This window comes from Thiocapsa rosea, assembly GCF_003634315.1.
GTDB classification, from domain to species: Bacteria; Pseudomonadota; Gammaproteobacteria; order Chromatiales; family Chromatiaceae; genus Thiocapsa; species Thiocapsa rosea.
In genome coordinates this window covers 3,993,170-4,049,799 of record NZ_RBXL01000001.1, presented here as the reverse complement: position 1 = coordinate 4,049,799, position 56,630 = coordinate 3,993,170, and the positions used below count along the sequence as shown (strand labels likewise).

54 protein-coding genes (2 of these 54 running past the window's edge) are annotated in these 56,630 nt (G+C 64.6%); 27 read left to right on the top strand and 27 right to left on the bottom strand.

Annotated features, from left to right (window positions below; translation table 11 throughout):
* Nucleotides 1-275, bottom strand: partial view of a ComF family protein gene (locus BDD21_RS18210; protein WP_120798367.1) — the 5' portion only. It extends 460 nt beyond the left edge of the window; the window shows 275 of its 735 coding nt (coding positions 1-275); the start codon lies at nucleotides 273-275; its stop codon lies off the left edge, out of view.
* 71 nt (nucleotides 276-346) lie between these two features.
* On the opposite strand from BDD21_RS18210, the gene bioB reads away from it, so the two are divergent.
* Nucleotides 347-1,393, top strand: a complete 1,047-nt coding sequence (bioB, locus tag BDD21_RS18205; protein ID WP_120798366.1) for a biotin synthase BioB — start codon at nucleotides 347-349, stop codon at nucleotides 1,391-1,393.
* A gap of 136 nt (nucleotides 1,394-1,529) precedes the next feature.
* Entirely contained in the window at nucleotides 1,530-2,141 is a 612-nt protein-coding gene (locus BDD21_RS18200) for a hypothetical protein (RefSeq protein WP_120798365.1), read from the top strand.
* Nucleotides 2,142-2,473: 332 nt separating this feature from the next.
* Here BDD21_RS18200 and epmA read toward each other — a convergent pair whose 3' ends face one another.
* Entirely contained in the window at nucleotides 2,474-3,478 is a 1,005-nt protein-coding gene (gene epmA, locus BDD21_RS18195) for an EF-P lysine aminoacylase EpmA (protein ID WP_120798364.1), read from the bottom strand.
* Nucleotides 3,479-3,553: 75 nt separating this feature from the next.
* Nucleotides 3,554-4,126 (bottom strand): elongation factor P, encoded by a 573-nt coding sequence (gene efp / locus BDD21_RS18190; protein WP_120798363.1) that lies wholly within the window; start codon nucleotides 4,124-4,126, stop codon nucleotides 3,554-3,556.
* Between the two features lie 34 nt (nucleotides 4,127-4,160).
* Here efp and epmB point away from each other — a divergent pair, with 34 nt between their 5' ends.
* Nucleotides 4,161-5,234, top strand: a complete 1,074-nt coding sequence (gene epmB / locus BDD21_RS18185) for an EF-P beta-lysylation protein EpmB (protein WP_120798362.1) — start codon at nucleotides 4,161-4,163, stop codon at nucleotides 5,232-5,234.
* Nucleotides 5,235-5,325: 91 nt separating this feature from the next.
* Nucleotides 5,326-7,404, top strand: a complete 2,079-nt coding sequence (locus BDD21_RS18180) for an EAL domain-containing protein (protein ID WP_120798361.1) — start codon at nucleotides 5,326-5,328, stop codon at nucleotides 7,402-7,404.
* A 187-nt stretch (nucleotides 7,405-7,591) separates the two neighbouring features.
* Here BDD21_RS18180 and BDD21_RS18175 read toward each other — a convergent pair whose 3' ends face one another.
* Together BDD21_RS18175 and BDD21_RS18170 are read right to left on the bottom strand one after the other, a co-directional pair.
* Nucleotides 7,592-8,551: a 5'-nucleotidase gene (locus BDD21_RS18175; RefSeq protein WP_120798360.1), complete on the bottom strand. Its 960-nt coding sequence runs from the start codon at nucleotides 8,549-8,551 to the stop codon at nucleotides 7,592-7,594.
* Between the two features lie 53 nt (nucleotides 8,552-8,604).
* Nucleotides 8,605-9,150: a hypothetical protein gene (locus BDD21_RS18170; RefSeq protein WP_120798359.1), complete on the bottom strand. Its 546-nt coding sequence runs from the start codon at nucleotides 9,148-9,150 to the stop codon at nucleotides 8,605-8,607.
* A gap of 26 nt (nucleotides 9,151-9,176) precedes the next feature.
* Here BDD21_RS18170 and BDD21_RS27955 point away from each other — a divergent pair, with 26 nt between their 5' ends.
* Nucleotides 9,177-9,350, top strand: a complete 174-nt coding sequence (locus BDD21_RS27955; RefSeq protein WP_170164810.1) for a hypothetical protein — start codon at nucleotides 9,177-9,179, stop codon at nucleotides 9,348-9,350.
* 186 nt (nucleotides 9,351-9,536) lie between these two features.
* Here BDD21_RS27955 and BDD21_RS18165 read toward each other — a convergent pair whose 3' ends face one another.
* From BDD21_RS18165 to BDD21_RS18145, 5 genes are all read right to left on the bottom strand, one after another.
* A complete protein-coding gene (locus BDD21_RS18165; protein WP_120798358.1) occupies nucleotides 9,537-10,169 on the bottom strand; it encodes a nucleotide-binding protein in 633 nt (210 codons plus the stop codon).
* A 46-nt stretch (nucleotides 10,170-10,215) separates the two neighbouring features.
* Complete coding sequence (locus BDD21_RS18160) at nucleotides 10,216-10,980, bottom strand: hypothetical protein (RefSeq protein WP_120800001.1); 765 nt, start codon at nucleotides 10,978-10,980, stop codon at nucleotides 10,216-10,218.
* A gap of 170 nt (nucleotides 10,981-11,150) precedes the next feature.
* Nucleotides 11,151-11,756: a hypothetical protein gene (locus tag BDD21_RS18155; RefSeq protein WP_120798357.1), complete on the bottom strand. Its 606-nt coding sequence runs from the start codon at nucleotides 11,754-11,756 to the stop codon at nucleotides 11,151-11,153.
* Between the two features lie 160 nt (nucleotides 11,757-11,916).
* Nucleotides 11,917-15,753: an efflux RND transporter permease subunit gene (locus BDD21_RS18150; protein ID WP_120798356.1), complete on the bottom strand. Its 3,837-nt coding sequence runs from the start codon at nucleotides 15,751-15,753 to the stop codon at nucleotides 11,917-11,919.
* A gap of 97 nt (nucleotides 15,754-15,850) precedes the next feature.
* A complete protein-coding gene (locus BDD21_RS18145) occupies nucleotides 15,851-17,017 on the bottom strand; it encodes an efflux RND transporter periplasmic adaptor subunit (protein ID WP_245969676.1) in 1,167 nt (388 codons plus the stop codon).
* Nucleotides 17,018-17,554: 537 nt separating this feature from the next.
* Here BDD21_RS18145 and BDD21_RS18140 point away from each other — a divergent pair.
* The 6 genes from BDD21_RS18140 to BDD21_RS18115 all read left to right on the top strand — a co-directional run bounded on the left by BDD21_RS18140 (nucleotide 17,555) and on the right by BDD21_RS18115 (nucleotide 24,158).
* Nucleotides 17,555-19,072 carry a dynamin family protein gene (locus tag BDD21_RS18140; RefSeq protein WP_120798355.1) on the top strand — a complete coding sequence of 506 codons (1,518 nt, stop codon included), beginning with the start codon at nucleotides 17,555-17,557 and terminating at the stop codon, nucleotides 19,070-19,072.
* 25 nt (nucleotides 19,073-19,097) lie between these two features.
* Nucleotides 19,098-20,168, top strand: coding sequence for a quinolinate synthase NadA (gene nadA, locus BDD21_RS18135; protein WP_120798354.1), 1,071 nt, complete (start codon nucleotides 19,098-19,100; stop codon nucleotides 20,166-20,168).
* 259 nt (nucleotides 20,169-20,427) lie between these two features.
* On the top strand, nucleotides 20,428-21,072 hold the full coding sequence (locus tag BDD21_RS18130; protein WP_120798353.1) for a NapC/NirT family cytochrome c: 645 nt from the start codon (nucleotides 20,428-20,430) through the stop codon (nucleotides 21,070-21,072).
* 33 nt (nucleotides 21,073-21,105) lie between these two features.
* Nucleotides 21,106-22,092 (top strand): ankyrin repeat domain-containing protein, encoded by a 987-nt coding sequence (locus BDD21_RS18125; RefSeq protein ID WP_120798352.1) that lies wholly within the window; start codon nucleotides 21,106-21,108, stop codon nucleotides 22,090-22,092.
* A 132-nt stretch (nucleotides 22,093-22,224) separates the two neighbouring features.
* Nucleotides 22,225-22,842 carry a c-type cytochrome gene (locus BDD21_RS18120; RefSeq protein ID WP_120798351.1) on the top strand — a complete coding sequence of 206 codons (618 nt, stop codon included), beginning with the start codon at nucleotides 22,225-22,227 and terminating at the stop codon, nucleotides 22,840-22,842.
* 23 nt (nucleotides 22,843-22,865) lie between these two features.
* Entirely contained in the window at nucleotides 22,866-24,158 is a 1,293-nt protein-coding gene (locus BDD21_RS18115; RefSeq protein ID WP_120798350.1) for an FCSD flavin-binding domain-containing protein, read from the top strand.
* 377 nt (nucleotides 24,159-24,535) lie between these two features.
* Here the strand turns inward: BDD21_RS18115 and BDD21_RS18110 are convergent, their stop codons facing one another.
* Both BDD21_RS18110 and BDD21_RS18105 read right to left on the bottom strand, forming a co-directional pair.
* Nucleotides 24,536-25,681, bottom strand: a complete 1,146-nt coding sequence (locus tag BDD21_RS18110; protein ID WP_120798349.1) for a DUF2333 family protein — start codon at nucleotides 25,679-25,681, stop codon at nucleotides 24,536-24,538.
* Nucleotides 25,682-25,709: 28 nt separating this feature from the next.
* On the bottom strand, nucleotides 25,710-26,342 hold the full coding sequence (locus BDD21_RS18105; protein ID WP_245969675.1) for a DUF502 domain-containing protein: 633 nt from the start codon (nucleotides 26,340-26,342) through the stop codon (nucleotides 25,710-25,712).
* 668 nt (nucleotides 26,343-27,010) lie between these two features.
* Here BDD21_RS18105 and BDD21_RS18100 point away from each other — a divergent pair.
* The 9 genes from BDD21_RS18100 to BDD21_RS28345 are packed head-to-tail and all read left to right on the top strand — an operon-like array spanning nucleotide 27,011 to nucleotide 34,786.
* Nucleotides 27,011-27,589: a Na+/H+ antiporter subunit E gene (locus BDD21_RS18100; protein ID WP_120798347.1), complete on the top strand. Its 579-nt coding sequence runs from the start codon at nucleotides 27,011-27,013 to the stop codon at nucleotides 27,587-27,589.
* Nucleotides 27,586-27,849 (top strand): MrpF/PhaF family protein, encoded by a 264-nt coding sequence (locus tag BDD21_RS18095; protein WP_120798346.1) that lies wholly within the window; start codon nucleotides 27,586-27,588, stop codon nucleotides 27,847-27,849. Before BDD21_RS18100 ends, BDD21_RS18095 begins: the two co-directional genes overlap by 4 nt.
* Nucleotides 27,850-27,853: 4 nt before the next feature.
* On the top strand, nucleotides 27,854-28,150 hold the full coding sequence (locus tag BDD21_RS18090; RefSeq protein WP_120798345.1) for a cation:proton antiporter: 297 nt from the start codon (nucleotides 27,854-27,856) through the stop codon (nucleotides 28,148-28,150).
* Nucleotides 28,147-28,434, top strand: coding sequence for a Na(+)/H(+) antiporter subunit B (locus BDD21_RS18085; RefSeq protein WP_120798344.1), 288 nt, complete (start codon nucleotides 28,147-28,149; stop codon nucleotides 28,432-28,434). The genes BDD21_RS18090 and BDD21_RS18085 overlap by 4 nt, the downstream gene beginning before the upstream one ends.
* Entirely contained in the window at nucleotides 28,431-29,114 is a 684-nt protein-coding gene (locus BDD21_RS18080) for an MnhB domain-containing protein (protein ID WP_120798343.1), read from the top strand. The genes BDD21_RS18085 and BDD21_RS18080 overlap by 4 nt, the downstream gene beginning before the upstream one ends.
* Nucleotides 29,111-29,410, top strand: coding sequence for an NADH-quinone oxidoreductase subunit K (locus BDD21_RS18075; RefSeq protein ID WP_120798342.1), 300 nt, complete (start codon nucleotides 29,111-29,113; stop codon nucleotides 29,408-29,410). The genes BDD21_RS18080 and BDD21_RS18075 overlap by 4 nt, the downstream gene beginning before the upstream one ends.
* Nucleotides 29,407-30,846: a complex I subunit 5 family protein gene (locus tag BDD21_RS18070; protein WP_120798341.1), complete on the top strand. Its 1,440-nt coding sequence runs from the start codon at nucleotides 29,407-29,409 to the stop codon at nucleotides 30,844-30,846. The genes BDD21_RS18075 and BDD21_RS18070 overlap by 4 nt, the downstream gene beginning before the upstream one ends.
* Nucleotides 30,843-32,342, top strand: a complete 1,500-nt coding sequence (locus BDD21_RS18065; protein WP_120798340.1) for a complex I subunit 5 family protein — start codon at nucleotides 30,843-30,845, stop codon at nucleotides 32,340-32,342. Before BDD21_RS18070 ends, BDD21_RS18065 begins: the two co-directional genes overlap by 4 nt.
* Nucleotides 32,339-34,786: a proton-conducting transporter transmembrane domain-containing protein gene (locus tag BDD21_RS28345; protein WP_120798339.1), complete on the top strand. Its 2,448-nt coding sequence runs from the start codon at nucleotides 32,339-32,341 to the stop codon at nucleotides 34,784-34,786. Before BDD21_RS18065 ends, BDD21_RS28345 begins: the two co-directional genes overlap by 4 nt.
* Nucleotides 34,787-34,883: 97 nt before the next feature.
* Here BDD21_RS28345 and BDD21_RS18055 read toward each other — a convergent pair whose 3' ends face one another.
* From BDD21_RS18055 to BDD21_RS18045, 3 genes are read right to left on the bottom strand one after another with little or no spacing between them, the layout of a single operon-like run.
* The gene (locus BDD21_RS18055) at nucleotides 34,884-36,374 is read right to left on the bottom strand and encodes a hypothetical protein (RefSeq protein ID WP_120798338.1); all 1,491 of its coding nucleotides are present in this window, start codon (nucleotides 36,372-36,374) and stop codon (nucleotides 34,884-34,886) included.
* Between the two features lie 40 nt (nucleotides 36,375-36,414).
* Entirely contained in the window at nucleotides 36,415-39,420 is a 3,006-nt protein-coding gene (locus tag BDD21_RS18050) for an AsmA family protein (protein WP_170164808.1), read from the bottom strand.
* Nucleotides 39,421-39,462: 42 nt separating this feature from the next.
* On the bottom strand, nucleotides 39,463-39,786 hold the full coding sequence (locus BDD21_RS18045; protein ID WP_120798336.1) for a hypothetical protein: 324 nt from the start codon (nucleotides 39,784-39,786) through the stop codon (nucleotides 39,463-39,465).
* 115 nt (nucleotides 39,787-39,901) lie between these two features.
* Here BDD21_RS18045 and BDD21_RS18040 point away from each other — a divergent pair, with 115 nt between their 5' ends.
* From BDD21_RS18040 to BDD21_RS27530, 3 genes are all read left to right on the top strand, one after another.
* Entirely contained in the window at nucleotides 39,902-40,129 is a 228-nt protein-coding gene (locus tag BDD21_RS18040; protein ID WP_120798335.1) for a type II toxin-antitoxin system Phd/YefM family antitoxin, read from the top strand.
* Complete coding sequence (locus BDD21_RS18035; protein ID WP_120798334.1) at nucleotides 40,129-40,515, top strand: type II toxin-antitoxin system VapC family toxin; 387 nt, start codon at nucleotides 40,129-40,131, stop codon at nucleotides 40,513-40,515. Before BDD21_RS18040 ends, BDD21_RS18035 begins: the two co-directional genes overlap by 1 nt.
* A gap of 78 nt (nucleotides 40,516-40,593) precedes the next feature.
* Nucleotides 40,594-40,998 (top strand): hypothetical protein, encoded by a 405-nt coding sequence (locus tag BDD21_RS27530; protein ID WP_147431136.1) that lies wholly within the window; start codon nucleotides 40,594-40,596, stop codon nucleotides 40,996-40,998.
* Here the strand turns inward: BDD21_RS27530 and BDD21_RS18030 are convergent.
* From BDD21_RS18030 to ppk2, 9 genes are all read right to left on the bottom strand, one after another.
* A complete protein-coding gene (locus tag BDD21_RS18030) occupies nucleotides 40,949-41,302 on the bottom strand; it encodes a transporter (RefSeq protein ID WP_342769626.1) in 354 nt (117 codons plus the stop codon). The genes BDD21_RS27530 and BDD21_RS18030 overlap by 50 nt on opposite strands.
* A gap of 29 nt (nucleotides 41,303-41,331) precedes the next feature.
* Nucleotides 41,332-41,469 (bottom strand): hypothetical protein, encoded by a 138-nt coding sequence (locus BDD21_RS27940; RefSeq protein WP_170164647.1) that lies wholly within the window; start codon nucleotides 41,467-41,469, stop codon nucleotides 41,332-41,334.
* Nucleotides 41,470-41,489: 20 nt separating this feature from the next.
* Nucleotides 41,490-42,425 (bottom strand): mechanosensitive ion channel domain-containing protein, encoded by a 936-nt coding sequence (locus BDD21_RS18025; RefSeq protein WP_120798333.1) that lies wholly within the window; start codon nucleotides 42,423-42,425, stop codon nucleotides 41,490-41,492.
* Nucleotides 42,426-42,565: 140 nt separating this feature from the next.
* Nucleotides 42,566-43,795 carry an HlyD family secretion protein gene (locus tag BDD21_RS18020; RefSeq protein ID WP_120798332.1) on the bottom strand — a complete coding sequence of 410 codons (1,230 nt, stop codon included), beginning with the start codon at nucleotides 43,793-43,795 and terminating at the stop codon, nucleotides 42,566-42,568.
* A gap of 3 nt (nucleotides 43,796-43,798) precedes the next feature.
* Nucleotides 43,799-44,257: a hypothetical protein gene (locus tag BDD21_RS18015; RefSeq protein WP_120799999.1), complete on the bottom strand. Its 459-nt coding sequence runs from the start codon at nucleotides 44,255-44,257 to the stop codon at nucleotides 43,799-43,801.
* A gap of 91 nt (nucleotides 44,258-44,348) precedes the next feature.
* Nucleotides 44,349-44,669 carry a hypothetical protein gene (locus BDD21_RS18010; RefSeq protein WP_120798331.1) on the bottom strand — a complete coding sequence of 107 codons (321 nt, stop codon included), beginning with the start codon at nucleotides 44,667-44,669 and terminating at the stop codon, nucleotides 44,349-44,351.
* The gene (locus BDD21_RS18005) at nucleotides 44,669-45,454 is read right to left on the bottom strand and encodes a DUF2092 domain-containing protein (RefSeq protein ID WP_170164806.1); all 786 of its coding nucleotides are present in this window, start codon (nucleotides 45,452-45,454) and stop codon (nucleotides 44,669-44,671) included. Before BDD21_RS18005 ends, BDD21_RS18010 begins: the two co-directional genes overlap by 1 nt.
* A 62-nt stretch (nucleotides 45,455-45,516) precedes the next feature.
* The gene (locus BDD21_RS18000; protein ID WP_170164805.1) at nucleotides 45,517-47,259 is read right to left on the bottom strand and encodes a SulP family inorganic anion transporter; all 1,743 of its coding nucleotides are present in this window, start codon (nucleotides 47,257-47,259) and stop codon (nucleotides 45,517-45,519) included.
* 51 nt (nucleotides 47,260-47,310) lie between these two features.
* The gene (ppk2, locus tag BDD21_RS17995; protein ID WP_120798329.1) at nucleotides 47,311-48,147 is read right to left on the bottom strand and encodes a polyphosphate kinase 2; all 837 of its coding nucleotides are present in this window, start codon (nucleotides 48,145-48,147) and stop codon (nucleotides 47,311-47,313) included.
* A gap of 368 nt (nucleotides 48,148-48,515) precedes the next feature.
* Between ppk2 and BDD21_RS17990 the strand changes: the two genes are divergently transcribed.
* Nucleotides 48,516-49,049: a hypothetical protein gene (locus BDD21_RS17990; RefSeq protein WP_147431134.1), complete on the top strand. Its 534-nt coding sequence runs from the start codon at nucleotides 48,516-48,518 to the stop codon at nucleotides 49,047-49,049.
* A gap of 352 nt (nucleotides 49,050-49,401) precedes the next feature.
* On the opposite strand, the gene BDD21_RS17985 is transcribed toward BDD21_RS17990, so the two are convergent.
* Complete coding sequence (locus tag BDD21_RS17985; protein WP_120798327.1) at nucleotides 49,402-50,406, bottom strand: hypothetical protein; 1,005 nt, start codon at nucleotides 50,404-50,406, stop codon at nucleotides 49,402-49,404.
* Nucleotides 50,407-50,875: 469 nt separating this feature from the next.
* Here BDD21_RS17985 and BDD21_RS17980 point away from each other — a divergent pair, with 469 nt between their 5' ends.
* Nucleotides 50,876-51,154 (top strand): hypothetical protein, encoded by a 279-nt coding sequence (locus BDD21_RS17980; protein ID WP_120798326.1) that lies wholly within the window; start codon nucleotides 50,876-50,878, stop codon nucleotides 51,152-51,154.
* Nucleotides 51,155-51,243: 89 nt separating this feature from the next.
* Here BDD21_RS17980 and BDD21_RS17975 read toward each other — a convergent pair whose 3' ends face one another.
* Nucleotides 51,244-52,218 (bottom strand): PDC sensor domain-containing protein, encoded by a 975-nt coding sequence (locus BDD21_RS17975; RefSeq protein WP_120798325.1) that lies wholly within the window; start codon nucleotides 52,216-52,218, stop codon nucleotides 51,244-51,246.
* A gap of 287 nt (nucleotides 52,219-52,505) precedes the next feature.
* On the opposite strand from BDD21_RS17975, the gene BDD21_RS17970 reads away from it, so the two are divergent.
* Nucleotides 52,506-52,766: a hypothetical protein gene (locus tag BDD21_RS17970; RefSeq protein ID WP_120798324.1), complete on the top strand. Its 261-nt coding sequence runs from the start codon at nucleotides 52,506-52,508 to the stop codon at nucleotides 52,764-52,766.
* 113 nt (nucleotides 52,767-52,879) lie between these two features.
* Here the strand turns inward: BDD21_RS17970 and clpB are convergent, their stop codons facing one another.
* Nucleotides 52,880-55,474 carry an ATP-dependent chaperone ClpB gene (clpB, locus tag BDD21_RS17965; RefSeq protein ID WP_120798323.1) on the bottom strand — a complete coding sequence of 865 codons (2,595 nt, stop codon included), beginning with the start codon at nucleotides 55,472-55,474 and terminating at the stop codon, nucleotides 52,880-52,882.
* Between the two features lie 362 nt (nucleotides 55,475-55,836).
* On the opposite strand from clpB, the gene BDD21_RS17960 reads away from it, so the two are divergent.
* On the top strand, nucleotides 55,837-56,630 hold the 5' portion of the coding sequence (locus BDD21_RS17960) for a LysR substrate-binding domain-containing protein (protein WP_120798322.1). The gene runs 127 nt beyond the window's last position; only the first 794 of its 921 coding nucleotides appear in the window; the start codon lies at nucleotides 55,837-55,839; its stop codon lies beyond the right edge, outside the window.

Here is a 56,630-nt window from a genome sequence, read left to right as displayed (position 1 = left end):
TCGTAGCGAAAGGCCGCAAGGCTGGTCTCGAACGGCGGCGGGTGCCGCTGACAGGCGGCACACCGCGTCCCCGCGGGCATCGGGCTGTCGAAGGGCACGGCGCATTGGAAACAGCAATCGCGGTTGTGCGGCAACTCGGCCGCGCAGCCGGAACAGAGGTCGCGCCCTCCTCCGCTCATGAGGCCCGGCGCACCGCAGAGGACGCAGGTCGGCGGGAACAACACCGAGGCGAGCCGGGAAATGACGCCGCCCGTTTCGACCGGATCACCGAACATTGGTTGACAACCGACCCAAGCCCACTAGCATAAGTGGTTTTTCCGCACCCGGAAATCGGCCCATCACGCCCATGTCACCCAAGCCTTCCCCGCTCCATGTGTCCATCCTGCGCCACGATTGGTCGGTCGAGGAGATCCAATCCATCCTCGACCTCCCCTTCACCGATCTGATGTTTCGCGCCCAGACGGCGCATCGACTCTACTTCGACCCCAACCGCGTCCAGGTCAGCACACTCATCAGCATCAAGACCGGCGCCTGCCCCGAGGACTGCGGCTATTGCGCCCAAAGCGCACGTCACGAGACCGGGCTCGAGCGCGAGTCTCTGATGCCGATCGACGAGGTCCTGGACGCCGCGCGAATCGCCCGCGAGCAGGGGGCAACCCGCTTCTGCATGGGCGCGGCCTGGCGCAATCCAACCGACAAGAACCTGGAGCAGGTCATCGCCATGGTGGAGGGCGTCCATGCGCTCGGGCTGGAGACCTGCGTCACCTTGGGGATGCTCACCGGAGCCCAAGCGCGCCGCCTCAAGGACGCCGGGCTCGATTATTACAACCACAACCTCGACACCTCCCCCGAATTCTACGGTCAAGTCATCACGACACGCACCTTCCAGGACCGGCTCGACACCCTCGAGCATATCCGCGACGTGGGTCTGAAGACCTGCAGCGGCGGTATCCTCGGCATGGGCGAGTCGCGGCGCGACCGCGCGTCCATGTTGCGGCAACTCGCCAACCTTCCGGCGCATCCCGAGTCCGTCCCGATCAATCTGCTCGTTCGGGTCGAGGGTACACCGCTTCAGGAAAGCGCGGCTCTGGATCCGTTCGAGTTCGTCCGGGTGGTTGCGACCGCGCGCATCCTGATGCCGGCCTCCTATGTACGCCTGTCCGCCGGACGCAGCGAGATGAGCGACGAGCTGCAGGCACTCTGCTACCTCGCAGGCGCCAACTCCATCTTCTACGGCGATCGCTTGCTGACCACGCCGAATGCCGAGTCCGACCGAGATCGCGCCTTGTTCGCGCGCTTGGGCCTGGCCTTCGAAGAGATGGACCCCGAACGCACCGAACCCGGCGCCTGCCACAAGGCCAAACAGGCATTGGATGCGATTGTCGAGCACTGACGGACGTTAAACCGCGCCAGCTCCGACAGCCGTCGGAGCTGGCGCGACCAAGCCATTCCAACACATGACGCATACCGCACCTGGCGCGGTTTAACACCCTTCATGCCGTCTCGATAACGCGCAAACGGAGAAACAGATGCACGCAAAGATCACGGGCACCCTGGCCCTGGCCGCCGGACTCGCTCTGACGCTCGGCACAGCCGCCGCGGACGAGGTGACGGATCAAATGGACGCGGCCAAGCAGGCGTACGCGGCCGGCGAGCTCAGAACGGCCGCGGAGACCTTGAACGCCGCCGCCGAGGCGATTCGGGCGCAGATTACCGCCAGCCTTCTGACACTGTTTCCGCCGCCTCTGGACGGATGGGTCGCAGACGAGGCGCAGTCCCAATCGGGCGGCCTCGCGTCCATGTTGACCGGGACTCACCTCAGTCGGCGCTATGTCCGAGAAGACAACGCCGAGGTGAGCCTGACCCTGATGGCCGACTCGCCGATGATGCCGATGCTGACCATGGCCATCTCGATGCCGTTCATGATGCAGGCCAACGAGGATCTGAAGACCTACTCGCTCAAAGGCGAGCGCGGCATGATGGAGCACACCCCCGGCAGCCAGACCTACAAAGTCACCCTCATGGTCGGGAACCGACTCTTGGTGCAGGGCGAAGGCTCCGGCCTGGCAGATTCCGCCCCGTTGGAGCAATACCTGGAGGCGCTGGACCTGGTGGCCATCCAAAACGCCTTGGCCGACTGAACCGCGTCCGGAGCGACATGCAGCGTTGCTGGGTAACGATGAGTCGCTTCGACACATGCCCTCGGCAGGACGCGGTTCAGGAGATTTCAACAACGAGAGATCCAACCACACCGCGAATGCGTAGGATGGGTAGAGCACCGCGAAACCCATCCTCACAGCTGAAACGCCCAATCCGGGTCGCGGCGCGGAAAAGACAGGGTTTCGGTTGTGTTTGAATCCTTCTTTCGGCGTTCAATCTCTGAAACCGCGTCGGCGCAAAGGCCCGCAGACACCCTCCAAGATCAATCCCGAACGCCGACGGCCCATAGCGCAGAGGGACGCGGTTTCACACGTCAGGCCCGCTCGATGGGGAAGGCCAGAACCTGATCGATGTGCGTGGCGCCAACGGCGATCATCAACAAGCGGTCGAGTCCGAGCGCGACCCCGCTCGACACCGGCATGCCGGCCTGAAGTGCAGCAAGCAGACGGGTGTCGGGCGGGATTTCAGCCAAGCCGAGACGGCGACGCTCGGCGCAATCGTGCGCAAAACGCGCACACTGCTCCGCGGCATCGGTCAGCTCGTGAAAACCATTCGCCAGCTCGACGCCGTCGATATACAGCTCGAAACGCTCGGCAACCGCCTGATCGTCGGGCGGCTCTCCGGCGGGCCGAATCCGCGCCAAGGCGGCCTGGCTCGGCGGGTAGTCGCAGAGAAAACTCATGCCGGCACGCCCGAGACGCGGCTCGAGACACTGGGTGAGCAGGAGATCGAGCCAGGCGTCGCGCTCGAGTTCCAGCCGATCGGCATCGGGAATCTCGGCTCTGATCGCGGCCGCACGCAGGGTTTTCGCAGACGCGGTGAAGGGATCCACGTCCAACACCTCGCAAAACAGGTCGCGATAGCGGATGCGCTCCATCGGCAGCCCGGGGCGTTGCAGCGCGGCGCGCACCAATTCGGCCACCTCGTCCATGAGCTGTCCGTCGTCCAGGCCCGGTCGATACCACTCCAGCAAACTGAACTCGGGGTGGTGCCGTCGCCCGCGCTCCTCGCCGCGAAAGACTTTGCAGATCTGATAGATAGGACCACTCCCCGAGGCGAGCAGACGTTTCATCGGAAACTCGGGCGAGGTCTGCAGGAAGAGCCTCCGATCGGCGTCGGACACGCCACCCGATCGGCCAACCGAGAGCGAGAGACTCGCGAGCGCCGGATCCGTCGCACCGGCGTGCGAGAGGATCGGTGTCTCGACCTCCATCACGCCGGCAGAGGCAAAAAAGGCGCGAATCCGCGCCAGCATCTCGGCACGGGCCTGTAGGACGGCGGTCGTTGCGCACGCCGACCAGTCATCGGAAGCAGGCATCAGGATCGGCAGTTCGACGGCAAAGGCGAGCGGACGGCGCCGGTCAAGCCGGCATCGCGCGACCGCGTCTCGTCGTCATGCCTCTTTGGCGCGCGAGACATACTCGCCGGTGCGGGTGTCGACCTTCACAAGCTCGCCGGACTGAACGAACAAGGGCACACGGACCACTGCGCCCGTCTCCAGTGTCGCCGGCTTGCCACCGCCGCCCGAGGTGTCGCCCTTCAGACCGGGGTCGGTCTCGGTGATCGCCAGCACCACGAAGTTGGGTGCCTCGACGATCAGCGGCACCCCGTTCCAGAGCGTCACCCGGCAGATGTCTTCCTCTTTGATCCATTTGGCCGCTTCGCCCATGGCGTTCGCGTCGGCGGTCATCTGCTCGAAGCTGGCTGGGTCCATGAAGTGCCACTCTTCACCGTCGTTGTAGAGATACTGCATGTCGGTATCATGCACATCGGCCGCTTCCACCGTGTCGCCCGACTTGAAGGTCTTCTCCACGGTTCGTCCGGTCTTGAGGTTGCGCACCCGCACTCGGTTGAAGGCCTGGCCCTTGCCTGGCTTGACGAACTCGTTCTCGACGATGTTGTAAGGATCGCCGTCCAACATGATCTTGAGTCCACCCTTGAACTCGCTGGTACTGTAAAAGGCCATATCGTCCTCGTTGACTGTGGAGCTAAACCGCGCAATGGTACCGCGAAGCATCGCCGCTTGTCAGACCGCGACGCCGGATCTGTTCCGCACGCCCGCGCGGGAGCCGGCCTGGAAACACGACCTCGCCGATGCCTACCGGCAGGCCGAGGAGCTCCTCGCCTCACTCGGCCTGAGTCCGGAGGCGATCCCGGATCTCGACCCCGCTGCACCTGGATTCCGGATGCTGGTTCCGCGCGCCTTTGCCGCCTTGATGACACCGGGCGACCCTGGCGACCCACTGCTCAGACAGGTCCTGCCGCTCGGAGCGGAACGCTTGCCCGTCGCCGGCTTCACCCGCGACCCGGTTGGAGATGCGTCGGCCGATCTCGGTCAGGGGTTGCTGCGAAAATATGCGGGCCGCGCCCTCCTGATCGTCACGGGGGGGTGCGCAGTGCACTGCCGCTATTGCTTCAGAAGGCATTTTCCATATGCCGCGCTCGGCCAAACGCCGGATCGCACGGCCGTTGCGGTGGCCGCCATCGCCGCGGACCCGGAGATCTCCGAGGTCATCCTCAGCGGCGGGGATCCCTTGATGCTGGACGACGATCGCCTCGGTGTACTGCTTGAACGCCTGCACGAGATCCCGCACCTGAAACGCCTGCGGATCCATACACGCCTCCCCGTCGTTCTGCCATCTCGGGTCACCCATGCACTCTGTCGAGGCTTGGCGAACTCCCGTCTCGCCACGATCCTCGTCGTCCATGCCAATCATCCGAACGAACTCGGCGCGCAGGCCGAGGAGGCATTGCAGCGATTGCGTCGCGCCGATCTGACCTTGCTCAACCAAAGCGTCTTGCTGCGCGGGGTCAACGACGCGGCCCCGATACTCGGTGCCCTCAGTGAGCGGCTTTTCGAATGCGGGGTCCTGCCCTATTACCTCCACCAGCTCGACCCGGTGGAAGGCGCTGCTCACTTCGCGGTCTCCGACGCGCAAGCACTGCGACTCGGCGAGGCGTTGCGGGAACGCCTGCCCGGCTATCTGGTCCCGCGCTTGGTCCGCGAGGTTCCGGGCGTCGGATCCAAGACCCCCTTAACCGACGCCGCTCCAATCGGATCTCCGTTCTTGTGATCGCGTTCGTTTCCCTAATGGTCCGCGAAGTCCGATAATCGCCGAGACAACAGTGTCCCGAAACCTCGTGGGTCCACCACCAGACCGCATCATGTCCGCGCAACCCCAACTGCTGGCCTTGCTCCTGCTCACCACCGACACCGTCGCCGCGGAGCGCTTGGTGGAGCGCCTGCGTGCAGCCGGGCTCGCGGCCCGTGCGCTGGTCACCGCGCGATCGGATCGATTGAACGATCTGCTCGCGCGTCGCGCCTTCGACATGATCCTCTGGTGGCGCCACGACGAGGACCTGGAGTTGGCGGATGCGATTCGACGTCGCGGCGAGCGCGCGGCCGAGACCCCGCTCATCATGATCGCCGCAGGCGGGCCGAGCCCGGAGGATGTGCTCGAAGCGCAGCGCTTCGGCGCACGCGGCCTGCTCGCCCTCGGCGAAGAGGAGCAGCTTCTCTGGGCCATCCGACGCGAAGCAGGCGATCTGCGTCAACGTCGCCGCGCCCGTGAGTTGGCGATTCGGCTCAAACAGTGCGAAAGACGCTCCCGTGAGTTGATCGACCATACCGGCGCCGCGATCGCCTTCGTGCAGCAGGGTCTCCACCTTTACGCCAACAGCACCTATCTTGCGCTTCTCGGCTATCCGAGCCTGGATGAGATCCAGGCGATTGCCCTTCTTGACCTTGTCGATCCGAGCCAGCGCGACGCTGTGCGCGATCTGCTGCAGAGCGCCGAGCGCACGGCTCAGACCGAGCCGGTCGAGATCACGACACGCCTGCGTTCGAGCCGGGGCAGAGGGTTCGAGGCGCGCCTGTCCGCGGCACATGCTGTCCTGGACGACGAGCCGTGTCTGCGGTTGATCTTGGATCCCGTGCAACAGTGCGGCGAGCGGGTCAAGGGTGGCGACATGGCGTCCGATATCGCCGCCGCTCGTACGGCCTTCTTCGAGGAGATCGAAACGCGGCTCGGTCCGGATCGATCGGTCCCGCTGCCCTTTGCGGTCTTCTTCATCCGCTTGAGACGCCATTCGGAGCTTCTGCGCGATCTGGGTCTCACCCACGGCCTGGACATCGTCGACGGCTTCGGCCCGGTCTTGGCCTCGGTTGCCGTCCAAGCCTGCGCCCTCACCCGGATCAGCGACGACGGTTTCGCGATGATCATCGACGGCTTAGACGAAAAAGAAGCCGAGGCACTCGCCGAGCACATCCGTGAGCACGCCCGCCTGCCGCAGCGCCTTGCAACCACGGGACACATCGCGCCGGACTGCGATATCGGATACTACTTGGTGAAGGGACGTGCAGCCGCCGCGCAAGACATCCTCAATGCCGCGCACAGACTCTGTGTCTACAGCGCGGCATCGCCCGGTGACTGTGCCGGCGGGATGCAGACCCCGACATCGCTGGCTGCACGAACCAAACAAACCGCGGTGGACGGCGACACCGAGGTCGCGGACAAGATTGCGACCGCGCTCGGCAACGAGCAGTTCAAGCTCGTCTATCAACCCATCATCAGCCTCATGGGCGACAACCAGGAGAATTACAGTGTTCTGGTGCGCCTGCTCGACGAGAACGGCGAGTTGCTGGAGGCCAAGGACTTCATCGGCGCGGCGATCCGACGCGGGCTGATCGAGGAGATCGACAAATGGGCGATCCGCGACGCAGTCCGCGTGCTCGCCGAGCAGCGCAAAGCAGGCCATAACCTGCGTTTCTTGATCAATCTGGCGGAAGACACCTTCCGCAACCCGAGCATCATCCTGCACATCTGCGACTGTCTGCGTGAGTTCGACGTGCGCGGCAACTGGCTCGCCTTCCAGTTTCAGGAAGAGCTGGTTGCGGAGAATCTGGCCAGTCTCGGCAAGCTGATCGATGCCTTAAAGCAGATCAAGTGCCGGGTCGCGATCAACCGTTTCGGCGCAACCAACCGCTCCGAGATGATCCTGCAGGCGCTTCCGGTCGATTTCGTCGTTCTGATGCCGGATTTCGCCCGTGCACTGGCCGAAGACCCGGTCAAGCAACAACGCCTCATGAGCATCGCGAATCTCGCACGCGAGTTCAACGTGAAGAGCGTCGTGACAGGGGTGGAGGACGCGCGTGCTCTCACCGTTCTCTGGACGGCGGGGGTCGATTATGTCCAGGGCAATTTCCTGCAGCGTCCTTCGCCGACGCTCGACATTCAGCCCTAAACTGCGCCCGTTACGATATGCGATGTTTGGAGGATTGGATCGGCCTTCGAGCGATCGGCCACTGTGGGAGTCGGCGCAGTTTAGGAAATTGAACAAGATGAGATTCTAAACCGCGTCACCGCCGAGAGGCCGGGGCGCACGAACCGTTGAACTCGCTCGAAACCGAACATGGCGGTCCGGACGCGGTTCAGCCGGGGTTATCTGCGGACTCGGCCATTCGGATCGGCGGGTCACCCTCTGGATTGGCGACACCGTGCGGAACATGGCCGGTTGCCACATGACGGCTCGCGGCATCGCAATGGACACGCTGATCATCGAAGAAGATGTCCGCGTCGAAGGCCGCGAGAAAGCGCCCCTTGTCGAGCCCGCCGAGAAAAAGTGCCTCGTCGATGCGGATATCCCAAGCACGCAAGGTGCGGATCACCCGCTCATGGGATGGCGTGCCGCGCGAGGTGACGAGCGCCGTGCGCAGGGGCGATGCTTCGGGCGGGAAGAGTGCCTGAAGTTGATGGATCGCGACCAGCAAGCCTTTGAAAGGTCCGCCGGGTAGCGGCTCATGCGCGGAGGCCAGCTCGGTCGCGTTGAAGACCTCGAGCCCCTCGCGACGGAAGAGTCTTTCCGCGTCGTCGGAGAACAACACCGCATCGCCGTCGAACGCGATGCGAACCTGCTCATCCTCCTCCGGATCCGCCGGAAACGCTGCCGGCAGGACGGTCGCTGCGGCACACCCTGCAGTCAAGGCCGAGCGAACGTCCCTCGGATCCGCGGACAAAAACAGATGCGCACCGAAGGCGGACACATAACGGTAAGGACTTGCCCCGCCCGTAAAGGCGGCGCGTGCGATATCCAGGCCGTGGTGATGGGCGGAGGTCAGGACGCGCAGCCCGGTATCCGAGCTGTTGCGTGAAATCAGGATAACCTCGACGCGCCCGCGGTCACCGAGGGCCGTATTGAGGCTCATGAGCTTTTTGGCGAGCGCGAAGGCAACGCCGGGCTCGAGGATATCGTTCTCGTGGGCGACCTGAAAGTTGCGATAGGCATCGACACCCTGCGTCTCGAACACCTGGTGAGACTCGCTCAGATCGAAGAGCGCGCGCGAGGAGATCGCGACGATCAGACGCACGGATTCGGGGAGACCCGGGTGCACCGTCAACTCCAACCCGTTGCGGCTCTAAGCAACCGCGCAGGGATTGCGATCGATCACCAAGGCATGAACCAATTCATGAACTGCATCGGGCGACCGATGCTTTGATTCATGCCCGCCACATCGCTGCGCATCGCGGACGTCGACATGGTCATCGCCTGCATCGAGCGATCCATGGTCTGAATGCTCGTGAGCATGGGCTCGAGTGTATTCACGTCACGCGCCATCGAGTCTACGCTCACCGCCATGGTTCGCACATTCGCACTCATCTGACCCATGTTGTCCGAGATCGACTGCATGTTGCTCGCCAGGACCGTCATGTTGGTGTCTACACTGATGGCCAGATAATGGACGTCTTTGGCGAGACTGAAGACCAGATAGAAGCCGTAGGCCGCAAGGATGATGAAGGCGAACAGGCTGGGGTAGACGATCAACTCCCAGCGCTTTGCACTGTTTTCGAAGGCCTGAGATAGGCGATCGATCGCAAAGGCATGGAGTTGGGTCTCGGTGACGCCTGAGTTACGCGCATCGGCTTCCGCTTGCTCGTTGGATACTCCGTTGTCCGGGAAGGCATCGGTCTTCGGGGTCTCGTTGTGCGCCATGAGTCGGGCCGGCTCTCGATCAGTTGATGAAAAAAGTCAACATGGTCGGCGAGTTACCGCGCGGCATCACATGCACTCTTTTCGCGAAGATGGCCTTCCCCAAAGCGAAAGGCACTGTTGCAACAAACGGGTCTGTCTTGAATGCCCAGTTTGGGATGAAAACCAAGCGATTTAAACCGCTTTTAAAACAAGGCTATTAGCGTAGCCATTGTTGCGGGTAGACGACGAAGAAGCCGCCTTCCGTCCCGTTTCCTCAAGAGCTTAACAGAATTGCAGCATGCAACAAGGCGGCCTTGATCACAACACCGGCCGCGGACGAATCGGTCCCGCAGCGTCACCGACAGCCAAGCAGGCAGGCATGACGCGACGGGCCTCTTGTCGACGGATCAACTGACGAGATGCGGATAGAGCGTCGCGGCCAGCCCGAGAAACTCCCGCGCCGCCTTGCCGCGGGACTCCAGCTCGAACACCGCCAAGCCCTCGCTGAACGAGCGCCGAAAGACGGTGCGTTGCGACAGCCTCGGCTTGATGAAGCGGATACCCGGGAGCGAGACCAGCGCGGCGGCAGCCTCGTTGGTCTCGCGAACCGCGTGGTGGGTGTCGCCCCGATTGATGAACCCGATGATGTCGGGAGGCGTCTCCCGTTCGACCGAGGCAATCAGTTGGATGAAACGCTGGGTCGACCAGATATCGGCCTGCGACGGCGGGACCGGCACGACGACGCGGTCGCACCGCGCAAGCGCGGTGCGCAGGCTCTCCATGTCCGAGGTCCCGACGTCGATCAGGGTCTCGTCGGCGGCTTTCAATTGCTCGGGGGTCAGGGCGCGCTTGTCGTACGCCTTCAGGACAGGATCGAACCCCTCTTCCTTGCGCACGTCGATGACGTCGGTCAGGGTCGCCTGAGGGTCCGCGTCGATCAGTTGGACCTTCACCCCCGCCATCGAGAGCCACACCCCGAGATTAAAGGTCAAGGTGCTCTTGCCCGAACCGCCCTTAAGACTTCCGACGATCGTGATCATGCCGTGCTTCCGCGTCCGCGTTCATCCCCGATGCCGCCCCGAGCGACTATTGTCCGGGCTGGGGCATCTCCATGCGCGTGTACCCGGCAGGCACCGCAAACAGATGGTCCGGCTGTGCACCGATCCGAATCGATTTGAGTTCGCGCACACCGCCGCCCGGAAACTCCTCGCGCACCGACAGCTTCAACTCCGGATCGTACCATTGCAGAACCCGGGTCGGCGGCTGATCGGGCGCGGTCGTGGTCATCTCCCATTTCTCGACTTGGCGGCCATCCATGGTTTCGGAACCGACCATCACGAGTTCCATCGTCTCGCCATTGGACATCTCGTGTTTCAACGGAATCGCGCGCTCCGCGTCGATCCAGAGGGTCCCGTTCATGGACTGGCCTTCATGGGTCATGACCATGTCCCATTTCACCGCGGCCCGCCCTCCGACGGTCTCCTCGCCGGCACGTCGACAGGTCAGGCCGGGCATACCGGCGCAGGGATCGGTCTCCGCGGTCGGCGTCGGCTCCGGCGCGCCCTCGCCCGGCGCCCCTCCTTGTTCCATATAGGTCTGTCGATCGGGGAAGAGGACCCACATCATCCCGCGATTCTGATCGATGATCTGAATCACTTCTTGTCCCTGCTGCGTCATCTCCTTGCGCATCCGGCCGTCGCCCACGAACATCTTGACGGTTTCGGCCTGCCCGTCCGGGCCTTGACTGATCATGTCGGCGGAGAACTGGACACCCGAGATCTCCGCGTGCGCCGTGGCCGCCAAGGCGGATGCGAGCGCGATACCCAACACAGCCTGCGTTTGCGTGCTCATCTTGTCTTCTCCTCCCATCGATCGGTGATCAGTCACGACGACACCCCGCGCCTCGATCGGGGTCATTTGCGGCGCCCGCCGCATCGCACCTCCGCTGCCGATTGCCGTGTTCGCAATCCGGTCGCAAGCGGCGGGATCGGCAGTCGGGCTTCGGGCGAGCCGACGCCGACTCAAGGCCAAGGCGTCGGCTCGAAGCCGAACGTCCGAGGCGGGGGCGTCAGCGCGTCCATCAGTCCCGCGGGAGCCCGAGTCCGCCCGCCGCGGTCGTCTCGCCCCGGCTCCAGCGGACGCCAGCCCGGCGTTTGCACGCGCTGCTCCGCCTCCCGCCCCGTCAGCGGTCGGAATCCGTATCCCGGCGCCTCCTCCTGGCCGTCCCAGCGACCCGACCACGGCTGCGGATCACCGCGAAACCGATACTCCGGCTGCGGGGCGGCCGAGCCGGCACCCGCGCCCCACGGCGACGGACCCGGCGAGGATTCACGCCAACCTCCGTACCCTGCGCGATCATCGGGCGCGCCCCAAACCTCGGGGGTCGAGGCCGCGTCGGGATATCGGCCTCTCGCGGAGGAATCGGGGTCGTCGCCGTACATGCGCGGATCGTGCGCGCCGCGATCGAACTCCGAGCGCGGCATCTCGTATCCGCCGGAATAATCCGGTGCATCGGCCCATGTCGATTGTCGAGCCTGCCCCCAAGACTCCGCCGCAAATACCCACTGACTTGCCGTTACGGAGGCCAAGCCGAGCAGCAGCCCGGTGACGAGCAGGACAGGCGTCATAGCGCGACCTTTAATCCGTTCTCAGGCGATATCCCCTGCATCGCGGCAGGTCTTCCGATGGACCCCGAGCATCGCTCATGCAGCACGGATCGCACCCTATCGGAGTCCGAGCCCGGCCCCGCGTCCGGTTGCACGCATCGCGCCCCTCGCCGCCGATACACTAACGATCGCCTGTATCGTTTTCGTCGTCGATCTTCAAGCGAATACCGCGCCGCGGGGCCTTCTTCTGAACCGCCTGACTCGATGTGTCGGCCGCTGCGGACTTCTTCGCCGCCGTCTTACGCGTCGTCGGTTTCGCCTTCGACGCCGTTGTCGCGCGCTTCTTGGTCACCGTCCGAGCGGGCTCGGACGCGGCGCTCTCGCCTTTGACCGAGGGCACATCCTTCTCCACGGGCGTATCGGCTGCCGCAGTCGTCGCCTCAGAGCGTACGGCCGGCCGGCGAACGGACTTCGTTTTCGTCTTGGTCTTGAGCGCGCTCTTCGCCGCTTCGAAGAGCAGCAGGAAGATTCCGCGCACCGCATAGAGTGCAAGAATGAAGAACTCCACGACCTTGCCGAAGAACCGGCTGACACCGCCGCCGGAGCTCGTGTGCGATGCCTTCCGCGGCTCGGCATCCGTCATGCACGGGAGGCTGGTTCCGGGCGGGGCCGTTGCCAGAGCCACCCGGCACATGTCGTCGCCCGCGGCCACGCAGCCGAGCGGGATGACGATCAGCGTCAGGACGGTCGAGACCAGCACGCCTGACAGCAACGAGATCGCCATGCCCTGGAAGATCGGGTCGGTAATGATCACGCTCGAGCCCGCGACCAAGGCCAAGGCCGTGATCACGATCGGGCGCGTGCGGATCTTGCAGGAGCGGATCATCGCCTCGGCGACCGGCACGCCCTTCTGGATCTCGTGGATCGCGAAATCCACGAGCAGGATCGAGTTTCGTACGATGATGCCGGCCAGCGCGATCCAGCCGATCATCGAGGTGGCCGTGAACTCCCCGCCGAAACCGAGGCTGAACATGATCGCGTGCGCCGGAATGATGCCGAGCAAGGTGAGCGGAATCGGCGCCATGATGACGAGCGGGATGCGGAAGTTGCCGAACTCCCAAACCACCAGGATGTAGATCAGGATCAGCGCAACACCGAAGGCGGCGCCCATGTCGCGGAAGGTCTCGTAGGTGACGGTCCACTCGCCCGCCCACGTCCAGGCCAAGCGACTGCTGTCGGGCGGCGCACCCAGCCAGAAGATGGCGTCGTCCATCTCTTCGCTGCCTTGCGGCTTGGTGCCGTCCGGTGCCGTGTAGTCCTGCTGATCGAGGATGCGCTCGATCTGGAACATGGCGTACACGGGTGCCGCAAGCCGCCCGCCGACATCGGCCACCACATACTCCACCGGACGCAAGTCCTTGTGGTAGATGATGTCCTCTTCCGGCGTCAACTGGAACTCACCGAGTTCGCGCAGCGGGACCGTGTATCCCTGATTGGATTGGATCGGAAGATCGCCGAGGCGATCGACCTGGGAGCGCTCCGCCAGCGGCACCTGCAGCACGATCTGCACGGGCTCGTGGCCCATCTGGCGCCCCGCCTGCGGCTTGATGTCGCCGATCGGCGAGCCGCCGAGGGCCATTGCCAGATTGCGGTTGATGGTGTCGACCGAGATCCCGCGACGCACCGCCTTCTCGGTGTCCACGTTGAAGCGCCAGTAGTCGAAGGCGCCTCTGAGATAGTTGTCGACATCGCGGGTGCTCTCGGCCTTGCCGAAGATGTCGGTGAGGTCGCGTGCGAACTGACGCCTCAGCTCCGGCGTGGGTCCGTAGACCTCCGCGACGACCGACTGCAGCACCGGCGGACCCGGCGGCATCTCCACCACCGCAAGCGATGCGCCCGTGCCTTCGACCAGCTTGGCGAGCAGCTCGCGCGCCTCGACCGCGATCTCGTGACTGGTGCGATCCCGGTCGTGCTTATCCGTCAACTGGACCTGAAGCTCACTGTGCCAGGGATCCGAGCGCAGATAGTAATGACGCACCATGCCGTTGAAGTCGAAGGGTCGCGCAGTCCCGGCATAGAGCTGGATGGCGGTCACCTCGGGCATGCTGCGCAGCTTGTCGGCCATGCGGTGCGCGAGGTTCGCCGTCACCGGCAGAGCCGTACCCTCGGGCATGTCGAGCACGACCGAGAACTCGGGCTTGTTGTCCAGCGGCAGCATCTTGACCGCCACCAGGTTGAAATAGAAGAACGACAGGGTGACGAGGAAGGTGCCCCAGAGGGCCAGCTTGAAGATCAAGCGCTTGCTGCGGTGCTCGATCAAGGGTGTCAGGATCCGTCGATAGAGCTTTTCGAGCCCCTCGGCCTCCTTGTGCTCGCGCTTCTCCGCGGCCTCGAGATATTTCATCGAGGGTCGCAGCCACTTGGAGATCGCCAGATAGGGCGTGAAGACGAAGGCCGCGAACAGAGAGATGAACATCGCCACCGAGCCCAACACCGGGATCGGCGCCATGTAGGGACCCATCATGCCGCTGACGAACCCCATCGGCAGCAAGGCCGCGATGACGGTGAAGGTGGCGAGGATGGTCGGGTTGCCGACCTCGCGCACGGCGTCGATGGCCGTGTCCTCGTCGGTGCGTCCCTCTTCGAGCCAGCGCCGATAGATGTTCTCGACCACCACGATGGCGTCGTCGACCAGGATGCCGATCGAGAAGATCAACGCGAACAAACTCACGCGGTCGATCGTGTAGTTGGTGACCCAAGCCACGAAGACGGTCATGAAGAGCACGACCGGGATGACCAGCATAACAACGATGGCCGGACGCACCGCACGGAAGGCCAGCAGCACCAGGATGACGACGAACAGGGTCGCCTTGATCAGCTTGCCGATCAGCTCCGAGACCTTTTGGTCGGCGGACTGGCCGTAGTTGCGCGTGATGCTGACCTCGACGTTGGCCGGGATTCGCGAGCCCTTGAGCTCCTCGACGCGATCCATGATGGCGTTCGCCACCGTCACGCCGTTGGTCAGCTCCTTCTTGGCGACAGCGATCGTGACGGCCGGGCGGCCGTCCGCGGCGTCCTCGACCTCGGATGCCGGCCCGGTGTAGAACGCGACCAGCTCCGAGGCGTCCTCGGGACCCTGGGTCACGCGCGCCACATCGTGGATATAGATCGGCAGGTTGTTGAAGGTGCCGACCACCAAACGGTTGATGTCCTCCACACCCGTCAAAAAGGCGCCGGTGGTGACCGAGAAGCGTGCACCGCTCGCCTCGAGACCGCCTGCGACCTGCTCGGCGTTGGCGCTGACGAGGGTTTGAGCAACTTGGTCCAGACTGATTTGATACCCGGAAAGGCGCTCCGGAAGGACATCGACGGTCACGACCTCGCGGCGCCCGCCGACAATGAAGGCGTTGCCCGTATCCTTGACCTGCTTGACCGCCTGCAGCACATCCTGGGCAAGCAGACGTAACTGACCGTCGTCGACATCGGGTATTCCGTCCCCGTCCAGGTCCTTGGACCAAAGCGTGAGCGTGACGATCGGAACGTCGTCGATCCCCTTGGTCTTGATCAGCGGCGGCATGACCCCGGGCGGGATCTTGTCCATGTTCGAGGCGACCTTGTCGTTCACCTTGAGCAAGGAGGGACCCATCTTCTCCCCGACCACGAACTCGACGGTCACGATCCCCTGGCCGCGTTGAGACGCGGAGTACACGTGCTTGACCCCGGGGATCTCGCTCATCATCCGTTCGAGCGGCTGCATCGCCATATTGGCGACCTGCTGGGCCGAGGCGCCTGGATACTGCACCATGATGTCGATCATGGGCACCGAGATCTGGGGGTCTTCCTGACGCGGCGTCATGATGAGACCGAGCAGGCCCATCATCAGCATGGCGACGTAGAAGAGCGGCGAGAGCGGCGAGCGGATGAAGAATCGGGCGGTGCGCCCGGCAATTCCGAGATTGTCCTCGTCGTAAGCAGGCTCCTTGCGATCCTGCGGAGGGGATGTGACGTCTTGGCTCATGTCGAATCCAGATTAACCGGGCCTGCGCCGCATCGCTGCGACATGGATTGCGCAGGCGATCGCGGTGCGCGATCGCCGGGGCTGAAGGGAGCGGTCGTCAGCGATCCGCGGGTGATCCGCTCGCCCAGCCGGCCGTGACGCGGGGACCGGGATTCGTCAGGACCCTCTCGCCGGCACGAAGCCCGCTCAGAACGGTGACCATCGCGCCGGGAAGCTCCTCGCCGACGCGGATGAGGCGCAGCTGGGGCTCGCCCCGCTCGCTCAAGACATAGACCCCGGGCAAGCTGCCGTTGTAGCGCACCGCGCTGCTCGGGATGACCGGATTGGCACGCGCCGGGGCGTTGAGGTCCGGCACCAGCACCTTGGCGTACATCCCGGGCTCGGACACGCCCTGCGGGAGATCGAACTTGATCTTGACGGTGTGACGTTGCGGATCGGCCATCGGGAAGATCTGAGCCACCCGGACAGGCACGCGCCGATTGTCCGGGTCCAGCTCGGCTTGGACCATCATGCCGTCGCGCAGCCCCGGACGCAGGCGCGCCGGGACATCGACCTCGATCTGAAGGTACTCCACGTCGGCGTAGTTGAGCATGGGCTGCCCGGGCTGAATGGTGTCCCCGACCTCGATGAGTTTGCGCACGATCACCCCGTCGAAGGGCGCGATGCTGCGGGCATCGCGAATCTTGGAGTCGAGCGCCTGAAGCTCCGCCTGGAGGCGCAGCATGGCGTTTTGCGCCTCTTGGATCTGAATCCCGGAGGCGAAGAGATCGGCCGAGCGCTCGGCCGTGCGGTCGCGTTCCCCGATGAAGCTCTCGGCCGGGCGCGTGAACATCTGATCGAACAGATTCGGCAGACCCATCCCGCCCATCGCGGAACGCGACTGCGGCGAGTAGATCTCCCTTGAGTACTGAACGCCCGCATTGCGCAGTTGGGCATCGGCGCTCGCCATCTGCGCGAGCAGCGCGCGCCGATTCGCGAGCAGCTCTTCGTCGCCGATCGCGACGAGCAAATCCTTTTCCTTGAAGGTATCGCCCTCGCGTCCGGCGATGAAGGTGATGCGTCCCGGCAGCTGCGCGGCGAGCGTCACCTCCTTATAAGGGACCACACTGCCGCCCAAGGAGACGGTGGGTGCACCTTGCGCCTGCTGAACGACGAAGGTATCGCCGATATCGGCCTGCACCTGGGCCTGGACCGAGCCCGACGAGACGACAGCGGCAACGGCGAGCGTGCACGCAAAACGGGCGGTTCGAAACTGTATTGACATCGGATCGCACACCAAACGCTGGGTTTTTTGTCGCACGTCCGAGCGGCGCTATGGCGTTCGGACCTGCCGTGGACACCGGACAGCCTCGCGGGTCCGGCGCTCATCCGTTGCGGATCCGCAGCATCCGAGCCTGGCACCTTTGGCCTGCTCAGTGCCGCGTTGTCTTTTCATTCTCCGGACGGCGCAGTATCCCAGTATGCCTTCGACGCCGCTCGACATTCAAGCCGACAAACGCCGGCTCGACGCGACGGTCGCGGCAGCGAGGGCTTCGACACCGACAAAAGACACCGCCGTCGCCGTGCCCGCAAGCCGAGCCCGATCCGAGTACCCCTAGTCCGTGACCGGCTATCCATCCCGCCGAACTTCAGTGTAACATCGTGCGCCATTGCGGTCGGGGCCGGATCGGCTTGGCCGCCGCGACGGATGTCGCCTGCCGGTCAATGACGCCGAGCGCCTCGGACGCCGCTGCCCCCATAACCTTGACGCTTGTCTTGCAACTGAAGCGAAGCGTTGTATCCAGATCGAGGAGCTGACCCTATGCCGTCTACCGCCGAGGCCGTTCAACAGCGCATGCAGGAGCTGGAGTCTCATCTGGAGCAAGAGAACCCGGTCCTGCTCAGTGCCGTGCAGAGCTTTCGGGCGATCGACCGTGTTGCGTACGGAACGGGACTGCTGGAAACCAACCAATCGTTCGCGACCCAGATCCCCTGGTGGCCGCTGATCTCGATCCTGGGCACCTTCTCGGCGGGCAAGTCGACCTTCATCAATTTCTTTCTCGGACAAAAGCTGCAACGCACCGGCAATCAAGCCGTCGACGATCGCTTCACCGTGATTGTCTACAGTCCGGAGAAGGTCAGTCATTCGCTTCCGGGCGTCTCTCTCGACTCGGATCCGCGCTTCCCCTTCTACCAGATGTCGCACGACATCGAGCAGGTCGCCGGCGGGGAAGGCAAACGCATCGATGCCTATCTGCAGCTCAAGACCAGCTGCAGCGAACGTCTGCGCGGCAAGATCATAATCGACTCGCCCGGCTTCGACGCCGACGCGCAGCGCACGGGGATCCTGCGCATCAGCGACCATATGATCGGCCTGTCCGATCTGGTCTTGGTGTTCTTCGACGCGCGCCACCCGGAGCCGGGTGCGATGCGCGACACCCTCAAGCATCTGGTGAAGGACACCATCCACCGTGCCGATTCGGGCAAGTTCCTGTACATCCTCAATCAGTTGGATACCGCAGCCAACGAGGACAACCCGGAGGACGTGGTCGCGGCCTGGCTGCGCGCGATCGGCGAAGCGGGCTTGACCGCGGGCCGCTTCTATACCATCTACAATCCGGAAGTCGGGATTCCCATCCCGGACGAGCACAAGCGCAAGCGCTTCGAGAAGAAGCGCGACGAAGACCTCGGTGAGATCTTCCTGCGCATGGAGCGTGTCGAGATCGAGCGCGCCTACCGCATCATCGCAGCCTTGCGCGAGACCGCCAACGCCTTCGGACACCAGGCCGTGCCCCTGCTGCAGAGTGCCGTGCGGCGCTGGCGCGCCCGCACCCTGGTCGTCGACGCAGCACTCATCGCGCTTGTCGCTGCCTTTTTCGTCTATTGGAGTATCAATGCAGGCCACTGGGTGGGGCTCTCCTATGAACCCGCTTGGCTGGAGGTCCTGACGAGCCACTACACTTGGGGCCACGATGCCTTGATCGGGACGCTGATCGCACTGGCCATCGGCACCCATTTCACGGTTCGCAAACTGGCCGCGATGAGCGTCGAGCCCTGGCTGAGAAAGCAGGTCGCACGCAAGAACCCGCCGGGAAATCTGATGTCTGCCTTCAAAAAGAACACCCGCTTCTATCGCCCGGTCATCATCGGCCGGCCGATCGGATGGAGCAGCAAGACCCGCACACAGATCAACGAGGTTCTTCAAAACTGCGAGAATTTCGTGCAGACGCTCAACGAACGCTATACGAACCCCAAGGGCCTGAAGGAGTCGCCGCACAAGGCGCACCTCCCCGATGACCCGGCGGCCGTGCTCGGCAGGACGGAGCACTCCGCGGCTTGACCGAATCGCAAGCACTGGTGACACGATGAGCATCCGAGCACCCGAGCACGCGCCGAGACCCGCCATCGCGGTTCCGCCGCATCCGCAATGGCCGACGCTGAGCACGCTCGAGAAAGCACAGCTCACGGACCGGATCAAGGCGCTGCTCAAGGCGCAGGATGCGGTCCTGGTCGCGCATTACTACACGGATGCCGATCTTCAGGCGCTCGCCGAGGAGACCGGCGGCTGCGTCTCGGACTCGTTGGAAATGGCGCGCTTCGGCGCCGCCAGCAGTGCACGAACACTGGTGGTCTGCGGCGTTCGCTTCATGGGCGAGACGGCGAAGATCCTCAATCCCGAGAAGCGGATCCTGATGCCGGACCTTCGCGCGACCTGCTCGCTCGATGAAGGCTGTCCGGCGGACGCCTTCGGCGCCTTCTGCGATGCCCACCCGGACCACACCGTCGTGGTCTATGCCAACACGAGCGCCGAGGTCAAGGCCAGGTCCGATTGGGTCGTGACCTCCAGCATTGCCCTGCCCATCGTCGCCTATCTTGCCGAGCAGGGCCATAAGGTTCTCTGGGCGCCCGATAAGCATCTGGGACACTATGTCCAGCGCATGACCGGGGCGGACATGCTGCTCTGGGACGGCGCCTGCGTGGTTCACGAAGAGTTCAAATCCTTCGCGCTGGAGCGTGTGCGCAAGCTCCATCCCGAGGCGGCTGTGTTGGTGCACCCCGAATCTCCGGACGACGTCGTCGATCAGGCCGACGTGGTCGGCTCGACCACCCAGCTCATCAAGGCCGTGGTCGAGATGCCGAACCGTGAGTTCATCGTCGCGACCGACGCCGGGATCTTCTGGAAGATGCACCAGCTCGCGCCCGGCAAGACCCTGATCCCGGCCCCGACGGCCGGCGAAGGCGCGACCTGCGAGAGCTGCGCGCATTGCCCGTGGATGGCCATGAATGCATTGCAGAACCTCGAGCAGGTCCTGCTCAAGGGAGACCAGGAGATCCTGATCGATCCGGCCCTCGGCAGACGAGCACTAGTACCGATTCGCCGCATGCTCGACTTCGCGCACGAGCGCGGGATCGGCGCACGGCGCGACGCGGACTGAGACCCGATCGATCCGCGTGGCCCGGCCTTGCGCTGGCCGGCGCCCTCGCCCCGATCACCGATCACCAACCAACCGACGAAGCAATAACCGATCACCGACAACCGACTCCTTGAGTGCTTGCCCACCTTGGCAAGCAGGGCACGGATGCCGTACCATCGATTGCGAATCGTCAAAGACTAAACGCCCGTCTGGCGTTCACAAGAATAAGAGCCGTGACGGCCAACGACGTCCCCCAGTCGTCGCCGTAAAGAGGATGTCTATGTCTGAAGCCCGCAAATCCACACGCAGGACATCGCTTGTCGTCTTGGTACTGGTGTTCGTGGCGGGGATCGGATTTGCCGTTGCCATGTCCGGCGGTCTGGCCTATTCGAACCGAATGGACCTCTGTGTCTCTTGCCACAGTTTACAGGTCCCCTACGCCGAGTATCAGGAGACGGTTCACTACAAGAACGCCTCCGGTGTCCAAGCGTCCTGCTCGGACTGTCATGTGCCGCGGGAGTTTTTCCCCAAGCTCCATGCCAAGCTCATGGCCGCCAAGGACGTCTATCACGAATTGATCGGCACGATCGACACCCCGGAGAAGTTCGAGGCGCAGCGCTGGGCAATGGCGAATCGTGTCTGGGACAGGATGAAGGCGGACAACTCGCGCACCTGCAGGAGCTGTCACGACTTCTCCAACATGGATCTGTCGGCACAGAGCCGCTCCGCACGCAGCCGACACGGCGCGGCCGAGGATCGCGGACAAACCTGCATCGATTGTCACAAAGGGATCGCGCATCATCTCCCCGATGAGCCGCCGTCCGACGAGCCCCCGAAAGCGCCTGCAGAGGACACGGCAGCGACATCCGAAGCGGCTCGGAGCACCGGGGGTAAAGCCACTCCCGCGGATCCGGACGCCGCCTGAGCGCGCCATGCAGCGAACACGCCGAGGTCGGTCATGAGTGTCATCCAGCTTTCGAGCCAATATCGTCGGGCGATCGGCTCACTCCTGCTGATCGTTGGTGCCGTGCTGCTCACCGAGGTGCAGGCGGCCGATCCGGTGAGCCCCGACCTCGGCAAAGAGCTTCGCCTCGCCGCCATGATCGGCGACACCGAGGCCGTCGCCGCCCTGCTCGACCAAGGGATTCCGGTTGATGCGGCCAACGAATTAGGCAAAACCGCCTTGATGGTCGCCGTGGAATCCGACGATCTCGAGACGGTTGCCCTGCTCCTGACGCGTGGGGCCAACGTCAATGCCCGCACCGTTGCGAGCTGCACGCCGCTCACCTTTGCCGCAGAGCACGGCAACATCGCCATCACGGCCGTTTTGATCGAGCGCGGCGCGAACGTACACGACCGAACCCGCATCGGCTGGGATCCCTTGATGATCGCCTCGCGTTACGGCATTTCCGACATGGCCGAGCAGCTGCTCTTTCGCGGCGCCGACCCCAAGGCATCCGATCGAGAGGGGCGAACCGCGCTCATGCTCGCCGCCGTGCACGGACAGGTCGAGGTCGTCGACCTCTTGATCGAGTCCGGTGCGGAGCTTGAGTCCAGGGACAAGGAGGGCGAGACGGCGCTGCTGCTTGCGGCCGACGCCGGTCACTGGCACGTGGTCAAGGCCCTGCTCGACGCGGGCGCTGACGTCAATGCCCGCGACGGACTCGGGGCAACACCGCTGATCCTGGCGATCAGCCAGGGACATCCCGACGCCACCCTGCTCCTGCTCGAGCGCGGGGCCAATCCCAATCTTCAGGACGAGGACGGCACCTCCGCGTTGATGGAAGCGGTCGTCACGGACCACGCCGAGTTGATTCAAACCCTGCTGACCTATCGCGCCGACCCTGCCCTGACAAACAGCGACGGGCGCACCGCCGGGGATCTGGCGGAGCAACGAGGCAATCGAGAAGCCGCCGCGCTTTTGGCGCAGCGACTCAGCCCCTGAGGACGACACGCGACCGACGCGGCCCGGGGCGACACCAAATGCACCGAGGGACGCAAAAAGGACGCCCCTCCTGCATCGCGGCATCGAGCGCCGCGCGTTACCGACACCACCTAACGACCATTTGGAGGAAGCATGGCCACGATATCACCAAGATTGGCCCTACTTGCCGGCGCACTCGCGCTCGGCGTGTCCTCGGGAGCCAATGCCGACGCCACAGCATCGATGCTTGCCAACACCTGCGCCGGTTGTCACGGCACCCTCGGCCACAGTGCGGGTCCGGCATCGCCCATCATCGCCGGGATCAACCGGGTTGTCTTCGTCGACATGATGCAGGGCTACAAGAGCGGCGACATCTACTCGACCATCATGGGCCGGATCGCCAAAGGCTATACGGACGAGGAATTCGAGCAGATGGCAGAGTTCTTCAACACTCAGGAGTTCAAGCCCGCCCAACAGGATTACGACAAGGCGCTGGTTGACCAGGGTGCGAAGCTGCACGACAAATACTGCGAGAACTGCCATGCCGAGGGCGGCATCCCGTTGCGTGATCCGGACACCGGTGAAGATGCCGAGGATTTCTACCTCCTCGCCGGCCAGTGGACACCCTATCTCGCCTATTCCATGGAGGACTTCCGGGCGGATCGTCGCGAGATTCCCAAGAAGATGAAGAGCAAGCTGGATGACCTTCTCGAGAAGGACGGAGACGCGGGGCTCGCCGCCGTGTTTGCTTTCTACGCGAGCCAGCAGTAATCGCCACCGGAGGATAGAACGGAATGAAGATCAACAGACGTGATTTCGTAAAGGTCGCGGGCGCAGCAACCGCTGTCGGCCTGATCGGTGCACCGCACCTCGCCCTCGGCGCGACGCAGAAGGTCGTGATCGTCGGCGGCGGCACCGGTGGTGCGACCGCCGCCAAGTACATCAAGATGGCCGATTCGAGCATCGACGTGACGGTCATCGAGCCCAACGAGGAATACATCACCTGCTATCTGAGCAACGAAGTGCTCGGCGGAGACCGCGCTTTCGATACGCTCAAGGTCGGCTACGACGGACTCAAGGCGCACGGGATCAACGTGGTGCATGACACTGCGGCGGGTATCGATGCCGAAAAGAAGGTCGTCAAGACCGCAGGCGGCACCGAATTCGGCTACGATCGCTGCATCGTCGCCCCGGGTATCCAAATCCTGTTCGACAAGGTCGAAGGCTACAGCGAAGACGCTGCGCAGAAGCTGCCGCACGCCTGGAAGGCCGGCGAGCAGACCCTGATCCTGCGCAAGCAGCTTGAAGACATGGCCGACGGCGGCGTGGTCGTCATCTCGGCTCCGGCCAACCCCTTCCGTTGCCCGCCCGGGCCATACGAGCGCGCCAGTCAGATCGCCCATTATTTCAAGGCCAACAAGCCCAAGTCGAAGGTCATCATCCTTGACTCCAAGCAGGCGTTCTCCAAACAGGCGCTCTTCACCCAAGCCTGGGAGAGACTCTATGGCTTCGGGACGGACGACGCACTGATCGAGTGGCGCCCGGGTCCAGATGCGGCCGTCAGCCTGGTCAAGGTCGACGAGATGACGGTCGAGACCGGCTTCGGAGACGAGATCAAGGCCGACATCATCAACATCATCCCGCCGCAGCGGGCCGGAGAGATCGCCCAGACCGCAGGTCTGGCCGACGACAGCGGTTGGTGCCCGGTGGACTTCCGATCCTTCGAGTCCAAGCTCCAACCCGGCATCCATGTCATCGGCGACGCCTGCATCGCCGGCGCCATGCCGAAATCCGCCTATGCGGCCAACAGCCAGGCCAAGGTCGCTGCGGCTGCGGTCGTCGCCATGCTTAAGGGCGAAGAGCCCGGAACACCGTCCTACGTCAACACCTGCTATTCGATCGTCGGCACGGACTACGGCATCTCGGTCGCCGGCGTCTATCGGATGGCCGAAGACGGCAGCGCGATCGCGGACGTCGAGGGCTCGGGCGGTGTCACACCGATGGATGCACCCGACTGGGCATTGGCCCGCGAGGTGCAATACGCCTACAGCTGGTACAAGAACATCGTAGAGGACTCTTTCGGCTGAGGATGGACCGAACGTCGACCTCACTCGAAAATCAGCATCTCGCTCTGGACGCGGTTTAACGTGGGTTGATCACACCGTGATGAGATTTAAAGGGGCCGAAAGGCCCCTTTTTGTTGGTCCCGGTGATTTCCGGCGGGCTAGACGTGGTTTGGGGCAAGTCGGTCTTGTTCATACGATCGGCCGGTAGGGTGGACGAGCGAGAGCGAAATCCACCGAACCCCGCTCCGGCGCGGGTGGACTGCGCTGCGCTTGTCCACCCTACTCTCCTTGTCCACCCTGCCTCGGTGATCTTCTGAACCGCGCCGGCTCCGACGCCGCTTGATTCACGCGACGCCGAGCCGATAGGACAACAACGCCTGTCTGAACCGGGTCGCGGTTCAGCCCTGCTGCATCAGGATCCGCAGATCGAGCACCGCGGCATTGGCGCGCGAGATATAGGACGCCATCACCAGCGAGTGATTGGCCAAGAAACCGTAGCCGTGCCCGTTGAGCACGATCGGGCTGGCCATCGTCTTGCTCGCACCCTCGAGGTCGCGAATGATCTGCTGAATCGAGATGTCCGCATTCTTGGAGGCCAAAATGTCCGCGAAGTCGATGGAGACGGCCCGCATCATGTGCAACAAGGCCCAGGTGTAGCCACGAGCCTCGTAGAAGATATCATCGACCAGGTACCAAGGCGTCGCCCCTCCGCCACCGTCGATCTTCATTGACTCGATCTCTGGCTCCATCTCGGCATTGGGATCGCCGACATTCATGATCAATGCGGCCGCCAGCTCATGGTCGCCCACGCTCGCACTCAAACGCAAGGCAAGGCTGCCGAGCCGTTTCTCGACGACCGACAAATAGGCGGCGAGGTTGTCCGCACGGGCGTAGAAGCGCGCACTGCGGTCCCGACCGGTGGAGAGATCACGCAGGAAGAGTCGCAACGAATCCATGGCTTGGCGATACTCGTCCTCGGCGGAGGGGAGCATCCACGACGAGGCATCGATCGCGAGCTTCACGTCTGCACGCTTCGCATGGTCGTTCTCGATGGACTGGGTTTGGGAGCGGCTGAAGTCGTTGCGAAGCGCACGCACGGAATCACGAAGCTCCTTAAGCGCCCCGTATTCCCAGTTCGGCATGTTGTCCAGATAGATTCCCGGCGGAGTGATATCGTTGAAGAGAAACCCACCCGGCTTGTCCAACAGGGTCTCTCCGACGCCGATCGCCGCAGCCACGACCGCCGTTCCCGGCACCGGCCTGCTGCCCTCGATGGCCGCCAGCTCTGTCGCCTGGAGTGCCGCAACGTCGAAGGTGGGTGGCTGGCGCGACCAGACAATGCCGAGTGCGAGCACGATGACAGCGCAGAGGGCAAGCCCGATTCCCACGACACGCAGCGGCGAAGGGCGCGAACCCGTTCGCGCGCTCGAACCTGCACCCGACGGATCGCGCTGACCCGCATTGCTTGAATCGTGAGCTTGATTGCCGAGGGAATCCCGTCGTTCATCGGGGCCCGGCGGCACCATTGCCGGTTTCTCGTTCATGCGTTAACTCCTTTAGGTTGCGAAGAATTCAGCGATTTGCCGCGCGCGCACCGGGCGGGCAAACAACGCCCTCGACTGAGAAGGCAGCGGTTGTCGCCGTACCCGGGTTTCCGCATCGGGGCGTACCAGGGCGGGTAAATCGAATGGTATCAGGTGCCGTCGTGCCGCCGGAAACGACAAACGTCATGGCCTCGTCGACCGACCACTCCTGAGGTATGATCCGATCCTTGGGGACGATCTCAAGGTAGCCGCCGGTCGGATTCGGTGCCGTCGGCACGTAGACGGCCGCCAGCTCGATGCCGCTCTCTTCGTCGATCATGGTGTGCGTGTGAAAGCCGACGGCCTTCATTTCGCTGTGGGGAAATTCGATCAACACGACCTTTCGCGACCTGTCGGCCTCGTCGTTCCCGTCGCTGCGAAATGCCTCGACGAGCCTCTTCGTCGCTCCGTAGATCGTGGTCACGAACGGGATGTGCTTGAGCCAATCCTCAAGATTCAACAGGATCCGGCGCCCGATCAGATTCGTCACCGCCCATCCCAGAAGGTAGAGCATCAAAAGGGTAAGGGTGATTGCCAGCGCCGAGGACAGCCAAGGCACCTCCAAAATCCAGCGGGCCATGTCCGGCGACAGCGGTCGCACGGCGTTGGCGAGGATGATCACCTTGGGCCGCCCGATCCCCGAGAGCAGGTCGAGAAAAAACATGAAGACAAAGGAGGTCACCATGAGCGGGATCACGGTCACCACCCCGGTGAGTAAGTTTCTCCGGAAATGCGTCATCTGTATCCTATGCTTTCGCTGCCGAACGGTTGCGCTGGGTTTGACTGGCCGAACCCCTTGAAGATCCGATCAAGCCGGACTTTCCAGGATTTCTCGTTCAGGCCGCTGGCCGCTGATCAATCATCGACATCCCATGATTGAAACGATCCTCCTCGCGAAGCCCGGAGCAAGGGATCCGGGAACGCGAGACATCCCGTGCGGCCCCGGTCGCTGCGTTGCGGTAACGATCGTGCGCCGAATGCACATCCCGTACAGTCTAAATGGTTTGCCCTCGAACAGCCACCGGGAACATGTAGATATCATGCATAATATTATTAACAACTCGTCTTTTCGGGAATCTACCTTCGCTTTATCCGTCTGCCTGTGCAATTCCAATCAATCCCCATTGGAGTGATGCCGACGACGCCCCACACTTCGCATTGCGTCGATGGATACGCCTCGTGACGGTCTCCCCGGCCCGGCCGGGGATCTTCGACATTCGCCGGGCGGTCTCGAGCCGCGCAACACCATCCGGGTATCGATTTTCGAAACTAAACCGCGTCCAGGGCGACATGCGTCATTTTCACCGACACCCCGTCTTCGCCCATCCTCCGGCAGCCCTTTCACGAGCGATCGGCTTCGCGCTGATCTGGTTGATCCTGGTCGGTCCGGACGGCGCGTCGTGGATCGTCGGCGGGCCTTTCGTCATCGCGGCGACTTTGGCAAGCTTAAGGCTGTCGAAACCGCGGAACAGCACGCTGTCGCTTTCGAGTTTGGCGCGCTTTGCGCCTTACTTTCTGCGGGAGTCACTCCGCGGCGGTCTGGACGTCGCCGCGCGGGTCGTGCTCCCGCGGCTACGGGTTCAGCCGGGGCACCAGACGTACCGGGTGCGTTTGCAGAGCCCGCCTGCCCGGTTGGTCTTCATCAACACCATCAGCCTCTTGCCCGGCACGCTCAGCGCCGATTTGCGCGGGGATCTCGCGACGGTGCACGCGCTTGACGTCGGCACGGATATCGTGGAGGACTTGAGCGCGCTCGAGCGGCGTGTCGCGGAGCTGTTCGGCGAAACACTCGCACCCGTTTCGCATCCGACAACGGCGGAGCGCTCCCCGGCTGACGGGGCACCGGCGCCTCCGGAGGATCGACCGTGAGCCCCTTGCTCTTGACCGTCGCACTGGTTCTGATGGCCGGAATTGCCGCCGGACTGATCCGCGTCGCCATCGGCCCGACCCCGTCGGACCGCATGATGGCCGCGCAGTTGATGGGAACCTCGGGGATCGGCGTCATCCTGCTTCTTGCCCCGGTGCTCGCCGTCCCGGCGCTGATCGACGTCGCGCTTATCTTCTCGCTGCTCGCCGCCGTCGCCGTCACGGCCTTCACGCGGCGGCGTCTCACGAACCACGGAGACTGATTCGATGGATCCGGTGCAGCTTCTCTCCGGTGCCTTTTTACTGGTCGGCGGCTTCTTTTTCGTGGCCGGGACGGTCGGTCTGATCCGTCTGCCCGACCGCTTCAGCCGACTCCACGCCCTGACCAAGGCCGACAACGTCGGCCTGGGGTTCATCGTGCTCGGACTGATGCCGATGGCGCCCGATCTCTTCTACGGCCTCAAGCTCGTCTTGGTCTGGCTGCTCGTGGTGATCGCGGGCGCGACAGGTGCCCACCTCATTGCCAAGCGCGCGCTGCGCGGCGACGGCGAGGACGTCCGATGAACGTCGTCCTCACCTTTTTCGATGTGCTGCTGACCTTGACCCTGCTCGGCCTTGCCGTCGTCACGCTGACGAGTCGGGAACCGCGGCGGGCCGTGATTCTCTACATCGCCTTCGGGTTGCTGCTCGCGCTGGTCTGGGCGAGACTTCGAGCGCCCGATCTGGCCCTTGCGGAGGCTGCGATCGGGGCCGGTCTGAGCGGCGCCTTGATGCTCGCCGCGGCCCGACGGGCCGCGGATGCAAAGACCGCTCGGGACAGACGCAACAACCAAGAGAGCACGCCGTGATTCGGCCTTTGGAGCACATCCTCATCCCGCTCGGGCTCATCGCTGTGGGCGGCCTGCTCGGCTGGTCCTTCTTCCTTGCGGTCACGGGTGAGGCGGGGGATCGGCTCGCCTCCGTCGCACTGGCGCGCGTGCCCGACAGCGGCGTGTCCAACCCGGTGACCTCGGTCCTTCTCAACTTTCGCGCCTACGACACCCTGTTGGAGCTTGCGGTGCTCTTGAGCGCGCTGCTCGGCATCTGGTCTCTGGGTGCGGCCGGGTCCGGCTTTCAGCCGGCCGCGAGCATCCTCGACGGTATGGTCGCCGGGTTCGTGCCCCTGCTGATCCTCTCGGCCGGGTACATGCTGTGGGTCGGCGCCTATGCACCGGGCGGCGCCTTTCAGGCCGGGGCGCTCTTGGGCGCGGCCGGCGTGATGCTCGCGCTTGCCGGACATCGCAACGCCGGGCTTCCGTGTGAAAGCCGATTGCGCCTGCTCGTTGCGCTCGGGGTCTTCGTCTTCACGATGACGGGGCTGCTGCTCATGGTCCTCGGCAACGGCTTTTTGACCTACCCCCCGGGCCTCGCGAAATGGCTCATCCTGATTATCGAGACAGCCGCCACCCTGGCCATCGGCGCGACCCTTGCAGCCGCCTACTTGGGCGGCCGACCCGCCGCACACCCGACGACCGGAGAGACGGCGTGACCGATCAGCTTCTTTACGCCCAACTCCTCTACGGCGGATCCGGGATCATCTTGGTGCTCCTCGGTCTCTGGTCGTTTCTCGTGCATGCGCCGCTGCTGCGCAAGCTGATCGCGATCAACGTGATGGGGGCCGGTGTCTTTCTCATCCTGGTCGCCATCGCCTACCGGGGGATCGACACCGCGCCGGATCCCATCCCGCACGCCCTGGTGCTGACCGGGATCGTCGTTGCCGTGAGCGCCACCGCACTGGCCCTGGCGTTCGGCAAACGGCTGGATCAGGACGCTGATCCGGAATGATCGACGCCCTACCCCTATCGGTCACACTGCCGCTGCTCGGCGCACTCGCGGTCACCGTCTCGCCCGCGCATGCGCGCGGCCTGGGCCTCTTGACCGCCGTGCTCACCACCGCGAGCGGTTTGGCGGTCACATCCGCGGTTTGGAGCGACGGCGTCCTGAGGGCCGATCTCGGCGGCTGGGGCGCCCCGCTCGGCATCGCGCTGGAGGCCGACGGGCTCTCAGCGGCCTTCCTGGCGATGGCCAACGCGGTGGCCCTCGCCATCAGCGTCTACGCCGGCGGCTACTTCAAGCAGGAGACCGCGCTGCACTTCTGGCCGCTCTGGTTGCTGCTGTGGAGCGCATTGAACGGACTCTTCCTCGCGACCGATCTGTTCAACCTCTACGTGACGCTGGAGCTTCTCGGCCTCTCCGCCGCGGCCTTGGGCGCGCGCACCGGGACGCGCGAGGCGGTCGCCGCGAATCTGCGCTATCTGTTGGTGGGGCTCCTCGGCTCCATGAGCTATCTGCTCGGCGTCGCGCTCGTCTATGCCGCCTACGGGGTGCTGGATATCGGGCTGGTCGCCGAAGCCATCGAGCCCGGACCGGTCGCCTGGACGGCGATGACCCTGATGTTCGGCGGCCTGATCCTCAAGGTCGCACTCTTCCCGATGCACTTCTGGCTCCCGCCCGCCCATGCCAACGCCCCGGCGCCGGTCAGTGCCGCCTTGTCCGCCTTGGTCTGCAAGGCCGCCTTCTATCTGGTCTTGCGCCTTTGGCTCGACGTCTTCGCGCCGGTGCTCAACGAGGCCGCGGCGAATCTGCTCGGTGTTCTCGGGGCTGCCGCGGTCGTGTGGGGGTCGTGGCGGGCACTGCGCGCCGAGCGGCTCAAGCTGCTCGCGGCCTATTCGACCGTCGCCCAGGTCGGCTATCTCTTCATCGCCTTCCCCCTGCTGGTCGCCACCCCGCCCGGCCTGGCCCGGGACAATCTACTGGCTGCGGTCGTCTTGCTCGCCCTGACCCACGGCTTCGCCAAGGCCGGATTCTTCCTCGCCGCCGGGATGGTGCAGAAGACCGCAGGGCACGACCGGATCGACGACCTCGGCGGTGCCGCGCAGGCACTTCCCGCAGCCACCTTTGCGATCGGCCTGGCCGGTGTCTCCCTCATCGGCCTGCCCCCGAGCGGGACCTTTCTGGCCAAGTGGATGATGCTCGAGCAGGCGATGATCCTGGGGCACTGGTGGTGGCTGGTGGTGATGATGATCGGTACGCTGCTCGCGGCCGCCTACATCTTTCGGGTGCTGAGCCGGGCCTTCAATCGCGAGCCCGCGCCCTATCGCTTCGTCAACGATGCGCGCACCGAGCTTCCGGCGCTCCTGCTCGGGATGATCGCGACCTTCGGGTTCGGGATCGCCGCGCAGCCGCTGTGGGTCTTGCTCGAGCAGGGGGCGTTCGGATGAGCTTCGACGCCTGGCTGCCGGCCGCGATCCTCCTCAGCTCGATGATACCGGGCATGATGATCTTCCTCTTGCGGGAAGAGAGTCATCGCCTGCGCACCGTTCTGAACATGGCCGGCGCGCTGGTCAAGGTGGGCCTGGTGATCTGGATGATCGGCGGCGTCTACGACGGACAGCACTACGAGACCCGCTGGACGCTCGCGCCGGGTCTTGACCTGGTGCTCAGCGCCGACGCCTTGTCGGTGCTCTTCGTCGCCTTGTCCACGCTCCTGTGGCTGGTGACGACGATCTACGCGATCGGTTACCTGGAGCATTCGCCGAACCGCAGCCGATTCTTCGGCTTCTTCAGCATCTGTGTCTCGGCGACGGTCGGCATCGCGCTGTCCGGAAACCTCCTGACCTTCGTGATCTTCTACGAGATCCTGACCTTGGCGACCTATCCCCTGGTCGCGCACCGAGGCACCCCCGATGCCGCGCACGGGGCGAAGGTCTACCTCGCCTACACGGTCGGCGGCGGGGCCTTGCTCCTGGTCGGGGCGATCTGGCTGCAGGCGCTCGTCGGCCCGGTGGAGTTCACGCAGGGCGGTATCCTGGGCGTGTCGCCCGAAGAGATCCGCTGGGAGCTCATCCTGATCTTCTTCGTGCTGTTGGCCGGGCTGGGCGTGAAGGCCGCTCTGGTCCCGCTGCACGGATGGCTGCCGCAGGCGATGGTCGCTCCCGCACCCGTCAGTGCGCTACTGCACGCGGTCGCGGTGGTGAAGGCCGGGGCCTTCGGGATTGTGCGCGTGGTCTACGATGTCTATGGCGTGGAGTTCGCCTATGCCAACGGTCTGCTTCTCGTCCTCGGTATACTCGCCTCCGTCACCATCATCTACGGGTCGCTGATGGCCCTGACCCAGGACAATCTCAAAAAACGGCTGGCCTACTCGACCGTCAGCCAAGTGTCCTATATCGCACTCGGCGCCTCGATCTTCGGGCCCATCGCGACCATCGGCGGCATGGTCCATCTGGTCCATCAAGGTCTTATGAAGATCACGCTCTTTTTCTGCGCCGGGAACTATGCCGAGTCACTGGGTGTTCACAACGTCAGCGAGATGGATGGCGTCGGGCGGCGCATGCCCTGGACCAGTCTCGCCTTCACGATCGGCGCGCTCGGCATGATCGGGGTCCCGCCGGTCGCAGGCTTCGTCAGCAAGTGGTATCTCGGGCTGGGTGCTGCGGACGCCGGCTCGAACTGGGTCATTGCGGTCTTGGTCGCAAGCAGCCTGTTGAATGCCGCCTACTTCCTGCCCATCCTGCATCGCGCCTGGTTCAGACCTGCCCCGCAGCAGTGGCCGCAGGAGCACCGCCATGCCGGGCGAATGGAGATCGCGGGCGCCTTGCTGTGGCCGCCGGTGATCACGGCCGCACTGGCACTCGGGGCCGGACTCTTCGCGGCCGCGCCCTTCACTCCGCTCGAGTGGGCGACGCTGATCGCCGAGCGGGAGTACGGCCGATGACCTGGCTCCTACCGCTCGTCGCCGCGCTTCCGCTTCTGGCGGCAGCCTTCGCCATGCATCGGCTGTCCTGGTGGACACCTGCAGTCGCGGCCGTGCCGGCGCTCGTCGCCGCACTGCTGGTGCCGATCGGGGAGTCGCTCGATCTGCCCTGGCTTCTGCTCGGCGCGCATTTCGGGCTCGACGAGATCGGACGGATCTTTCTGATCTTCACCTCGATCCTCTGGACCGCGGCCGGAATCCACGCCGTGGCGAGCATGCGCGGTACCCCGCATGTTGGGCGCTTCAACACCTTCTTCCTGCTGGCGATGGCCGGCAACCTCTGGCTGATCGTCGGGCAGGACCTGGTCAGCTTCTATGTCGGTTTCGCGGTCATGGGGATCTCCTCCTACGGGCTGGTGATCCACGAAGGCGACCGCAGCGCCTTGCGGGCCGGCAAGGTCTATCTCGTTCTGACTTTGGGAGCGGAGCTTGCTCTGTTCGTCGCGCTGGTCATGATCGCCTCCATCACCGGATCGATCCTGCCGACACCGGAGGATCTGGTCGAGCTCGACGATCTCGCGATCGGACTCCTCATCCTCGGTCTCGCGGTGAAGGCCGGGCTGATTCCGCTGCACGTCTGGCTTCCGCTCGCACATCCGGCCGCGCCCATCCCGGCCAGTGCGGTGCTCAGCGGCGCCATGATCAAGGTCGCCCTGCTCGGCTGGCTGAGGTTCCTTCCGGTCGGGGAGGTCGCCTTGCCGGGCTGGGGGCTGCTGTTCGTCTTTGCCGGCCTGGCGACGGCCTTGTATGCCGCCCCCATCGGGATCCTGCAGTCCAACCCCAAGGTCCTGCTGGCCTACTCGAGCGTCGGTAAGATGGGGCTCATGGCGATGACCTTGGGGCTTATGCTCATCGAGCCCGCGATGGCACCGGTCGCCGCCATCGGCTTGGCGCTTTACGCCGGGCATCACGCGCTGACCAAAGGCGGCCTCTTTCTCGGCGTCGGGCTTCGCAAGTCCTCAGGCTTACAGGGCCTGGTCTTCGGCGGGCTCGTGCTGCTGGCCTTGTCGATGGCCGCCGTTCCCCTCACCAGCGGCGCCGTGGCGAAATACGGGATCAAGCCGATCTTCGTCGACTCCGATTGGGCATGGCTGCAGGTCGCGGTCGCACTGACCACCGTCGCCACCGCCTGGATGATGGTGCGGTTCGTTTGGAGTTTGAAGCGCGTTCATGTAGCGGGTCACGATGTGCTCATGGAACGCGATCCAGGCAGAAACAACGAGGTTCGAGCGGAACGCGCTTCAAAGCGATTTTTTGACCGGGGCCGAGTCGCGGGATGGTTTGGGTTCGGCGCGCGGCTCGAGACGTCCAGTGCGGATACCGATCGCTCCGGACGCGGGTCGGCATCGCCCTCGATGCCGCGGGTCACTTGGGCGCTCGTGGGTTGGGTTCCGCTGCTCGGCTTGGTGATCCTCTATCCGTTGGTTCTCGGTTCCCCGACGGCTTGGCTGACCGATGTCGGGCTGATCGCTCTGGCAGGTCTGCTCGCCATCCCCGTTTCCGTGCTCGCCGTGCGGCGGCCTGCGGCGCTGGCGACCCTGGTCGACAGCATCAAACCCGGCGATCTGCTCGGGCTGGTCCGCCCCCTCCTGATGAGTGCGCGGTGGACCCTGCGCTGGTCGATCCGCGGCTATCGGAATGCCTATGCTCGCGTGGCAGCCCCGCTTCGGGAACGCTTGACCGAGCTTGCTCGGCGTCCACCCTCCGATCTTGACCGTCGGCTCACCGCTTGGCCGCTTGCGGGCGGTCTCTGGCTGGGAATCATGACGCTGTTGATCGTCCTGGCGTTGGTCGTGCCGACACAGAAACCGACCTTTCCCCGTGTCGATCATGACGACCCGAGGCCGGTCATGGCACCGCCGACGCCCTCCCCGGCAGCCCCCGATGCCGTCACGATTGCGCCCGCGCCCCTGCCCGACGTCACCGATGACGACCCGAGCGTACCACCGACGGATGAGCCGACCGATCGACCAGACGCGCTCGACCCGAGCGCCGAGCCCGACGCTCCCGTGCTCGATGCGCCGAGTCGGCCCATCGAACCGACGGAATCGGACATCGCAACGTCGGAGTCGCCCGCGCTCGAGCCCCAACCCGCCGAGCTGGTGTGCGATCCCGATGAGCCCTATGTCTTCCGTCACGCCGCAAGCGATCGCGAGGTCGTCTTGGACCGATGCATCTCCGTGGACGGCACGCCGCAACGTCTCGATGCGCCGCCTCTATCGAACGCACTGGTCCTCCTCATACAAACTCATCTCAACGCGCGCGGCTTCGACGCCGGCCCGGCCGACGGCCTGATCGGCCCTCGCACCCGGGATGCGATCAGACGCTTCCAGACCGATCGCGGCGTCGCACCGACGGGCGCCGTCACCTTCGATCTGCTCGATCGGCTGCGGGAGCCCGATTAAGCGGAAGCATTCTGTCTGCTATGCGCGTGCGACGTTCGAGATCCAGCGAGAGGTTGGGCTCGACCACGCGCCGCCGTTGTTGAATCAGACCCGACCATTATTGAGCGGGTATCCGTTCGAGCAACCGTCGTGCAGCGGCCTCCACACCCGGCACAGGCGGAACGTCGAGCAGTGTGCGCCACAGCGCCACACGGGCGGCAAAACCAGGCTCCCCGGGCTGCGGCTCGATGGGCGTGACGGTCATCCAGGTGAGGAAACGCTCGGCAGCGCGGCGCGACGCGGGTGATCGCCCTGGATCCAGGGCGGTGGCGCGGGCGCTGACCAGGAACAGCAGCGCGACCTCCCCGCGATCGTTCAGCTCGGCCTGGCTCAACGCATCGAAGAGCGTCGCGCGCTCGGCATCGGAAAGCACGGCGACAGCCGCGTCGACCTGACGGACGGCCTCCATCAGCGCTGCGTCGGCATCCTCGGGATACACCCGGGGACGCCGAAGACCCATCGGCTCGAGGAACGGTACGTAATAGGAGGGCGTGCCGATCGCGGGCCACCGAATATGCTCGAACCTGTCGAAAGCCGCGGGGTCGTGCACGCTGATCGGCAGGCGTCTGCCCAGCGTGAGATCAGGGAGGAAATCGGTCGCCAAGTGATAGCTCTCGCGATCGATCCAACGGGCCGCACCAAGCAGCGCATCCGACCACCAGGGCACCAACACCAAGGGCAAGACCCCGACGATCAGGCGGGTTCGGGGCGATTGATCGAAGAGGATGACGACGACCCCGGTCCTCCAGAGCAAAAGTCCGATCATCAAGAGGACGAGCGAGGTTCCAAGCCGGTCCGAAGACATTTCGAGACCGCCGACCAGTGTTTCGGGATAGGCCGTCTCGGGATGCGCGGCGTCATAGCGCAGGCCGACCGACTGCTCGCCCTCCCGCGGCCACAGCCGAACCAGCCACTCGAGCGGTCGATCGAGCTCGAGCAGCAGGGCATCCATCTCGGTTCCCGGCGGGGGCATCGCCGCGCGAACCTCCTCGGTCTTCCCGACCGGCGTCCAGTAGGCGGCATCGCGGCTCGACAGGAGCACCCGGACCTCCGGAGACATCCTCAGCGCGATGACCGGGTTGCCGGCCGAGTCGGGGGGCCAGGCCGCATCCAGCCCCGGCAGGATCCCGCCGACATCCAGTACGCCGAGGTCACCGGGCAGACGCGGCTCGTGCCCGTCGCCGCAGAACACACGCCGATAACCCTGCCCCGCGACCGAATAGTCCGCGGTGATACAGAGCCTCATCAGGGCATGATCCGACCAGTGATCGCCGTCCGGTGCGCGGTCGGCATCCAGATCGAGCCACCAAAAGGGCTCGACTGATCGAGCCTCCACGCGCCCGGTCAGCGACGCGACCTCCCGTTGGAACAGCGCGTAATCCGGACCGATTTGCCAGCCCGCCGCGAGAAAGGCACCGCCGAACGCCAACATCGGCGCGCCGACCAGGTACATCCAGCGACCCAGCAGCAGATTGAACAGCCATGCAAGCACCCGCGCGGCAACCGTGCCCCCCGGGTCCGGATCACGACCCTTCTGCGGCTCGCCCATGGTCTACCCCTTGAAGTCAGCGCCGAGCCGACTGAGTGATTCAACCTTTCCTGACGGCATCGCAGGGATTCGTCCCGCTGGTGAGCCGCCGGACGAACTGGTCGGCGAGGAGACTGATTCCGGACGTGGCCCAGGCGGCGCCTCCGTAGGTCAGGAGTGCTGCCGGGTCGATCCCTGCCCGGGGATTCCTCAGAGTGCCCTTGATATAGACGAATCGGTCGGCGATGCCGAGGAGGCTGAGCCCGATCCCGCGTCGCTTGGCGGTCTTGAAACGGCGGTCGATGCCCTCCGTACGAAGGTTGAGCGCCCCGCCGCCAATGGCATTGATCGTCTTGGTCTGAACGGCCAAGCCGCGGGTGCTCACGGCAATGCCGTCGGCGAGATCGAATTGGAGAACGGCGCATTCCAGATCGTTGTAATGCACGCGGCTGTCCAGGTCGAGCGCGAGTGGGTTGAGCACGTCCAACAGGGTGAAGAGCAGCCCGCCGAGCGGCAGCACCTCAGCCGCTTTTTTGTGTAATCGCCCTGCCCCCAGCGACAGCTCCAGATGGCCGGCGGCGTTCCGTAGCAGATCGTTCAACGCGGTTGCGACGCCGGTGAGTCGCATGTCCAGTACGGTCTGGATATGGGACAGCGCGTCGGCGTCCTTCGCATCGAGCAACTGAGCCAGGTCCAGATTGCCCTTGGCTCGGATGTCGAATCGCCACCCGGCCCGATCCGAGCGCAGATCCATCTCGGCACGGAGACGTTCTGCCCCGGTGGCGAGCGTCGCTTGGAGGTGCCCGGCATCCAGGGCTGCGTTCAGCTCAAGCAGGTCGAACCCGAGGTCACCCGCCTTGAGGTGGCCGACCGTCAGGCGCAGGGTCCCGTCGAGCATCCGCAACAGATCGGGCGGTAGGCGTTGTGCGGGCGTCGAGCGGGCGTTACTCGCTGTCGGCAAGCCCATGCCGAGGTAAGGCGTCAGATCCAGTCGCTGCGCGCTGAGCGTCGCCTCGATACGTGGCACGGGACCGGGGCGGATCGTCAGGTTCCCGGCGAGGTCGCTGTCCCCGCTCGCCGCCTTCAGATCGCGCAGCGCCCAACCGTCGTCGAGACCCTGGAGACGGGCGGAAGCCGTCAGGGGCGGACCGTCCGGAAACCCGGAGGCGAGCCCTTGACCGAACGGACTGCCGGCGAGCTCACCCAGAACGGAGAGGTCTTGGATCGCGGCCTCGACGTCCAGCGTGCTGCCCCGCAGTGCGTCGAGCCGGGCGAGCCGTCCCTTCACGCCGATCGTGAGCCCGGGTTGTTCGAGCGACAGATCCAGGTTCAGGTCGCGACCGGCCAGCAAGGCGTCGAGTGGCCCGATACTTCCGCGGATCTCCGCGCCTTTCGTCTTGGAGCGCCGCTTCGCCAGGACATCGATCTTCGGCCAACCCCTGCCCTGCGGCAGCAGATCGACGAGTCGGCCACCGGTGAGATCCAGATCGAACCGCTCGCCTCCCGTCGCAAGGGCCGTCTGCAGCCTGACGGCTGTGCCGGACTCCAGAGTCAAGCGGGGTTTGGTGAGCGTGATCGCCGCCGGGGCCTGCGGCTTGTTTGCCGCCGGCGCTCGGAGCTGGGCCTGCGTGGAGCGGAGTTCGCCGGCCAAGGATGCGATCAGCGCCCGCGCGGTCGTCCCCTGCGCCTTGGCGGTCAGGGAGACCCGCTCGAGATACCCGCCGGGCGGTTTCGCCGAGTGTAGGAAGGCGAGTGCCTCGGGCAGGAGGATTCGCTCGGCCTTCAGGTCCGCGGTCCAGGCCGGTCGAGCCTGTCGAGCATCGAGCGCTGCCTCGCCCGCGAGGGCGACGCCGGGAAGCACGACGTCGAGCGACCCCAGGCGCAAGCGTCCGTCGTCGAGGGTAACCCGGGTGGCGAGCCGCTCGATCGTCAGGGGATTGGTCTCCAGCCCCTCGATCCGCAGCGCGAGATCCAGGTCCAGATTGCGCAGACGCTCGACCGGGAAGGGGCGATCCAGCCAGGTGGGAGCCTCGTCGCTTGTCGCGGTGGACCCATTGAAGCTGCCCGGGGCACGCAGATCCAGCTTCTCGATGTTTAGACTGCCTTGGATGCTCGGCCTCGGCCCGCCCAGCGTCAGGGAGAGATCGCCGGCAAGTCGTGCGTCGCCGTGGGGGATTCGACCCAATGGCTCGGGTGCGTCGACGGATCCCTCGATCCGATCGAGCGCGAGTCCGTCATCGCCGCGAAGCAGACGACCCGACATGCGCAACCCGCCCGCCGGAGGGGCATACGCAGGGAACAGTGGCTGCAGGGCTTGCAGATCCGGCACGGCGAGGTCGACCCGGGCCTCGATCTGCGCGACGTCGAAGGGTGCGCCCGTGCTTCCCGAGGCTTCCAGACTGGCATCGGCAACCTGCATTCGGACAGCGAAGGGCCAGTGGGCTGACCCTGACTCGCCCGCTGGCCCGGCAGAGACGGAGATTGCCACGGGGATACCCGACAGGCCGATCTCGCCCTCGACATCCAGACTCCAACCTGTGTTCGGACCGTCGAGACCCGACAGATCAATGCGGTCGATCCGAAAGCCCCGGGGAGGATCCGACGCCGCGTGGAGAACGAGCGTCGATTCCACCAGGCGAACCGAATCGACGGTGACCCGGAAGCCGCCCCGGCTGCTTGGCCGATCGCTCGGAACCCAGTCCGCAAGCTGATCAGGATCGAGATGGATGACGGCGTCCTGAACCTGGATGCGTCCGATCCGAAGCTGCCGGTCGAACAGGGCCGCAAGATCGAGATCGCCCTCCAAGCGCCCGGCATACCAGGGCCGAGGTGCCGCAGAACCTTCCACCCCGGCGATCTCGAGATCCACCAGGACGAGCGAGGGACGTGGCAACCAAGCGACTCCGACTGCACCCTCGATCCGTACCGACCGACCCAGGGCGCGGCTCGCAGCCTCGGCGAGCAGACCCTTGTGAGCTTCCAGGTAAACCGGTAGTGAGGCAATCGTAATGCCGATCGCAGCCAGGACCAGCAAGAGTCCCCACAAGGCGATATGGACCGCTTTCATCGGCGCTGCGGACATCCTCAGCTCAAGGCGCCATCATCGCAATCAGGCAGCCGAAGACATCCGCACCACCGGCGCGCTGTCGAGCAGCTTGGTCACGACTGCGACAAGCGGCGCGATATCCAGGCGGTTGGCGAAGACCGTGAAGATCAGGCGCCGCGCCTCGCGCACCGCCTTGATGGTCGGAGCCGGGTCGAAAGGCGCATAGCTGACCTCGGGCAATGTCTGCCCGCCGCTCGCCAGAAAGTCGGCCTTGACCTCGGGCGGCCAAGCCAGGGCGCTCAGAACCCGTAAGGGTCGGCAGCCCTCATGCAGCAGCCGGGCGACGGCCTTGATGCGGTCATGCTCGCGCTGGGTGGCATCGCTCATCGGGGACATCCGTAAGGGATGACTCGGGATCACGTCATTCATGATTGAAGTCGCGTCAGAGTGTTTCTGTCAAATCATCTAAACTGACCAACAAGTCACCGACCGGGATCCCCGCATGAGTCAATACAACATCACCGAGGCCAAGGCCCAACTCTCGGATCTCACCCGTCGCGCCATGGCCGGCGAGGAGATCATCATCGCCAGGGACAACCGCCCGCTGGTCAGGCTGGTGCCGGTGCAGTCGCCCAAGCGGCCGCGCGAGCCCGGCTCCGGCAAGGGACAATTGCTCTGGATCGCCCCGGATTTCGACGCCATCCCGGGCGGCTTCGAGGAGTACCTCTGATGCGGCTCCTGCTCGACACCCACACGCTTCTGTGGTGGGTGGACGATGACCCGCGACTCTCCCCGGAAGCCCGGCGCCTGATCGGCGATGAAGAGAACGCCTGTCATGTCAGCCTGGTCTCCGCCTGGGAGATGGCCATCAAGTCCGCGATCGGCAAGCTCAGGCTCGCGGTGCCCGTGCAGCGTTATTTTCAGGAGCATCTGCCAGCCAACGACTTCCAACTCCTGCCGATCGACCTCGGACACGTCACCTTGGTGGAGACCCTGCCGCTGCGTCATCGCGACCCCTTCGATCGCCTGTTGATGGCACAGGCGCAGCACGGGGGGCTGACGCTGGTGTCGATCGATTCGGCCTTCGATGCCTATGGAGTGACGCGGATCTGGTGATGGACCCGATTGATGTGGCGGCAGAGGGCCGCAGACGGTATCGTCCGATGTCGACCAAAACCCCGGACATGCCCGCGGATGCTCCCTTTGCCAGCCTCGATTGTATCTGTTCTGCAGCCCTTTGCCTGCCTGTTCACCGCGCCGACGCTGGCACATCTGCACGTCTTGCTGGCGGGAACGCTGCTGGCGCAAGGGCCGAGCACGGTGACGGCGGCGCTGCGGGTGATGGGGCTGAACGCGGAGCGGCGCTTCGAGCGTGACCATCGAGCGCTGAATCGCGCGCGCTGGTCTTTACGCCAAGGGGCGCGGATTCTGCTGGGTCTCTTGGACGGATGGCGACTGTCCCGGGGGGTCATGTTCTTCGAGCGCGGGCGCAGCATTTGCTCCGGCGGTTCGCAAGGCGAAACGCCTCAGCACATGCCGTCGGCCGAGGTCAAAGCCCCCCGCCCCAGCGGTATTGCCAGGCGATGCCGATCAGGTTGATGGCCGTGCGCCCGCCGGTGAAGTGTGTCACATCCAGCGACGCCCAGACGCCCGAGCGGAAACCGCGGAACACATGTGCCTGTGTCGAGTAGAGGGGCTCTTGCGAGCGGGTGCCGCCGTTCAGGAAGTCTTGGTTGTCCGTGTAGAGGGTCACCGCGCCGGCAAGCTCGAAGGTCCAGGGGCCGACGGCCTTCGAGACGCCGATCTCGGGCTTGAACCACCAGCGATTGGTGCCGAGGTTGACCACGCGGCTGTTGCCGTATTGGCCCCAAGGTGCCGAGACCTGTAGGCTGGCGCCGACGATGAGGTCCTGTTTGTAGTCCCGAAACTCCTTCAGTAGTTCACGCCGATCGGCGCATTCGAGAAGGCCCGCGGCTCGATGTCCTGGGCCTGCACCTGGAACACCTGACCGACGAGCAGAAACCCGACAATTGCGCCGCAAAAAACAAGATGCCTGGTTAAGCGGGACATACGACTCCGGACGCGATGACTCAAAGCTCTCGGCGCGCGGTCCGGGTCTCCGGTGCCGCGGGCGCCGCGTACCAGTCCTGCTCGGGCACCCAAACCTTCTGGTCGGGCTGCGACACGAAATTCGGGGACATGATCTGCACGCCGTACTCGTTGAAGACATCCTGGATGTGGCCGTGCAGCTCCGACAGGGCGAAGAACCGCTGCTCGGGGCGATCGATGTGCACGAACAGCTCGTACTCCGGATAGAAATCGGCCAGCGTACGTTGCAGGACAAAGGGCGCAGGCTCCTTGCGGACCAGGGAGGTGCGCCCGGCGGCGAGCGTCAGCATCGCATGGACCTGACGCCAGGGCGTGTCGTAGCCGATGGTGACCTTGGTCCCGACGACAGCCCCGCGCTCGTCGGCCAGGCGCGAATAGTTGGTGATGGGCGAGCCCACCAGCACCGCGTCGAGAATCAGCGGCAGACTGCGCTGCTCGCGCCGTGCATCCAGCGCCTCCTGGAGCACATCGACCACCCGCCGAACCTGCTCGTCAACGGTTTCCCCAGTCACCGCGTCAGCGTCCTCGGGAACCAGTCCGAAGACCGGATGACCGTCGATCTGCACCCAGAAACCGTTGAGATTCGCGAAGGTCGAGCGGACGGCCTCGGCCGTGTTCCCCGGCTCGCGCACCAAGACATCGGTGATTTTGCCCTGGATCCGCCGGACCCGCTCCGCTGGCGAGATCCCGCCGATATCGGCGCGCAGGATCGCAATCTCTCGATTCCAAAAGGTCAGACTCGCGGGCTCACCCTGGCTGACCTCGATCCGACCGGACTCGGAGATGGGCGCGGGGGCGGACTCCGGGGCTGACGGGGGAGCGGCTGCCGACGCCGATCCCAAGGACAGGATCCAGATCAAACACCCGAGGCAGCACATACGGATCGGCTGACGCCGGTTCATCGGGGGTGTTGGCATGGCGCATGTTCCACCGGATCGAAGATGAAAAGGCCCGAGGTCATGCTCGACCCTCGCCGCCTGCCGTTGACCTGTTTCCCGTTTGCAGCAAGGCCAGGCGGGTGCTCTCTTCAGCCGTGAACCCGACCCGAAAACCCCGATCAATGCCCGCCCAAGACCAGTGTCTGGATCGGCAAGAGCAGCGCCTGGATGCGCAGGAGCATCGCGTGCACCAGCCCGACGGTCTCGATGGCGTGGAGCCCGAGCCAGCGCAGGGCGCCGATATTTGGCTCCTGAAGCGCCTCGTGGGTGCTGGTGTAGGTATTGGCGATACAGCTGCCGCCCTGGGGCAAGTCGTCGAGCTGGCCGGCATAGAGCGGTTCCATCATCACCGTGATGGTTCCGGGCTTTGCAAACTGCTGGATATCCATGATGGTGTCGGTCGCGCGCACCTGACCGGAGGCGATGACGTTCTGAACCTCGGTCACGACCATCGGGATGATCTGCCAAGGCTTGGCGATGCAGGTCACCTCGCCGATCATGCCCACCTTCAGGACTTGCGCCTCGATCTGTCCGAAGCCAGCCATGAGGCCGTCCACCTTGCGCTCGGGCACCAGGATGCCGGCGGGTCTGAGCATGGGGTTGACCACGTCGCCGGGGCGCAGCGCGAACTGTTGCAGGATGCCGTCGGTACCGGCTACGACCAGCGTGTTGGCGAGGTCCGCCTCGGCCTCTTTGAGCGTGGCCTCGGCGCTTGCCTGCTCGGCCGGGAGCTGGAACTCGATCTGCGAAAAGACCGCCTCGCGGGCCGCCAGGGCCGCGTCGAGCGCGCCCTGTTGGGTTTCGACCTGAACCCCGATCCGCTCGACGTCGCGCTCCGAGATCGAGCCCGGGCTGCGCCTTTGCAATTCCGCGCGGGTTTCGAGCTCGTCGGTCGCCTGCTTGAGCGCCCCGCGCGCCTGCACGATGCGCGCATCGGCTTCGGCCAGTTGGGACTGCGCCACGACTCGCGCGGCCTCGACCTCTGCGACCTTACGACGGGCGGTCTCCACCGCCGCTTCCTGTTGGGTGCTTTCGAGGCGGAACAAGGGCTGTCCGGCCTTCACTTGCTGGTTGATCTCGACGAAGGTCTCGGCGACCCGACCGTTGATCTTCGGCAGGACGGTCACGGTGCGGTATACCGAGTTGGCGGCCTTCGTGGAGGGGTGGAAGTAGAAGATCGTCGTGATCAGACTGACGGTGAGGATCACGCACAGGGTGATGCCCCAGCGCAGCTCGTACCAGACCGAGAACAGTGTGATCTCGCGCCCGACCCGCTTGCCCTGCACGAAGCGGCGATACAGGAAATCCGGCAGAATGGTGAGCGAGGAGCACAGCAAGAGTTCGAACATCGCTCATGCCTCCCGTTGCGCGGCCGGACGCTCGGCGGTCGGCTGCAGCCCTGTTTGCTCGGGCGTCGGCGCGGGCGGCGACACGCGTTGTGCAAGTGTTGCGGAGGTCTCGGGGCCGGAGTTCGCGGCAATTCGGTCGAGCGAGCGGGCGATCGACGACAGCGGCGTCCCGAAATCCGGCAAGGGCACGAGTGCCAGCAGCAACCCCGCGACCCAGAAGGCGTGGTTGTGGGTGAAGAGCGCCAGCAGCCCGAGCACGGCGACGATCTGGAATTGCATCTTCTGGCCGCGATGCGCCATTCGCTCCGGCAATGAATGGAGCTTGAGATAGAAGATGCCGACGCCGATCACGGCGAGCAGCACGAAGATGGCCATCGCCACGAACAACACGTCGGTCTGCCCGGGCGCCGTGACGAACGGGGGTAAGTGGTGGATTGCGGCCGGGTGGAGCAGGTCCGCCATATCGAAAGTATCCTGGGTGCGTTGATGGGAGTCATTGGGGGTGAGCGAGAAGCCCTCATCCACCGTCTATCGTTATCTCGGACCCGTTCAATCAATCGACGTAGACCACCGCGTAGCGTCCGCCGTAGGACTGATAGTAGCTCCCGCCGCAGCTGTACAAGGAGGTGCCGTCGATCACGACCGTACGGCAGGCCGCCGGCAGCGTGGACACATAGACCGCAGAGCGGTGAATCGTCCGGCGTGTGGTGCGGCGGGCGACGCCGGCGACGCTCGCGGGCGTCATGGGCCGGCCCACGACCGCGTGCGCATCCTTGATCGCGATGCCGATCGGCAGCCAGCCGTCGACGATGAGCGCGGCGGCGATCAGGCCGATCCCCATCGCGATTGAGTTGATTGGACGGCGTGTCTTCATCAGGGAGCCTCCTCGATCGTGAGCGCGCCCAGGTCGTCGACCGAGAGCGTTTCCAGTTGACGGGTGCCCTCGGGGGCGACGAAGGTAAAACGATCGGCCGCGATCGTCGGCGCCGTATCCCAGTTGCGGAACCGAACCGCGTATTGCGGTGCGCCGGTCACCCATTTGCTGGTGATGACATATTTCAGCGGCAGCGGCTGATCGCCGGTGCGGACCCAGATCTGCCAATCGACCTTGGCGGCTCGGAAGGCCAGATGATGGGCCTCGGTCCCGTCGACATAAGCAATGCCGAGATATGCGCCCGCGGTCACGTCCGTCATCAAACCGGGATAGGGGTCGGCGTAAAACAGATCGCCCGCCGGGGCGTCGAAACCCGTCGCGGCACGCAGCTCGGTCACCGCCTCGTCGATGGTGCCGGGGGCTTCGATCTGCGCGTAGATTTGGAGGCGCTTGCCGTGCAGCGTCAGGGTCTGGCCATCGAAGACGGCCTCCATCTCGGCCAGGGGACCCTGCCGATGGGCATGAAAGTGATTGGGCCGCTCGACCAGGAGGCTTGCCGAGCTGCTCAGCTGCAGCTTCTGGCCGGCGAGATCGATGATCTCGTCATCCACATCGGCCTGAACGCTGAAGGCGGCCAGACCGCCCAGATAGCTCGACATGGCCCGCAGAACCCGATCCGCTTCGGGATCGACGCCCTGCTCGGCCGCCGCCGCACCGCCCGCGAGACCGAGGCTCAGGACGATGCCCGTCGCCTGAACAAGCCCCCGAACGGTGGTTATTCGCAAACATCGCTGGATCAATGGTTTGCCCTCTCTTATTGGTGATTCCGAAGCACATGCAGTGAACATTACTCGGGTTGCTCGCCGGCGGGCGCCGCTGTCTGCATCGCTCGGTAGGCTTTGACCGCTTGGCGCAGCGTCGGGAAATGTCGTCGTATCAGTCCGGGCTCGTCCAGCCCCGCGGCCCGACGCCGTTGCGCAGCCTCGGTCATGCGCCCGGCCAGCACCAGTTCGGCGCCCTGCCGGCGCAGCGTCGCGGCCAGTGCTTCGAGCTCGGTGTAGCCGGTATAGTCGAGGCCGGTGACCGGCACCGCGTCGAGCACGAACCACCTCAGGTCCGGTCCCGCGGCGGCGATGGCCGCCAGGGCCTGTTGCTTGAAATGCGGCGCGTTGAAGAACACCAGCGGGGCGTTGAAGCGAAACAGCACCAGTCCAGGCTCGGTTGCGGCGTCGGCATGGCGGGCAATCGAATGGAAGCCGGACAGACCCGGCACCCTGCCGAGGACCTCGACCTGCGGCCGCGCGGACAAGCGCACGAACCGCGCCAGTGCCAGCGCGACCACCACGAGAATCGCCTTGAGCGCCCCGACCCAGATGACGCCGATGGTGGCGAGCAACGCCAGTGCGAGCTCGAGCCGGTCCAGCCGGTAGAGTACCGCCAGTGTCTTGAGATTGACCAGCGACAGCGAGGCGCTGATCAAGATCGCACCCAGCGCCGCGATCGGAACGTACTGCAGCGGCCCGGTCAGGAACAACAGCACCAGCGCGATGCTGCCGGCGGCGATCAGCCCGGCGACCTGGGTGCGTCCGCCGGCGGCGTCGTTCATCGCCGTGCGCGAGTCGGCCCCGGCGATGGCGAAGGACTGGGACAGGCCGGCGGCGATGTTGGCCGCGCCGAGCGCGCTCATCTCCCGATCGACATTGATGTCGTACTGGTTCTTCGCCGCAAAGCTGCGGGCCGTCAGCATGGTGCTGGAGAAGCTGATCAGGGCCAGCCCGGCCGCCGCCGCCGCGACGTCATCGAGCAGATCGAAGGGGATGCCGGGGATCGCGAGCGTCGGCAATCCGGCCGGCACCGTGCCGACGACGGCCACGCCGAGTTTGTCCAGACCGAGCAGCACCACCGCGAGCGTCGCCGCGACCAGTGCCACGAGGGCCGCCGGCAGCCGCGGAAACAGTCGCTTGGACAGGATCAGCACCAGGTAGGTGCCGACGCCGACCGCCAGCGTCGGCCACTGGGTCTGACCGATATGCGTCGCGACCTCCACGAGCTTCGGCACGATGCCATGGGCATCGACCGCGAAGCCGAACAGTTTGCCCAACTGCCCGGCGATGATATAGAGCGCAATGCCGTTCAGATAACCGACCAGGATCGGCTTGGACAGGAAGTCCGCCAGCGCGCCGAGCCGCAGAAAACTGGCGCCGATCAGATACAGCCCGGTCAGGATCGTCATCACCACCGAGAGCGCGACGTAGAGCTGCGGGTCGCCGGCCGCAAGCGGCGCGATGGAGGCCGCCAGCAGCGCCGCGGTCGCGGCATCAGGGCCGACGATCAGTTGTCGGGAGGTGCCGAAGAGTGCATAGGCCAGCAACGGCAGGATGCTGGCGTAAAGTCCGACGACCGGGTTGAAGCCGGCGAGCTGGGCGTAGGCCACGCCCACCGGCAGCGCCACCGCGGCCACCGACAGGCCGGCCATCAGGTCATGCGACAGATCGGCTCGGCGGTAGTGAAGAAGCGCGGGCAGGCCGGGGGCGAAGCGTGCCAGGCGCCCGGTCGACCCGTTCGGGGACGTCGGTGGATCGTTCGTCATCCTGTTCTCCGCGCTCCACTCACTCGCTCTCAGGGCTCCGGGTTGATAGGCTCAGAAGGTTTCCGGGATCGTTTTGACCGGATAGTCCGGTTCGACATAATCGCCCGGTTTCTGCCGTTTGGGCAGCGCCACCTTGTCGCGCGGCAACTCCTGGTAGGGGATGCGGCTCAGCAGGTGGTTGATGATATTCAAGCGAGCCCGCTTCTTGTCGTCCGATCGGGCGACGTACCAGGGCGCCCAAGGGGTGTCGGTGGCCACGAACATGGCGTCGCGCGCCCGGGAATAGTCATACCAGCGGCTGTAGGACTGCAGATCCATCGGCGAGAGCTTCCAGAGCTTGCGCCCGTCCTCGATGCGGGCCTCCAAGCGCCGGGTCTGCTCCTCGGGGCTGACCTCCAGCCAGTATTTCAGCAGGATGATCCCGGAGTCGATCATCGCCTTCTCGACCATCGGGGTCATCTCCAGGAAGCGCTTGGTCTGTTTCTCCGTGCAGAAGCCCATGACCCGCTCGACTCCGGCCCGGTTGTACCAACTGCGGTCGAAGATGACGACCTCTCCCGCTGCCGGGAAGTGGGCCATGTAGCGCTGCACGTACATCTGGCTCTGCTCGCGCTCGGTGGGCGCCGGCAGGGCGACCACGCGGAAGACCCGCGGGCTCACGCGCTCGGTGATCGCCTTGATGGTGCCGCCCTTGCCGGCGCCGTCGCGGCCCTCGAAGACGACGCAGACCCTCAGACCTGCGTGCTTAACCCACTCCTGGAGCTTCACGAGCTCCACGTGCAGCTTGCGCAGCGCCTTATCATAGTCCTTGGTCCCCAGCTTGCGCAGCTCGGTGGACGCGGTCACCGCTGGCACGTCACCGGACTTCGTATGTGCTTTCTTACTCATGGTGTGCCTTCCGATCGTGATTCGGCGATTGAGGGAGATCGTTTTACTGATAGGTACAGGTCGTTCGTGCCCTCGGTATCGCGCCGCGCAGAGCGGCATGGTCGAGGCCAATCGAGTGAGAATCAACGCCCGTGATCCACGCAGCATGGCAGCAACCGAACGACTTGTGACCCGGGAATTTTCCCGGGGTCAAGGCTCAACAACTTTCGGGATCACGGAATTCGGCACGATGGTGCCGGTCGCCGCGGGCGTTCGGACCGGGTGTATTCTTGACCGGTCGACTGGGTGCTTTTGGGCCATTGCGCCTGTCTCCCGCGAGCGATCGCAAACAGGGCGGGTCTACCGCCGATAACCTGGTGCATCTCAAGGTGACAAATCAAACCTGCGCGCGCGCCGCTGATTTCGAAGCGCTGATTGCCGATCTGTCGTCGCGCTTCGCGAACCTACCGGCGGGCGACATCGACCTGGAAATCGAAATCGCGCTGCAGCGAATCTGCGTCTACTTCGGCATCGACTTGGCGGTGCTTTGGCAGTGGTCCGCCGCGCCGCCGGGGAGCATCGTGCCCTCCCATTATCACGATGCCGAGAAAGGACTCGAGCCTCCCCGGCCACTCGATGAGCAGCAGTTCCACTGGTACGTCCAGCAGATGCTGGCCGGCCGTCTGATTCTGACTCGCTCTCTTGAGTCTTTGCCCGCTCAGGCGGCCGTCGATCGGGAATCCTGTGCGCTCTACAACGTGCGCGCGGCACTCTGGCTGCCGCTCGCCCCGGGCGGCGAGCCGCCTGTGGGGGCGCTCGGTTTAAATACCCTTGGGCGGGAACGGGATTGGCCCGACGCAGCTTCGGTGTTCTGCGCGACATCAGCCGCAAGAAGCGCACCGAGCTGGCACTGCAGCGGCTGAGCCAACAACTGCTCCGCGCGCAGGAACAGGAGCGCGCGCTGATCGCACGCGAGCTGTTGACCGAAGGTCTGGCCGCCAAGGAAATCGCGGCGCGCACGTTAGGTGCTTTCCGGGAAAGGATCTACCGACAGTGCCGGAACCAAGGTCAGTCGTCGAAGGTTCTACTCGTTGTCGTTGTCGTTGTCGTTGTCGGATTCCGGAGGAACCGATCCTTCCTTGCACATCCGATCGGCCGGAAGCAACGGCGCGAAGCGGCGTGCCCCCGGGATAGACGACTTGCAGTCGTCCTCTTCCACGGGCGACCGGATTGGACGGCGTGCCGACCCTGCGGCTCGCACTTCCGGGGTTCGCCCTAAAGATAGCGCTCCGCTGCAGCCACGAAGTCCTCGCGCGGCGGAATCTCGTCGGGCGTGATCATCAGCGGCAGCATCACAAGCCGCCACCCGCGCGCGTTGTGCAACTCCTTCAGGACGATACGCCGAGCCGACGGTTGCCCCGGGTCGCGCCGGATATTCATCGCATCGAGCGAGAGGTCGAGCTCTTCCGCCCAGAACCGGCGCTCGGCTTCGGCGAGCGAGTCGGCGACGATACCCAGGTGAGCCCGCAAGACGCCGTCATCCGTACCCAAGGCCGCGAGCTGAGCCGTGATTGTGTTCAGCTCGCCCATCAGCGCAGCGGGGTCACCGGGTGTGGTCTGCGTTGCCTCGAAGGTCCAGCCCCCGCGCTCCAACGCCGTGCGCTTGCGGCGCAGCAGATCACGCTGGCGCATGAGGTCCTCGCGCTCGACCCGCACCTCGGCGATCCGGTTCAACGCCAGGGCGAGCAGATGGTCGAAGGCCCGCCGCCGCAGGGCACGGCGCATCTCGGCCTCATCCACGCGCGGATCCACCAGGCGATGACCGGTGAAGCTGACGGCGACTTGCGGCACATCGCGCCGCACCTGGTCGCCGACCAGATCCATGCCGAGGATGTTTCGCTCCACGCGCTCGGCGAGGAGCAAGCAGGTCACCTGTTCGGCGGCAGCACCTTCGGGCGTCGCCAAAAAGGCCGTCAGCGAGGGATCCCGTCCGAAGATCCCGAGCATGTCCGCGGCGGATGTAAAGACCGCTGCCAGGCGAGGATCCTCGCCATGCTCGCGCCGCCCCGCCATCAGCGGTGTCGGGACGGCGTCCACCAGCGCGACAACATGATCGATCGCGTGGATGACCGGCCCGCGCAGACGCTTGCGGTAACCCGGCAGCAGAAGCAGCCGAGCGTCGGTCCCCTCCACGGCGCGATCGATGGCCGCCTCGATCAGCGACTCGGGATAACGTCCGCGTGACTCGCCGCCGCGAAAGATGGACTGGAACAGGTTCACGCCGCTTATCTCCCCGTCATTAAACCGCGCCCGGTGCGGTATGCGATGTTTTTGGATGGGATCGTCCCCGGCAGACGTGACGACCGCTGGAGCCGGCGCGGTTTAAGAGATTTAAAAAGATATGATTTTAAACCGCGTCCCCGCTCAGGGCCGCGGATGCAACGAACGTCGAGCTCACTCGAAAATTTAGCATCTCGATCTGGACGCGGTTTAACCGCCTTATCAAGTCCTATCAGGCCATGTGTCGGCAATACTTCAAGCACCGAATCGTTGTCGTTGTCGTAATCGAGAACGACAACCGTGCCAAAGGGATCGACTCGTCGAGTTGTCTTCCCTTTTTTAGGCGCTTCCAAACCCTTGCTTTTCAGGAGTTCCGATCTCGCAGGCGCAAGCGTATTCTCTTGCTCTCGGCCCGTCACGCGCCGATCGGCGCAGACACCGAATCAACCCAATCCCACGGGAGAACACCATGACCGATGCCTCGCACCAAGACGGTGTGATCGTTGCCATTCTCGAACGCTTCGAGAAGTTTCGGCTGCCGCGCGCGCTCGACATCAAGGCGAAGGTCGACCGCGGCGAGAGACTCGACGACGCCGACCTCGCTCATCTTCACGCGGTTTTCGAGGATGCGGAGGGCATGAAGCGCTACGTGGACCAGCGCCCCGACGTGCAGGGGATCTACACGCGCGCGGTCGCGCTGTACCAGGAGATCACCAAGAAGGCTTTGGAGAACGAACAATCGGCTTAAACCGCGCCCAGCGCGGTATGCGATGTTTTTGGAGGGGATCGGACTCGGCAGACTTGACGGCCGCTGGAGTCGGCTCGGTGTTCCAGACCTCAGCTGCCGCCCTCCAACGCGCAGGATTCGCCCGTGCCGATCCAAAAATCGAGGCTCTTGTGCAGGAAGTCGTCCCAGGGCATGTAGTGCGAGCCATCGCACGAGAAGTTCAGCCCGACGATACCGTTGTAGATGTTGAGCGACCCCGAGCGTAGATAGATGTTCTCGTCCATGAAGCGCAGCGCCCGGAAGGTGCGGAAGACCTCGGCGACCCGATCCAACGGAATGGACGCATCGACCGGATAGGGGCGCTGTGGATAGGCGAGACAGGTGCCCGGATCGGCGAGATCCTCGTAGTCGAGGATTCGGAACCGAAAGGGGTCGTCGACAAGCCAGAGGGTGGCGCGCGAGCTGGAAAAATGCAGCTTGCCGTGGAAGACCCCGTGCGCGGCGATCAGCTCGACGAGGAGATCGAGGATCTCGTCGATATGCCCGTCCATCAGACTCTCGACACGCTGTTGATCGAACAGACCGCCGCGGATCGCCGGATCGCCTTTGAGCTGGAGCCATTGCTCCGGCTGCTCGTAGAGCTCGCGGGTGAGCGGAAGCTCGCGCAGATCGAAGTCGGCACCGAGATAGCCCAGCGGTGCGCCCTGCTCGTCCTCGATCCGCTGGATCGCGGTGAGCGAAGGACGGCGGGCGTTGCGGCTGATATAGACGGGCGACAGCGAGAAGCGCTCGCCGGCGAGCGCCTCGGCCAAGTAGGGTCGCTCGCGCCGATCTCGACCCCAATGCTCCGGCAACAGGCCGTGCGGGGAGACGTTCGCCGTCAATTGGCGGGCCTCATGGTCGAGCACGTAGAGATACTTGCAGGACGCGAGCGTCGGCAATGCCGCGAGCAGGATCTGCTCCAAAGCGGTGCGATCCGGCCAAGCCGCGCGACACGGCTCGACCAGCCGCGCGAGCGATGCCGCCAGTCGACCCTGCAAGAGGATGCGTTGACGTGCGACGACCGTTTTGAGCGCTTGGCTCATTGCAAGGGTCTCCCGATTCGAATGAAACCGCGCCCTGTGGTGCGGTACGTGATCTTTTTGGATGGGGCCGGCCCCGGCAGATGTGACGACCGCTGGAGCCGGCGCGGTTTAAGGGCGGATTCTAGCCGGAATCGGGCCGGACGGGCCGATCGCACCTGATGCCCTGGTCGGGCACGTCGAGAAATTCGAACAAAATCCCGACCGAATCGGAAGGATTAGGCGTTTTGATTCGCATCTGAATCAACGACAGTCTATAAGGACAACAAAAACCTTGGAGGAGACTCAAGATGCGTATTCCGACAGCAACCGATATTTCGAACGTCATCGATACGGCGATTCGTATCCGCGATCGACTCGCATCGATGGATGCGGGGAAGGTCGCCACGCGCACGGTCGGCGGCGCCGTCGTCCTGACCGCATCGTTCTTGGTCATCGCCAACCCTCACGCCACGCCGACCCCGGATCCGAGCGCGGTCGTCGCGTCACGCATCGCACCTGTGGGCACCGTGCAGCTCGGCGCACCGATCATGGCCTCGGCAGTCGAGTAAGATCCCCACTCGGCGACAGAACATCTCGGACGGCCATCCCGCAGGAAGTCACTTCAAGGGCGCGAAGGATATCCACCCCTTCGCGCCTTCTTCGTTCGGTCAGTGCCCGAACGCTATAAGACTTCCCCCTGCAGGACCCGCTCGAAGCTGAGCTGTCCGTTCTCCAGACCCACCTCGATCAGATCGCCCGGGGCGAACTTCCCGGACAGGATCTCTTGGGCGAGCGGATTTTCGAGCTGCGCCCGGATCGCACGTTTGAGCGGACGCGCCCCGTAGACCGGATCGAAACCAGCCTCGCCGAGATGATCCAGAGCGGCATCGCTGACCTCCAGCGCCATATCCCGATCCGAAAGACGCTTGCGCAGATAGTCGATCTGGATCCGTGCGATCGCCCGGATCTGCGCCGGCTGCAGCGGATGGAAGACCACGATCTCGTCGAGCCGGTTGATGAACTCGGGCCTGAAGTGCACCCGCACGATCTCCATCACGGCGTCCTTCATCTCGGCATAGTTGGCCTCGCCGGCGACCTGCTGGATCACGTCCGAGCCTAGGTTCGAGGTCATGACGATCACTGCATTTCGGAAGTCGACCGTGCGCCCCTGCCCGTCCGTCAGACGCCCGTCGTCGAGCACCTGAAGCAGGACGTTGAAGACATCCGGGTGCGCCTTCTCGACCTCGTCGAGCAGGATCAGGCTGTAGGGACGGCGCCGAATCGCCTCGGTCAGATAGCCGCCTTCCTCGTAGCCGACATAGCCGGGCGGTGCGCCGATGAGACGCGCGACCGAGTGTTTCTCCATGAACTCGGACATGTCGATACGGACCATCGCCTCGTCGGTGTCGAAGAGGAAGGACGCGAGCGCCTTGCACAGCTCGGTCTTGCCCACACCAGTTGGCCCGAGAAACAGGAAGGAGCCGATCGGCCGGCCCGGATCGGACAGTCCCGCACGCGAGCGGCGGATGGCATCGCTCACCGCACGCACCGCCTCGGCCTGGCCGACGACGCGCTTCTCGATCTCCTGCTCCATGCGCAACAGCTTATCGCGCTCGCCTTCGAGCATGCGCGAGACCGGGATGCCGGTCCATTTGGAGACGATCTCGGCGATCTCCTCCTCCGTAACCTTGTTGCGCAGGAGTCGGTTCTCGCCCTGCTCGGCATCCGCGGCTCCGGCAAGCTGCTTTTCCAGCTCCGGGATTCGCCCGTATTGCAGCTCGGACATACGTCCGAGGTCCCCGGCGCGGCGCGCGGTTTCCATCTCCACACGCGCCCGGTCGAGCGCCTCCTTGATGTGCGCCGTTCCCTGCACCGCCGCCTTCTCCGACTTCCAGATCTCGTCGAGATCGGAGAACTCGCGCTCGGCACGCTCGATCTGACTTTCCAGATCGATCAAGCGTTTCTTGGACGCCTCGTCCGACTCCTTCTTGAGTGCGACCTGCTCGATCTTGAGTTGGATCAGACGCCGATTGAGGCGGTCCATCTCCTCGGGCATGGAGTCGATCTCCATGCGGATCTGGGAGGCGGCCTCGTCGATCAGGTCGATCGCCTTATCGGGCAGCTGACGATCGGAGATGTAACGATGCGAGAGCACGGCCGCGGCGACGATGGCCGGATCGGTGATCTCGACCGCATGATGGACCTCGTAACGCTCTTTAAGTCCGCGCAGGATGGCGATGGTGTCCTCGACATTCGGCTCATCAACCAGGACCTTTTGGAAACGCCGCTCCAGCGCCGCGTCCTTCTCGACATACTTGCGGTATTCGTCCAGCGTCGTCGCACCCACGCAATGCAGCTCGCCGCGCGCCAGCGCCGGCTTGAGCATGTTGCCGGCATCCATCGAGCCCTCGGCCTTGCCGGCGCCGACCATGGTGTGCAGCTCGTCGATGAAGAGGATGATGTTGCCTTCCTGACGACCGATGTCGTTCAGGACCGCCTTGAGACGCTCTTCGAACTCGCCGCGGAACTTGGCCCCGGCGATCAAGGCGGCCATGTCGAGCGAGAGCAGGCGCCGGCCCTTAAGCCCCTCGGGGACTTCGCCGTTGACGATGCGCTGCGCAAGGCCCTCGACGATGGCGGTCTTGCCCACGCCCGGCTCGCCGATCAGGACCGGGTTGTTTTTGGTGCGGCGTTGCAGAACCTGGATGGTGCGCCGAATCTCGTCGTCGCGCCCGATGACCGGGTCGAGCTTGCCCTGCTCGGCGCGCTCGGTCATATCGATGGTGAACTTCTCGAGCGCCTGACGCTGTTCCTCTGCATTGGGGTCGTTCACGCTCTGACCGCCCCGAACCGCCTCGATCGCCTTCTCGATCGCGCCCTTGCTTGCACCCGCCTCGCGCAACGCGGAACCCAGGGCGCCGCGATCCTCGAGCGCGGCCAACACGAAGAGCTCGGAGGAGATGTACTGATCGCTGCGCTGCTGCGCGAGCTTGTCGGTCTGATTCAGGAGCCGGTTCAGGTCGTTGCCGACATGGACATCGCCGCCCGCGCCCTCCACGGTCGGCAGCCGGTCGAGCTGATCACCCAAGGCGGAGCGCAACCGATTCACGTTGACGTCGGCGCGCGTCAGCAAGTGCCGCACCGAGCCGCCCTCCTGATCCAGCAAAGCAACCATCAGGTGAAGCGGCTCGATGAACTGGTGATCCCGTCCCACGGCCAGGCTCTGCGCATCCGCCAAGGCCATCTGAAACTTCGCGGTCAGCTTGTCCATTCTCACGGTGCATGACTCCTGAGTTTTTATAAGGTCATTGCGGAGGTGGGGAATCGGCCGGGGGCAATCAAGCGGGCTCGGCGTTCAGCTTCCTGCCTCATGCCTCCTGCCTCCTGCCGTCAGCCGTCAGCCGTCAGCCGTCAGCCGTCAGCCGTCAGCCGTCAGCCAGAGGATGCCGGCATTCCAGACGTCCAATCAAGCCGGAAACAGCAACTAAACAGCGAAACCAAGGTACCCTGACCCGAACAGTGACAACCGGAAGCTGAGAGCTGAGAGCTGAGAGCTGAGAGCTGACGGCTGGAAGCTGGAGGCTGGAAGCTGGAGGCTGGAAGCTGGAGACCAACGCCCCGCCGCTGTATCATCGCTACGTGAACCTCCGAGACCTCAAATACATCCTGGCCGTCGCCGAGACACGCCACTTCGGTCGTGCCGCGGAGCGCTGCTTCGTGAGTCAGCCGACCTTGAGCGGGCAGATCAAGAAGCTCGAGGAGGAGCTCGACGTGGTCATCTTCGAGCGCACGAACCGCTCGGTGGAGATTACACCGGTCGGCGAGGCGATTCTCGGGCATGCGCGGCTCGCCTTGGAGCAGGCCCAGGCCATCGAGCAAGTCGCGCGCGCCCATCAAGACCCGCTCGCCGGCCCGCTGCGCATCGGGGCCATTCCGACACTGAGCCCCTATTTGATCCCTCAGATCCTGGTGCCGTTGAAACGCAACTACCCGAATCTGAAGTTGATCCTGTCGGAGGAGATTACCGACCTGCTCCTCGGTCGCCTCGTGCGGCATGAGATCGATGCTGCGCTGCTCGCCACGCCGGTCGAGGATACCGACCTAGACACCATGCCGCTGTTCGACGAACCCTTTTGGCTCGCCCATCCGCGCAACGATCCTCTCTACGAGAAGGACGAGATCACGGCGAAGGACCTGGAAGAGGTCGATCTTCTTCTGCTGGCCGACGGTCATTGCCTCACCCACCAGGTCATGGAGGTCTGCCGTCTCGCCGAGCGGCCGACGAAGGGCGAGATGGCGGACTTGCGCGCCGCGAGCCTGGAGACGCTGCTGCAGCTCGTCGGCGCGGGCTTCGGCTGTACGCTGGTCCCGGCGCTGGCGATCCGCGGGGCCTGGATGACCGACAGCGGCATCATCGCCCGCCCGCTGAGCAA

Bases quoted from the DNA above. Each gene is read 5' to 3' on its own strand.
- bioB (WP_120798366.1), top strand. From the start codon at position 347: ATGTCACCCAAGCCTTCCCCGCTCCATGTGTCCATCCTGCGCCACGAT.
- BDD21_RS18200 (WP_120798365.1), top strand. From the start codon at position 1,530: ATGCACGCAAAGATCACGGGCACCCTGGCCCTGGCCGCCGGACTCGCT.
- epmA (WP_120798364.1), bottom strand. From the start codon at position 3,478: ATGCCTGCTTCCGATGACTGGTCGGCGTGCGCAACGACCGCCGTCCTA.
- efp (WP_120798363.1), bottom strand. From the start codon at position 4,126: ATGGCCTTTTACAGTACCAGCGAGTTCAAGGGTGGACTCAAGATCATG.
- epmB (WP_120798362.1), top strand. From the start codon at position 4,161: ATGGTACCGCGAAGCATCGCCGCTTGTCAGACCGCGACGCCGGATCTG.
- BDD21_RS18180 (WP_120798361.1), top strand. From the start codon at position 5,326: ATGTCCGCGCAACCCCAACTGCTGGCCTTGCTCCTGCTCACCACCGAC.
- BDD21_RS18170 (WP_120798359.1), bottom strand. From the start codon at position 9,150: ATGGCGCACAACGAGACCCCGAAGACCGATGCCTTCCCGGACAACGGA.
- BDD21_RS27955 (WP_170164810.1), top strand. From the start codon at position 9,177: ATGAAAAAAGTCAACATGGTCGGCGAGTTACCGCGCGGCATCACATGC.
- BDD21_RS18165 (WP_120798358.1), bottom strand. From the start codon at position 10,169: ATGATCACGATCGTCGGAAGTCTTAAGGGCGGTTCGGGCAAGAGCACC.
- BDD21_RS18160 (WP_120800001.1), bottom strand. From the start codon at position 10,980: ATGAGCACGCAAACGCAGGCTGTGTTGGGTATCGCGCTCGCATCCGCC.
- BDD21_RS18155 (WP_120798357.1), bottom strand. From the start codon at position 11,756: ATGACGCCTGTCCTGCTCGTCACCGGGCTGCTGCTCGGCTTGGCCTCC.
- BDD21_RS18150 (WP_120798356.1), bottom strand. From the start codon at position 15,753: ATGAGCCAAGACGTCACATCCCCTCCGCAGGATCGCAAGGAGCCTGCT.
- BDD21_RS18145 (WP_245969676.1), bottom strand. From the start codon at position 17,017: ATGTCAATACAGTTTCGAACCGCCCGTTTTGCGTGCACGCTCGCCGTT.
- BDD21_RS18140 (WP_120798355.1), top strand. From the start codon at position 17,555: ATGCCGTCTACCGCCGAGGCCGTTCAACAGCGCATGCAGGAGCTGGAG.
- nadA (WP_120798354.1), top strand. From the start codon at position 19,098: ATGAGCATCCGAGCACCCGAGCACGCGCCGAGACCCGCCATCGCGGTT.
- BDD21_RS18130 (WP_120798353.1), top strand. From the start codon at position 20,428: ATGTCTGAAGCCCGCAAATCCACACGCAGGACATCGCTTGTCGTCTTG.
- BDD21_RS18125 (WP_120798352.1), top strand. From the start codon at position 21,106: ATGAGTGTCATCCAGCTTTCGAGCCAATATCGTCGGGCGATCGGCTCA.
- BDD21_RS18120 (WP_120798351.1), top strand. From the start codon at position 22,225: ATGGCCACGATATCACCAAGATTGGCCCTACTTGCCGGCGCACTCGCG.
- BDD21_RS18115 (WP_120798350.1), top strand. From the start codon at position 22,866: ATGAAGATCAACAGACGTGATTTCGTAAAGGTCGCGGGCGCAGCAACC.
- BDD21_RS18110 (WP_120798349.1), bottom strand. From the start codon at position 25,681: ATGAACGAGAAACCGGCAATGGTGCCGCCGGGCCCCGATGAACGACGG.
- BDD21_RS18100 (WP_120798347.1), top strand. From the start codon at position 27,011: ATGCGTCATTTTCACCGACACCCCGTCTTCGCCCATCCTCCGGCAGCC.
- BDD21_RS18090 (WP_120798345.1), top strand. From the start codon at position 27,854: ATGGATCCGGTGCAGCTTCTCTCCGGTGCCTTTTTACTGGTCGGCGGC.
- BDD21_RS18085 (WP_120798344.1), top strand. From the start codon at position 28,147: ATGAACGTCGTCCTCACCTTTTTCGATGTGCTGCTGACCTTGACCCTG.
- BDD21_RS18070 (WP_120798341.1), top strand. From the start codon at position 29,407: ATGATCGACGCCCTACCCCTATCGGTCACACTGCCGCTGCTCGGCGCA.
- BDD21_RS18065 (WP_120798340.1), top strand. From the start codon at position 30,843: ATGAGCTTCGACGCCTGGCTGCCGGCCGCGATCCTCCTCAGCTCGATG.
- BDD21_RS28345 (WP_120798339.1), top strand. From the start codon at position 32,339: ATGACCTGGCTCCTACCGCTCGTCGCCGCGCTTCCGCTTCTGGCGGCA.
- BDD21_RS18055 (WP_120798338.1), bottom strand. From the start codon at position 36,374: ATGGGCGAGCCGCAGAAGGGTCGTGATCCGGACCCGGGGGGCACGGTT.
- BDD21_RS18050 (WP_170164808.1), bottom strand. From the start codon at position 39,420: ATGAAAGCGGTCCATATCGCCTTGTGGGGACTCTTGCTGGTCCTGGCT.
- BDD21_RS18045 (WP_120798336.1), bottom strand. From the start codon at position 39,786: ATGAGCGATGCCACCCAGCGCGAGCATGACCGCATCAAGGCCGTCGCC.
- BDD21_RS18040 (WP_120798335.1), top strand. From the start codon at position 39,902: ATGAGTCAATACAACATCACCGAGGCCAAGGCCCAACTCTCGGATCTC.
- BDD21_RS18035 (WP_120798334.1), top strand. From the start codon at position 40,129: ATGCGGCTCCTGCTCGACACCCACACGCTTCTGTGGTGGGTGGACGAT.
- BDD21_RS27530 (WP_147431136.1), top strand. From the start codon at position 40,594: ATGCTCCCTTTGCCAGCCTCGATTGTATCTGTTCTGCAGCCCTTTGCC.
- BDD21_RS27940 (WP_170164647.1), bottom strand. From the start codon at position 41,469: ATGTCCCGCTTAACCAGGCATCTTGTTTTTTGCGGCGCAATTGTCGGG.
- BDD21_RS18025 (WP_120798333.1), bottom strand. From the start codon at position 42,425: ATGCCAACACCCCCGATGAACCGGCGTCAGCCGATCCGTATGTGCTGC.
- BDD21_RS18020 (WP_120798332.1), bottom strand. From the start codon at position 43,795: ATGTTCGAACTCTTGCTGTGCTCCTCGCTCACCATTCTGCCGGATTTC.
- BDD21_RS18015 (WP_120799999.1), bottom strand. From the start codon at position 44,257: ATGGCGGACCTGCTCCACCCGGCCGCAATCCACCACTTACCCCCGTTC.
- BDD21_RS18010 (WP_120798331.1), bottom strand. From the start codon at position 44,669: ATGAAGACACGCCGTCCAATCAACTCAATCGCGATGGGGATCGGCCTG.
- BDD21_RS18000 (WP_170164805.1), bottom strand. From the start codon at position 47,259: ATGACGAACGATCCACCGACGTCCCCGAACGGGTCGACCGGGCGCCTG.
- ppk2 (WP_120798329.1), bottom strand. From the start codon at position 48,147: ATGAGTAAGAAAGCACATACGAAGTCCGGTGACGTGCCAGCGGTGACC.
- BDD21_RS17980 (WP_120798326.1), top strand. From the start codon at position 50,876: ATGACCGATGCCTCGCACCAAGACGGTGTGATCGTTGCCATTCTCGAA.
- BDD21_RS17975 (WP_120798325.1), bottom strand. From the start codon at position 52,218: ATGAGCCAAGCGCTCAAAACGGTCGTCGCACGTCAACGCATCCTCTTG.
- BDD21_RS17970 (WP_120798324.1), top strand. From the start codon at position 52,506: ATGCGTATTCCGACAGCAACCGATATTTCGAACGTCATCGATACGGCG.